The following is a 57671-nucleotide window of genomic DNA, read 5'->3' as shown; positions in this document are numbered from 1 at the left end:
GGTCGTACTCGACGTTGGGCGCGGCACCCCACATGAAGATGCCGCGGTCGATGACCTCGCCCATCACGTGCAGGTGTGAACGTTCCTGCAGGTTGAGCATCTGCCCGCCGGTCAGCAGCGGCGACTTCGCGAACCGCGAGAAGGCCAGGGCGCGCAGGATCGAGTCGGGCTCGATCTCGATGTCGTCGTCCATGTAGGCGATGAATTCGGCATCGGTGGACTTCAGCGCCTCGTACATGACCCGGCTGTAGCCGCCGGACCCACCGAGGTTGGGCTGGTCGTGGATGGCGAGACGATCACCGAGAACGCTTGCGGCTTCGGTAAATCCGGGCTCGTCGACCACCTTGCGGGTGCCCTGGTCGGGGATGATCACCGCGGCGATCTTCTCCAGCACGAGGGGGTCGGAGCCGAGGGCGCCAAGGGTTTTCACCGCATCGGTGGGGCGGTTGAACGTGGGCATGCCGACCGCGATAGTGCCCGTGCCGGGCGCTTCCTGCGGTGCGTACCAACCACCGGACAGCAGCGTGACGGCCGTGTCGGTGGTGATGTCGAACCAGATCCAGCCGCCGTCCTCGAACGGGCCGAGATCGGTTTCGAACTCCACGACCACCGAGTCCGCGCCTTGGGCGACGGCGAACTCCTTGCCCTGCACGTGAATTCGCGAACCGTCGGCCTTGGAGCGGTAGACGTCGGCGCGGCCGTGCCCGGCCAGTTCCAGTCGCAGAACCACCGAACCCAGCACACTCCAGCGACGCCAGTAGCTGGCGGGCAGCGCGTTGAAGTAGGTGCAGAACGACACCTCCGACTCCGCGCCGATCGAGAGCGCGGTGCGGCTGGTGGCGTGTGCCCGGCGGGCGTTGGTGGTGGATTCCTCCAGGTAGAGGGTCCGCACGTCGAGGGGCTCACCCGGCCGCGGCAGGATGACCCGCTGCAGCAGCGAGATGGCGCGAGTTTCGGTGGTCACGTCTTCGAGCATGGCTTTGGTCATGCCTCATCCACCAACGGCGCACCGGATTCCAGGTGCGGACGCAGCACGTTCTCGAACATGCTCAGCGCCGAACCGATCGCCATGTGCATGTCCAGGTACTGATAGGTGCCGAGACGGCCGCCGAACAGCACCTTCTTCTCCGCGGTTTCCTGCTTGGCCCGCTCGCGGTAGGCGAGGAGCTTGGCCCGGTCGTCGGGGGTGTTGATCGGGTAGTACGGCTCGTCGCCGGTCTGCGCGGAGCGGGAGAACTCGCGCATGATGACCGTCTTGTCGGTCGGGTAGTCGCGCTCGGGGTGGAAGTGACGCGGCTCGATGATGCGGGTGTAGGGGACATCGGCGTCGTTGTAGTTCATGACGCTGGTGCCCTGGTAGTCACCCTGGGGAAGCACCTCGGTCTCGAAGTCGATGGTGCGCCAGCCCAATTCACCTTCGGCGTAATCGAAGTAGTGATCCAGCGGGCCGGTGTAGACGATCGGGGCGTCCGGGCTGGCGGCGACGATCTCGTCCCGCACGTCGAACCAGTCGGTGTTCACCCTGGTCTCGATGAGGTCGGAGGTGGCCATGTTCTCCAGCCACTTCGTGTACCCCTCCTTCGGCAGACCCTCGAAGGTGTCGTTGAAGTAGCGGTTGTCGAAGTTGTAGCGCACGGGCAGGCGGGTGATGTTGCCCGCGGGCAGCTCGCGCGGGTCGGTCTGCCACTGCTTGGCGGTGTAGTCGCGCACGAACGCCTCGTAGAGGGGACGGCCGATCAGCGAGATCGCCTTCTCCTCGAGGTTCTGCGCGTCACCGGTCTCGACCTCGGCGGCCTGCTCGGCGATGAGCGCCTTGGCCTCTTCCGGGGTGAAGTAGCGGCCGAAGAACTGCGAGATCAGGCCGAGCCCCATCGGGAACTGGTACGCCTGGCCCTTGTGCATCGCGAACACCCGGTGCTGATACCCGGTGAACTCGGTGAACTGGGTGACGTAATCCCAGACCTTCTTGTTCGACGTGTGGAACAGGTGCGCGCCGTACTTGTGGATCTCGATACCGGTTTCCGGATCGGGCTCCGAGTAGGCGTTGCCACCCAGGTGGTAGCGGCGGTCGATCACCAACACCCGCTTGCCCAGCACGTTCGCTGCACGCTCGGCGACGGTCAGCCCGAAGAAACCGGAGCCGACCACGATCAGGTCGTACTGGTTTGCCGGGGCGTTGGAATCTGCGTTGACGGAGTTACCCGAGGACGATGCGGCGGTCACGGGTGCCCAGCGTATCGGAAGACCACCGTTTGTCCCGGCGGAGTCTCCGACCACGTCCTGACCAGGGCCGATTCATCCCTCCAGGAAAGAGACGTGGCCCGAGGCCGCCGTCGGTACCGCTGCGCCGGCCGTCCGGCTCTGATCCAGCGTCAGGTGGCTGGTGCCGCCACCGGTCAGTACTGCGGGTACTGCTGATAACCGCCCGACTGCCCGGCGCGGATCCAGCGGCCCGTGGATGGGGCGACAGCGAGCAGGAAGATCAGCAGCGGTACCGCGCCGCCCACCACACCGCCGATCAGCACGATCGTCGCCTCGTTCCCCGCAGCGCCGTTGCCGGTCACCAGGGGGAGCACGGTCGAGAGCACGCTGAACACCAGGCCGAGCCCGGACAGGACGATAAGGATCACCCGACCCGCGGTCTTGCGGCGGAACAGCAGAATCGCGCCGAGCAACCACAGCAGGCAGACCGCGGATCCGATCAGCAAGCTGACGGTCGCCGCGTTTCGAACCTCGTCCCCGGCAACGCTGCCGGTGTCCTCGCCGATCAGGATCGCCGCGGCGATGCCGATGCCTGCCAGTGCGAGCAATGACAGCAGCAGCGAGATCACCGCGGCGGTGATAGCCGTACCGCCACCCGCTCGCGGCTGACCGTAACCAGGCGCGTACGGGTAGGGTGCGGCACCGTAAGCTGGTGCGCCATAACCATTTTGAACGGGAGCACCGTAAGGCTGTGAACCGTAGCCGGGCTGGCCGCCGTACGGGTCGGGTCCGTAGCCGGGTTGCGCGTACCCCTGCCCCGCGTACGGGTCTTGGCCCTGCTGTGGGCCGTACGGATACCCCATGGTTGTTCCCCCTCCTGGCGAGCTGTACCTGAAGCCGCTATCTTGTGTCCCGGCCTCGCAGCACCGTCCGCGGTAATGCTGACCTGCTGAAACTATACGTTCGGTCCGACAACGTCTTCCGGGCGAGCGAGCGTGTAGGCCGCCGTCCACGGCAGTGCCGCGGCCAACAGCACGACCCCGCCGAACACGGCGCCCGAGAGTGCCGCCGCCCAGCTGTGGTTCACGATCGCCGTCACCGCACCGGGTACCCCGCCGAGGCCGACCAGAATCGACCGGATCACGGGTTCGTCGGCGAACCAGTGGATCCCGTACCCGGAGTCGTAGTTCACGAGCGAGGCGAGCAGGCCGAGCATTCCGAGGACGAGCTGCGCGCCCGCGGCGACAACGATCAGCCACCGCCCGGCCTCGTCCCGGCGCGCCAGAAGCACGCCACCGTAAACGAACGCGAACACCGACACCAGCGCGCCGAGCGTGGCGAAAAGGGTCAGCGAGTCGTCGAGCTCGCCCGGATCGCTCCGGAACGACCGCACGAGAACCACGGCCCCCACCAGGTTCGCCACCGCGGCGATCCCCGCGAGGCACCCGGCCACCATCGCCGCCACCTCGCCGCTCTTCGACTTCGTCTCCAGCACGACCATCCCCCGACCGTATCCCGTACGGCCCTGATGGGCGCGGCCACGCACCGTTCCTCAGCCGCGCACGGCGCGAGATACGCCTACCGCGTGGTGGTCCAGCGCCGCGTCGGCTCGCTCAGACTGAGCGCGAGGATCACCACATTGACCACCAGCCAGAAATCCAGCGGCCCGAACCGCCATCCGTGACTGGCCCCATTCAGCACGATGACCAGCAAAGTCGCCCCAGCCATCACCGCCGCCATGGTGAGCAGCACGCGCCTGCCGAGCATCCGCCGCCGCAACAACAGCACCGCCCCGAGCAGATACACCACCCCGAGCCCACCGACGATCCCCGCGCCCACATAGTCGAGGTCGATCTCGCGCCCGACCGCCCGCAGCACCGCGGTCGCCGTGCCGACGAAGATTCCCGCCCCGCCGACCAGCACCCCGAGCCAGCCCGCGATCAGCGCGGTCACCGCGCGCGAAGGCCGCTCGGGCCGCACCTGTTCCACCACTGTCCCCGCTACTTGTCGACGTCGCCGTCAGTTATACGGCGGAACCGGCGGACGCGGGGTGTTCGACTGTGCGAGCTGGGCGTCGTCCCGGGAATCAATCCATCGTCGACTCGATGAGAGCAGGCAGCGAGCAGACCTCCGCCCGGAATCCGGGCCCGTTTGTCCGCTCGCTGTTCGACCTCTCGCCCACTGGCCGTTCAGGCGGGATGGGCTGCGACGTAAGCGCGGAAGGCTTCGAGGATGTACTCGGCCACGCCTTCGCCGTGTACGTCGTAGTTGCCCCGGAAGCGGGGGTCGGCGACGTACATCTCGCCGAGTCCGAGCAGGTATTCGTTCGACACCGGTTTGCCCTGGGTGCCGCCGACACCGAGCCAGGCGCGGTGCCTGGCGACGATCGCCTGGACAACGTCACCGTCCACGGGAAGTCCTGCGGTGAAGGCTTTTCCGAAGTCGGCGGCGATGTCGAGCTGGGTCTGCTGGAAGCCCTTCTTCTCGGCGTCGGTCAGCGAACGCCACCAGCGATCACCGCTCTCGTAGGCCTGCTTACCCCAGCGCTCGGTGACTTCGTCCTTGTACTGCGTGTGGTCGAAACCGTCGAAAACCTCTGCGGCCATGAGCGGTTCACCTCTTTCTGTCTTGTGCAAAGTGGTCGACACCGACTCGATCTGCCGCGCCACCCGATCCTGCTGCTGCCGAAGCAGTTCCAGGTGGGTCCGCAGCGCACCGGCGGTGTCCTGTTCACCGGCGAGGACTTCGGCGATCACGGGAAGGCCGAGGCCGAGTTCGCGCAGCAGCAGAATTCGCTGCAGTCGAACAAGAGAGGTCTGGTCGTAATAGCGATAGCCGTTGGCCCCGATCCGGCTCGGCTCCAACAGCCCGAGCTGCCCGTAGTGGCGCAACGTACGACTGGTGGTGCCCGCGGCCTTCGCGAGGTCCTGGATGGACCATTCACCCACCATGACCTGCTCCCTTCTCGTCGGTACCTCCACTCTGCAAGTTGACGCTACGTCAAGGTCAAGACGCGAAGCCCACTTCGACCTCCACCGTGTCGCGCTCTGTGTACATCCGCCACAGCCGAGCGCCCAGCTCGTCGTTGTCCACTCGCGGTAGCACCAGCCCGGCGGGCACGAGGTCGGGATTCGCGTCGACGATCCGCTGGGCCGCGCTGTTCTCGATGAGCGAGCCGATGGCGAGCAGCCCGACATAGACGCCGGTCCCTTCGAGCTCGCCCGCCAGCTGCCGCACGTAAGCGCGCTGCGCACCGAGCGCGACACCGACATTGGCCAGGTAGGGCTGTAGGTGCTGTTCGGAGGCACCCGAGGAGAACAGCAGCGTGCCACTGCCGCGGGCGATCATCGCGGGCAGCAGGGCGCGGGTGAGGTGGATCGGCGAGTACACCTTGAGCGCGAAGGGCAGCTCGAGCGACGGCCGGTCGACGTCGACGGTCGAGGCGCTGCGCACCGATATATCGGCGGCCGCCGAATGCAACGCGACGTCGATCGGCCCCAGCTTCTGCTCGATCCGGCCGATCACGTCGAGCACCTGGGCGGGATCGGTGACGTCGGCGGCGAACGGTTCGGCCTCGATTCCCTCCGCGCGCAGCGCCGCCGCACGCGCGACCGGGTTTCGTCCGATCACCGCGATTCGAAAACCGTTGCGGCCGAAGTGTTGTGCCGTGCCGGCGCCGAGTCCTGGTCCGTAGCCGAAGATCGCGAGCGTACGCATCCGATACCCCATAAGTTGAGTGTTGGTTCAAGTTATCCCGAACGTAGCATTAAGTTGAACCTATGCTCAAGATATTTCGCGCGCCGGATTTGTAGGATCGGCGGATGCCCGAGGACAAGCCGTTGCGCAGTGACGCCGAACGCAATCGCGTCGCGCTGGTGACGGCGGCCCGCGCGGTCTTCGAAGAACGCGGCCTCGACGCCCCGCTCAAGGACATCGCCGCCCGCGCTGGTGTCGCGATCGGCACCCTCTACAACCGCTTCCCCACCCGCGACGCCCTGATCGCCGCCGCCGTCGCCGACCGCATGGAGGCGGGCAGCCGGATCGCCGAACAGGCCATGGAACTCACCGATCCGTGGGAATCGTTCGTGTTCCTGGTCGAGAAGATCTGCGAACTCCAGGCGGCCGACCGCATCCTCGGCGATCTGGCCCTGCGCAATGCCCCCAGCGCCGGCGTCGAACGCGCCCGCGAACACGGGCACGGACTCATGCGGCGCATCGTCGTCCGCGCTCAGGAGGCAGGCGCCCTCCGCCCCGACTGGACCCTCGAGGACATCGCCTTCATCACCTGGTCCCACACCAGCGTTCTCGCCGCCACCAGCACCGTCGCCCCCGACATCTGGCGCCGCAATCTCGCCTTCATCTTCGACGGCCTGCGCGCGAAAGCCGCGCACCCCCTGCCGATTCCGGCCCTCACCGAGGACCAGTTGATGCAGGCGATGCGCGGCTGACCGCTCAGCGGATTCAGACTCGAGTCGTCGCCGAAACCAGAATCGGCACCGCCGGACCCGTAGGCGATACCTCAGCAGGTTCAGCGTCCTTCGACTTGGCAGGAATCTGGCCGAGAACGGTGCCCGCAAGGGCGATACCGAGGCCGAGAATCTGCAACGTGGTGAGCGCCTGCCCCAGCGCGATCCAGCCGATCACCGCGGCCGACACCGGGCTGAGCAGGGCGAGGAATACAACCGAAGTCGCTGGTACACGCGAGATTCCGCGCAACCACAGCCAGTACGCCAGCGCGGTACCGATGATGCCGAGGTAGAGATAGCCGCCGATAGCCTCGCCGTCCAGCGCGGGCGGCGCACCTTCGATCAGCAGGGCGAGCGGCGCGATGAACAGCCCGCCCGCGGTGAGCTGCCAGCCGGTCATCGCCAGCGGGCCGACGCCATCGGGGCGTCCCCATTTCTTGGTGAGCACGGTTCCCGCCGCCATCGAGGCCGCACCGGCGAGACCGGCGACCACGCCGATCAGATCGAGTTCGGCGGTGCCGCGGAGCACGACCAGCGAGACACCGAACACGCCGACGACACCCGCGATCACCTTCCGCCTTGTCGGCGCTTCGGCCAGCAGCACGGCGGCGAATCCGAGCGCGAACATCGGCGCGACCGCACCGAGTACCCCGGCGACACCACCCGGCAGCCGATACGCGGCCAGGAACAGCAGCGGGAAGAACACGCCGATATTGAGCACGCCGAGCACCGCGGCCCGGCCGAGCCACTTGCCGTGTGGCAGCACCCTGGTCAGCGCGAGCAGCACCAGCCCGGCGGGGAGCGCGCGCATGAGCGCGGTGAACAGCGGCCGGTCGGGGGGCAGGAATTCGGTGGTCACGGCGTAGGTGGAGCCCCACACGATCGGGGTGAGAGCGGTGAGCGCGAGGGTGCTCGCGTAGCCGGTGGAGCGGGTTGCGGTCGTCATGTTCACTCCTGATTGATAATCTCAACATTGAAATATCTACTCGCCGACGTATCTCTACGTCAAGTAGATGAACATTAAGAGTTTCAACCGAGAGGGAAATGGGATGCGCGACGCTGTCGACCTGATCACCGAGCACTGGAACATCGAGCGCCCGGATGTCGACGTGTCACCGATGGCGATCGTCGGCCGGATCACCCGGCTCTCGCGTGTCCTCGAGCAGGACCTGAAACGCTTCTTCGCAGGTCACGGCCTGGAATTCTGGGAGTTCGACGTGCTGGCCACGCTGCGTCGCTCCGGCGGCGAGACCGGCCTCACCGCGGGCGCGCTCAACCGTGCCGCGATGGTCACCTCGGGCGCCATCACCAACCGCATCGACCGCCTGGCCGCGAAGAACCTGGTCCGGCGCGTCCCCTCCGCCGACGATCGCCGCTCGGTCTTCGTGCAGCTCACCGCCGAGGGCCGCGAACTCGTGGACCGGCTGCTGCCGTTGCACATGGCCAACGAGCAGCGCCTGCTCTCCGCCCTCGGCGCCACGGACCGCGAGCAGCTCGCCGACCTGCTGCGCACCCTGGCCGTCGCGCTGAACGACACCACTCTGGACTGAGACCTACTCCCCGTCGTGTACGCCGGGAGCAGCGGCCGGGCCGTACTCCACGCCATGCGCGCCGGGTGCAGCGGCGGGGTTCACCGGGCCGTACACGGGTTCGCCCCTGACCTCGGCCTCCGAGGGAAACTGCACGCCCTGCGTACCACCAGGCGAAACAACTTGGGGCAAACCACCTTCCGGCGTCTTCAGCTTGGGCCGACCCGAAGCCGTCGAGGGCAACTGATCACCCGCGTCGGGCACGAGATGGAGCAGCGTGGAGAAGTCGACGACCTGCGCGCCGAGCGTCTGCGTCGCGACGATGACACCGTTCGTGTACATCCGATACGTGCCCGCCCGTTGCGGCAGCAGCATTTCCGGCCCGATCGGCTCACCCACCGCACTGTCGGCACCGCCGATGCGCCGGTACTCGGTGTCGATCACCGACTCACCCGCCAGCGCCTCGATGGTCAGATCCGGCTGCGCCGGTGCGGCGGGAACCGCTGGGGCCGGGGCGGATTCGACGAGTTCACTCGGCGCCGGTCCGACCGCGAAGGTTTCGATATCGGCGGGCCGACCACCATCAGGGGCCGCGGAGTATTCCGAGCGCAGGATCTGCCCGTCACGCAACAACACCGTGCCTGTGGTGGCGGCGACGGCCTCGGTACTGCGCGAATCCTCTTTCACCGTACCGGGATACGCCTGGCAGTCGGTGGTGTCGCAGGTCTGCGCGTAGTCGTAGCGGCTCTCGGCGAGAGCGTAGGAACGGGCCGCGATCGCTTGTGCGCGTAGGGCTTCGAAGGCACCCTGGTCGGCCCAGTTGGCCTGCATTTCCGCGGGCAGTACGCCGGCGAGGTAATCGTCGAGGTCCACCTGGTTGACGGTGCGATAGGCCTCGCCTTCGAGCGCCACACCGAGCGCGCCACGATAGGCGGTGCCCCCGCAGAGGGTCAGGTGTTCCTCGGCCGGCCTGCCCGCACCGGCGCCGACCGGATAGACGAACGGATCGTCGGTCGTGTCCTGCCACAACACTTCTCCGTCGCAGCCCGCGGTCACGACCACGTTCGCCCCGCCGTCGGGCAGCGGCGTGAGATGGGCCGCGTCGCCGGGGCCGATGGTGCGCCCTGCGACCTGCGCACCGGCGGCGGCGAAGGTGTCGAGGGTGGCGTCGTCCTGGGCCTGGAGCCGGACGCCGATCGTTGTCGGCCCGATTTGCCCGAGATCTGCCCCGGGGTAGTAGTGGCCGAGAATCTCCTCGGCCGACCAGCCCGCCCGCGCGTTGTCGAAGGCGCCGACCTGGCTCATGCCGCGGCCGTGTCCCGCGCCGACGGTCGGCGCGATCTGACCCGGCAGGATCTGCCACAGCCCGATCGCCCCGGTCAACGCGAGCACAGTGCCACTGACCAGCACCGGCAGCGGCACGGTCCAGATCATCGGCACGGCGCGGCGACGGGTGCCACGGCTGGTCCTGCGGTTGATCGAGGCGTTCGCTCTCATACTGCGCTCCCACGGTTTCGCGGTTCGACCGGCGGAGCTCGCGTCGGCATGTCGTCGTCGCCGAGCGGGATCCGAGGGCTACATTCGAGCAATCACATAATCCTCAAGTTGAGGTTGAGATGTGTGACGTATGTTAACTAGTGTGATGCGTGAGGTTAGAGGAAGCAAGCATCACATGCGCGGAAAAACACGAGCTCGACCCTGATAGGAGTCGCACGTGCGATACCGAAAGCCGAAACGTTCCTACGTGCTCCCGGTGGTCACCACCCTTGTTGTCGCCGCCCCGGTCGGCGCGTTCGCGCTCAGCGACTCGACCGACTACCGCAGCGCGAACGATTCCCAGGTCGCGGCCGTGCCGACGCAGCTGGCCGAGGTCGCGCTGACCTCGGTTCCCGACATCACGGTCCCGCTGCGTGACCTGACCGGTCTCGACCTCCCCGACCTACACCTGTCGGACCTGCGCATGTTGCAGCTGCCGGCCTCGATCCCGATCCCCCCGGGATTGCCGGTACCCCCGGGCGTGGCGCTGCCCACCGAGATCCAGCTGCCGCAGCTGCCGACGAAACCGCAGCCGACCCCGACGCAGCAGGCCGCACCGGGCGCCGCGGCACCCGGGGCCGCCGGCACGCCTGCCCGCCCACCGGTCCCGAGCACGTCGGTCCCCACCGCACCCCCCGCTCCCCCCGCCGCGGCACCCCAAGCCCAGCCTGCTCCGGTCGCACCTGCTCCGGTCGCACCAGCTCCGGCCCCGGACGCACCGGCGCCCGCTGCCCAGCCACCCGCTGCGGCCGCACCTCCCACCGGCGCACCGGTTTCCCAAAGCCGTGCCGGCGGTGCGAAATTCATCGCTGACCCGGAGAACCTCGAACCCGGCACCACCCCCGACACCCCCGCCCTCTCCCCCGGCGCGGTCAGCTCCGACGTCATCGACCAGGTGGGCGCGCAGGTCAAGGAACTCACCCAGGACACCCCGTTCAGCATGGTCGCCATCACCGCTCGCGACCTGGCGAACACCACCACCAAACTCCGTGCCCGCCAGCTCGACGGCAACTGGGGCCCCTGGTACGACGCCGACCCGCTCGACACCAGGGCCACCGATCACACCCCCGCCGACGCGCCGACCGGTACCGAACCGATCTACGTCGGCGAGACCACCGCGGTGCAGATGCTGGTCACCCGCAAGCCCGCCGCGGGCCCAGACCACGACCACGACCCAGCCCACCTCACCGAGGCCGCACTCAAGGCCATCCTGATCAATCCGGGCCGGGCCGCGATCGATGCCGCGCTCAATGACGTCGCCGCGGCACTGCCCGGTGGCGGACCGAAGGTCATCACCCGCGCGCAGTGGGGTGCCGACGAATCGATCCGCTGCCAGGAACCCACCTACGACGACGGCCTCGGCGGCATCACCGTGCACCACACGGCCGGTCGCAACGACTACAGCCGCTCCGAATCGGCGGGCATCGTCCGCGCGATCTACGCCTATCACGCCGAAACGCTCGGCTGGTGCGACGTCGGCTACAACGCGATGGTCGACCAGTACGGCCAGATTTTCGAGGGCCGCTACGGCGGCCTGGACCGCGCGGTGCAGGGCGCGCACGCGGGCGGTTTCAACGAGAACACCGCCGGTGTGGCGCTGATGGGCAACTACGAGACCGAGGAGCCGAGCAAAGAGGCGATCAACGCGATCGGCAAGTTCATCGGCTGGCGGTCCAAGCTCGCGGGGATCAATCCCAAGGGCACGACCACGATGTACTCCGAGGGCACCGAGTTCACCCCGTACGCCTACGACGAAGCGGTCGACCTGCCGGTGGTGTTCGCGCACCGCGATGTCGGCAACACCGACTGCCCCGGCGACGCCGCCTACGCGCTGATGGACCGCATCCGCGGGATCGCGGCGGGCAATTCCGGCACCTACACCTCACCTCCGACGGTGAATCGTCCGCCGAGCCAGCAGGCGCGCGCACCGCAGGGCAACATGGCCGAGCTGGGCGCGATGGTCGACAAGTTCCTCGGCCTGTCCGGCGACAACGCGATCGCCAAGCACTGGGTGGCCAAGGGCGGGGTCGACGGCCCGCTCGGCGCGCCGCAGTCGGACCTGATCGCGGGCGCGCAGGGCCGTCAGTACGCGAAGTTCGCCAACGGTTTCGTCTATTCGGGCGAGGGTGCTGAGGTATTCGAGGTGGTCGGCGCGATTCTCGACCGCTATCTGAGCCTCGGCGCCGACTCCGGCGTGCTCGGCCTGCCGACCACCGGCTCCTACCTGGTCCCGAACGGTCTTCGCACCGATTTCCAGCACGGTTCACTGGTGCTCAACGAGCTCACGGGCATCGTCACGACGTTCTGGAAGACCTACGACGAGACCTACAAGCAGGAAATGAACGGACAGCCGAAGCCGGGCCAGACGCAGACCGCGCCGACACTCGGGCTCGCGATTCCGGCAGGCCCGCAGGTACCCGCCGAACCACCCGCCCCGGCTGCCGCACCCGTCCCCGTCGAACAGGTCCCGGCCGACCCGCCGGTCCCCGAACCCGCCCCGACCGGCTAACCCCCGGTCACGGCGAAGAACGGCCGGTGCACCCTCCGAGCGAGGGGCACCGGCCGTTTTATTTCGTCGCTGGGTTTATTTCGTCGCTGGGCCTAGCGCCACCAACGCTCGAGCACCATCGCCACACCGTCGTCGATATTGCTGCCCGTCACCTCGTCTGCCGCCGCCCGAGCCTCCGGATGCGCGTTCCCCATCGCGACTCCGTGCCCGGCCATCGCCAGCATCGGCACATCATTGGGCATATCGCCGAACGCCACGATCGAGGCGTTCTCGACGCCGATGAGCCGGGCGACCTCGGCCAGCCCGGATGCCTTCGTCACCTGCGGCACCGCCAGCTCGATCAGCCCGCTCTCGGTGGAGTAGGTGATCTCGGCGCGGTCGCCGATGAGCGGGGCGAGGGCGGCGCGCATCTCGGAACTGCGGGCCGTGCTGAGCCGGATGAGCATCTTGATCGCGGGCGAGTCGATGACCTCGGCGTGCGAGACGACAGTGTCGTCGGGATTGAGCCAGGCGTGTTCGTAGGTCGGCGAGCTCACGAACTGCTGGGTCACGGCGTCGTGCGCGCTTGCCCCGACCCGCTCGGTCGCCAGCCCACAACCGGGTAAAGCGTGTTCGGCGACCTCGGCCAACCAGCTCAGGGTCTCGACATCGAGGGTGTGGCTGGACAGCACCCGATCGGTGGCGCTGTCGTAGATGACCGCGCCGTTTCCGCAGATCGCGAGCGGTGCGTACCCGAGTTCGCTGACGACCGGTTCGATCCAGCGCGGCGGGCGGCCGGTGGCGAGCACGAAGGTGGCGCCATCGGCGACGAGCGCCCCGACGGCGGCCTTGGTGCGCGCCGAGACCTTGTCGGAGTCGTCGATCAACGTGCCGTCGACGTCGCTGGCCACCAGCTGCGGTTTCGGGTGCAGGTGCGTCATCCCATCTATCCTGCCGCACGTCGCCACGCGGGGACGCCGGACTGTCCCTATGATCAGGGCCTGATTACCCGATCCAGAGGGGACTGATGACCGGCTTCTTGTTGCGGCGCACACTCAACTACGTTGTGCTCCTTCTGCTGGCATCGTTTCTGACGTTCAGCCTGGCATCCCTCACGTTCAACCCGCTCGAGAGCCTCGAGCAGCGCAACCCGCGTCCGCCGCAGTCGGTGATCGACGCGAAGGCCGAGCAGTTGCATCTCGACGAGCCGATCCCACAGCGCTATCTCACCTGGCTCGGCGGCGTCGTGCAAGGGGATTTCGGGACCACCCTGGCCGGGCAGCCGGTGAGTGAGGAACTGGGCAGGCGGGTGGCGGTGAGTCTGCGGCTGCTGATCCTCGGTTCGGTCATCGGCACCGTGCTCGGCGTGCTGATCGGTGCCGCGGGCGCGATCCGGCAGTACAAATTCAGCGACTATTTCTCGACGGTGCTGTCGCTGCTGATCCTGTCGACGCCGATCTTCTTGCTGGCGACGCTGTTGAAATACGGCGCGCTGCAGATCAACACGATGACCGGCACGCAGATCTTCCTCTACACCGGCGAGACCTCGGCCACCCAGATCACCGGGTTCTGGAACCAGATGGTCGATCGCGCACAGCATTTGGTGCTGCCGACCCTGGCACTCGCGCTGGGCGGCATGGCAGGCTACAGCCGCTACCAGCGCAACGCCATGCTCGACGTGTTGCAGAGCGATTTCATCCGAACGGCGAGAGCCAAGGGCCTGACCCGCAATCGGGCCCTGTACAAACACGGCCTGCGCACCGCGCTGATCCCGATGGCCACCCTGTTCGCCTACAGCCTCGGCGGATTGATCACCGGCGCCACCTTCGTGGAGAAGATCTTCGGCTGGCACGGCGTAGGTGAATGGCTGATCGATGCGATCAATGCCCAGGACCTCTATGTCGTGGTGACGGTGACGGCGTTCGCCGGTTTGGTCGTGCTGGTCTCCGGCCTGCTCTCCGATGTCGTCCTTGCCCTGCTCGACCCGAGGGTGCGTGTCTCATGACCGAAACCGAACTCATCGTCGTCGGCGCACCGGAGGCCATCGCCGCCGGACGCCGCAAACTGGTGTGGCGCCGTTTCCTGCGCAACAAACCCGCCGTGGTCGGCGCGGTGATCCTGCTGGTGCTGCTCGTGGCCAGTTTCGCGCTGCCGCCGCTGCTGCCGTGGGACTACCAGCAGATGGACTACAAGGCGCTGATGCAGCCGCCGAGCCTCGAGCACCCGTTCGGCACCACCCAGATCGGCCAGGACGTCCTCGCCCAGACCCTGCGCGGACTACAGAAGTCGCTGATCATCGGCTTCTGTGTGGCGCTGTTCGCCAGTGTCATCGCCGCGACCGCGGGTGCGGTGGCCGGGCTGCTCGGCGGGTGGACCGACCGCGCCATCATGTGGTTCGTCGACCTGCTGCTCGTGGTTCCCAGCTTCATCATCATCGCGCTGTTCGCGCCGCGCACCAAGGGTTCCGGGTCGATCGCGATCCTGATCGTGCTGCTCAGCGTGTTCGGCTGGATGATCGCCGCCCGCATCATCCGCGGCCTCACCCTGAGCCTGCGTGACCGCGAATTCGTCCGCGCCGCACGGTACATGGGCGCGCCGACCCGCACCGTGATCCTCAGCCATATCGTCCCGAACATCGCCTCGATCCTGATCATCGACACCACCCTGGCCGTCGGCTCGGCGATCATGGCCGAAACCGGTTTGAGCTTCCTCGGTTTCGGTGTGCAGCCGCCGGATGTGTCACTGGGTTCGCTGATCGCGGCGGGCACCAAGTCGGCGCTCACCTACCCGTGGTTGTTCCTGTTCGCCGGTGGCCTGCTGATCACGATCGTGTTGTGCGCCAACCTCGTCGGCGACGGTCTGCGCGACGCGTTCGACCCCGGCGCCCGCGGCGCGCGCAAGGCCCGCAAGGAGGTCGCCGAGCACAAGGACGAGGCGCAGGTGGAGTTGAAGAAAGCCGAGAAGCGATGACCGCGTCGACCGCACCCCTGCTCGAGGTCACCGACCTGCGGGTCTCGTTCCCCGGCGAGGAAGGCCGCGTCGAGGCCGTGCGCGGGGTGAACTACACCGTCGCCGACGGCGAGGTGCTCGCCATCGTCGGCGAGTCCGGTTCGGGCAAGTCGGTGTCCTCGCTCGCGGTGATCGGCCTGCTGCCCGAACAGGCACGGGTGCAGGGATCGGTGCGCCTGCGCGGCCGCGAACTGCTCGGCCTCGGCGACAAGCAGATGTCGAAGCTGCGCGGTTCCTCGATCAGCATGGTCTTCCAGGATCCGCTCTCCGCGCTGACCCCGGTGTACCGGGTGGGTGACCAAATCGCGGAAGCCCTTCTCGCACACGGCAAGATGGGCCGCAAGGAAGCCGGTGAGCGGGCCGTCGAGCTGCTCGAACTGGTCGGCATCGCCGATGCCAGGGCCCGTGCCAGGGCCTTCCCGCACGAATTCTCCGGCGGTATGCGCCAGCGCGTGGTGATCGCCATGGCCATCGCCAACGACCCCGCCCTGATCATCTGCGACGAACCGACCACCGCGCTCGACGTGACGGTGCAGGCGCAGATCCTCGCGTTGCTGCGCAAGGCACGCGACATCACCGGCGCGGGCGTCATCATGATCACCCACGACATGGGTATCGCCGCCACCGTCGCCGACCGGGTCGCGGTGATGTACGCGGGCAAGATTGTCGAAACCGCGCCTGTCGCCGAGCTTTTCGCCGCTCCCCGGATGCCGTACACCGTCGGCCTGCTCGGTTCCATTCCGCGCATGGACGGCCCGCCACGCACGCCGCTGATCCCGATCCTCGGCGCCCCGCCCGCCATGCACGCCCTGCCGCCCGGCTGCTCGTTCGCGCCGCGCTGCCCGGTCGCGATCGGCGACTGCACCGCCGCCGAACCCCCGCTGGAGAAGGTGAGCCCCGGCCACTCGGTGGCCTGCATCCGCACCGCCGAAGTCGGATCCAAGCAACTCTTCGAGGCCTACCGCAAGGACATCCCGGCCCCGGCGCACCCCGACCGCACCGACGAAAACGTGGTCCTGCGCGTCACCGACCTGGTGAAAACCTTCCCGCTCACCTCCGGGGTGCTGCTGCGCCGCCGCACCGGCGAGGTCCGCGCGGTCGACGGCATCAGCTTCTCGGTGCGCGCGGGCCGCACCCTCGCGCTGGTCGGCGAATCCGGTTCGGGCAAGTCGACGACGCTGTCGCAGATCATGGACCTGGCCCGCCCGCAGTCGGGCAGCATCGAGGTACTCGGCAACGACGTCGCCACCCTCACCAAGGCGCGCACCCGCGAGATCCGCCGCAAGATGCAGATCGTCTTCCAGGACCCCAGTGCCTCCCTGGACCCGCGCCTGCCGATCTTCGACGTGCTCGCCGAACCGCTGCGCATCGACGGCCGGTCGCGCGAAGAGGTCAACCGGCGGGTACCGGAGTTGTTGCGGCAGGTGGGATTGCGTCCCGAACACGCCGATCGCTACCCCTCGGACTTCTCCGGCGGCCAGAAGCAGCGCATCAGCATCGCCCGCGCGCTGGCCCTCGACACCCAGCTGCTGGTACTCGACGAACCCGTCTCGTCGTTGGACGTGTCGATCCAGGCCGGTGTGCTCAACCTGCTGCGCGACCTGCAGGCCGAGCACGGACTGTCCTACCTGTTCGTCTCCCACGACCTGTCGGTGGTGCGCAATCTCGCCCACGACATCGCGGTGATGCTGCAGGGCAAGATCGTCGAATCCGGCCCGGCCGAGCAGATTTTCGCCGATCCTCAGCACGAATACACACGCTCGCTCATCGCGGCCGTACCGGAACCCGTCGTCAGCGGCTGAGAACGTCGGTCCAGCCGAAAGAGGAGACGCCATGAGAACCCGTCGAATGCAAGCAGGCCGAAGTGCCCGATTGCGCTGTGCCGCCGTGGTGGCGGCGGCCGGGATGATCGTGGCGGGCTGTGGGGGTGGCGGCGATGAGTCGGCGGCCGGGCTGAGCGATGCGATCGGCGCCACCAGCGACGTCAACCCCAAGGGTGTCGACGAGCTGCGAGAGGGCGGCAACCTGCGCTTGGCGACCACCGATTACCCCGCCAACTGGAACATCCTGTCCAATGACGGCAACAACGGTGAGATCGGCGAAATCGTTCGCGCGATGCTGCCGCGTTCGTACGAGATCGACGCCGCGGGTCAACTCAGCGTCGACACCGACTTCTTCACCGATATCGCTCTGAACAGCACCGATCCGATGCGGGTGACGTATTCGATCAATCCGAAGGCTGTCTGGTCGGATGGTTCGCCGATCACCTGGGAAGACCTCGCATCCCAGGCCCACGCGCTGAGCGGGCGCGACAAGAGCTACCAGATCGCGATCACCAACGGCTTCGAGTTCGTCGAGAGGGTGGAGCGCGGCACCGACGACCAGCATGCCGTCCTCACCTTCAGCAAGCCCTACGCAGACTGGCGCGGTCAGTTCTCCGGCAACTCCGCCCTGTACCCGAAGTCGGTGACCAGCACGCCCGAGGCCTTCAACACCAGCCTCGCCGATGCCATCACGCTCACCGCGGGCCCGTTCATCGTCAGCGCCACCGACCGCGGTCAGGGGCGAATCACTTTGGGCCGCAACCCGAAATGGTGGGGTGATAAGCCGGTTCTCGACACCATCACCTACAGCGTGCTCGACCACACGTCATGGGTGCAGGCTCTCCAGAACAACGAGCTGGACCTGGTCCGCCTCACCACCATCGACGACGTGAAAACCGTCCGCGGAACCGAGGGCCTCGTTGTCCGACGCGCACCGGGTAATCGCTGGCGCCACATCACTTTCAACGGCGCGCCCGGCTCGATCCTCGCCGATCCCGCTGTCCGCGTGGCGATCTCGAAAGCCATCGACCGCCAGGGCATCGCTACCGCGATCCAGAACGGCCTTGTCGAGAACCCGCAGCCTCTGAACAACCACGTCTTCCTCCAAGGCCAAAAGGGCTACCAGGACAACAGTCTCGGCTACGACCCCGAAGCGGCCGCCCGCGAACTCGACGCCCTCGGCTGGACCCGCACCGGCGACACTCGCGCCAAAGACGGCCGCACCCTGGTCATCCGCGACGTCATGTACAACGACCCCACCTGGGTCCAGATCGCCCAGATCATCCAGCAGAACCTGGCTGCCATCGGCGTTCAGCTGACCATCGACACCAAACCCGCCGCAGGCCTTTTCACCGACGTGATCCAGCCGGGTGACTTCGATGCCGCCCAGTACATCTACCAGGGCGACCCCTTCCCCCTGAGCAGCATCCGCCAGATCTACTACTACGACCCCACCGACCTCCAGTCCAACTTCGGCCGGATCGGTTCCCCCGAACTCAACGCCCTCATCGAACGCACCCTGACCGAACTCGACCCCGCGAAGTCCATCGACCTCGCGAACCAGGTCGACCGCAAGGTTTTCGAAGAAGGCCACTCCCTCCCCCTGATGCAGTCCGACGGCAGCGTCGGCGCCCGCACCACCCTCGCCAACATCGGCTCCCCCGGTTTGGCAACGTACGACTACACGAAGATCGGATACACGAAATGACCACAGCTACTTACGCCAGGCGCCTGCGCCAGGCCGGTTTCCGCATCGCGGCACCAGTTTTCGCTTTGACTCTGGTGCTGGGTGGTTGTGGGTCCGATGTAGACGTGCAATCGGGCTCGAGCACGATCGGCGCGGTCAATGACATCAATCCGCAGGATCGCGACGCCTTGCGTGACGGTGGCAATCTCCGATTGGCGCTGACCAGTTTCCCCGCGACTTTCAACAACCTCCACGTCGACTCCGACGGCGAGATCAGCGACCTCACCGCCTGGGCACTGCCAGGCACGATCAATTCCGATGCGGCGGCCAATCTGACGATTGACCACAACTACTACTCCGATGTCGAACTCACCAACACCAACCCGCAGCAGATCAAATACACGATCAACCCGAAAGCGGTCTGGTCGGACGGGTCCCCGATCACCTGGGAGGATCTGCGGTCTCAAGCCAACGTATTGAGCGGGCGCGACACCGCCTTCAAGATCGCGGCGAGCCAGGGCTACAGCAGCGTCGAGAAGGTCGAACGCGGCGTCGACGACCGGCAGGCGATCGTCACCTTCGCCGAGCACTACGCGGAATGGAAGGGCCTGTTCAATCCGCTGTACCCACGCCAACTCACGGCATCGCCACAGGCGTTCGACGACTTGTACCGCAACGATATGCCGCTGTCGTCCGGGCCGTTCATCATCACTACGATCGACCGCGCACAGCAGCGGATCGTGCTGAGCCGCAACCCGAAATGGTGGGGTGACACCCCCAAGCTCGACACCGTCACCTACAGCGTCCTCGACAATTCAGCGCGCCTGAATGCGTTGCAGAACAACGAACTCGACGTTTCTACCTTGTCCGGCGTCGAAGAGGTCAAGACCGCGACGAATACGCCCGGCATCAAGGTTCGCCGCGCGCCCGCGAACAGGTTCTCGCACTTCACCTTCAACGGTGCGCCCGGCGCGTTGCTGTCCGATCCGAAGCTGCGCATCGCGATTTCGAAGGGCATCAACCGGCAGGCGATCGCCACAGCCACCCAGAACGGTGTGGTCACCGACCCGAAGCCGCTGAACAACCACCTTTTCCTGGTCGGCCAGAAGGGCTACCAGGACAACGCCGAATCGGTCTCCTACGATCCTGCTGCCGCTGCTCGCATGCTCGACGAGCTGGGCTGGAAGCTCAACGGCGACGTGCGTGAGAAGGATGGTCGCAAGCTGGAGATCCGCGATGTCATGTACCAGGCCGATAGCTGGATCCAAATCGCGCAGATCGCCCAGCAGAACCTTGCGGAGATCGGCGTGAAGCTGATCATCGAGACCTACCCCGGCAATGGCTTGTTCACGACCGTCATCGACCCCGGCAATTTCGATATCGCCCAATTCAGCTGGGCGAAGAGCATTTTCCCACTCGGTGCTTTGCCCCAGATCTACGCCTACGATCCCGCGAACCCGCTGAGCAACAAGGGCCGTATCGGTTCGCCCGAACTCAACGCGCTGATCGAGGAGGTCATCGGCGAACTCGATCCCGAGAAGGCGATCGAACTGGCGAACAAGGCCGACCGAATGATCTTCGAGGAAGGCTTCTCCCTTCCCATCGTGCAATCCGCGGGCACGGTCGCGACGCGAGACGGCCTCGCCAATTACGGTGCGGAAGGGTTGGCGTCCTACGACTACACCAAGGTCGGCTTCGTCAAGTAGACAAACCGTCGTCCCACACTCGTGCAGCGAACCTGAGGAAAGGAGCGGTCAATGCGAATTCGTTCGATGACCACCCGCCTGGCAATCCCCCTCGTCATCGTCAGTTTGATCGCTGCCGGGTGTGGCTCCGGCGACGACATCGCGGCAGACGGTGAAGCCGCGCTCGGCACCACCAATGACATCAACCCGCACGACGTCAGCGAACTTCGTGACGGTGGCAATCTTCGACTGGCGATTTCCTCGCTGCCGGAGAACTGGAACGGCCTACACACCGATGGCAACACCGGAAACACCGGCTCGATGCTGCGTCCGGTGATGCCGCGTGCGTTCAAAACTGATGCGGCAGCGAATCTCTCGGTGAATACAGACTTCTTCACCGACGTCGCGTTGACCAACACCGAGCCGCAGCAGGTCACCTACACGATCAACCCCAAGGCGGTCTGGTCCGACGGTACGCCGATTTCATGGGAGGACATTCGGTCCCAGGCTGCGGCCCTCAGCGGTGCGGACAAGGCGTACTTGGTCGCCCTCAACTTCGGGTTCGATCGGGTCGAGAAGGTCGAACGCGGCGTTGATGACAAGCAGGCCGTCATCACCTTCAAGAAGCACTACGCCGAGTGGCAGGGACAATTCGCGGGCAACTCGTTTCTCTTCCCGAAGTCTGTCACATCGAGCGCCGAAGCGTTCAACAACAGCCAGGTCGAGGCTCTGACTCTGTCTTCAGGCCCGTTCATCATCGAGTCCGTCGACCGCGGACAAGGCCGGGTCACCCTCGCCCGCAATCCGCGATGGTGGGGTGACACACCGAAACTCGACAACATCACTTTCAGTGTGCTCGACAGTTCGGCGTTCACTCCCGCCCTCCTGAACAACGAGATCGATGCGGTGGGAATCGCCAGTCGCGACGATTTGAAGGCGGTGAGCAGTACCCCTGGCATCGCGATCCGCCGTGCGCCTGGCAACGGCTGGGGTCACTTCACCTTCAATGGCGCGCCCGGTTCCATACTCGCCGACCAGGGTGTCCGGGTCGCGATCTCGAAGGCTGTCGACCGGCAAGGGATCGCCAATGCGATCCAGAACGGGCTCGTCCGGGACCCCAAACCGCTGAACAATCACGTCTACCTGCAGGGCCAGGATGGCTACCAGGACAACAGCCTCGGGTTCGACCCGGCGGCCGCGGCACAAGAGCTCGACGCCCTCGGATGGAAGCTCAACGGGGATGTGCGCGAGAAGGACGGCCGGAAGCTCGAGATCCGCGACGTGATGTACAACGACCCGACCAATATTCAGACCGCGCAGATCATCCAGCAGAACCTCGCGCAAATCGGTGTCAAGTTGACGGTCGAGACAAAGGCAGGCGCCGGCCTGTTCCCCGATGTCCTCAAGCCGGGCAATTTCGACGTAGGACAGTGGTTCTATGCCGGCGATGCCTTCCCGCTCAGCAGCCTGACGCAGATCTACGGCTTGTACCCGGATGACATCCAGGGCAATTACGGTCGCATCGGCTCTCCCGAAATCAACGCCCTCATCGAGCAGACCATCTCTGAACTCGATCCGGTCAAGGCCAAGGAGCTGGCCAACCAGATCGATCGAATGGTCTTCGAGGAGGGACATTCCCTGCCGCTCATGCAGTCCGCCGGCAATCTCGGAGTACGGGACAACCTCGCCAACTTCGGTGCGGCAGGCCTCGCCTCCTACGACTACACCAAGATCGGTTTCCTGAAGTGAACCCGAAGGTCGGCTTCGAACAGTGAATACCGGCCCGGCGCGCGCACTCACCTATCCGCTGCTCGTCACGAGCGGCACCCTCGCGATCATCGCCGCGTGGGTGCCGTTCGCCGATATCGATCAGCTGAGTGCGCTCGCCGTGGTCGCTCTGGCCGTACTCGCTTACACCGCTTACCAATTGGGCTTTGCGTTCGGTGTTCTTCCGAGCGGGCTGGTGGCGACCGGCACGGTACGCGGTAGGCGGGTTCGGCAGCAGTATCGGCTGGTCAGCCGGTCGTGGCTGGAGATCAGCAGTGGGGACCGCGTGGTGTGGCAGCCGGTGTTCTATGACCCGGCGCTGTCGACGCTCACCGCGACCGATCTGGCACTGACCGGCCGATCCATCGATGCCGGGAACACGCGTTTCTATCCCTCGGGCCGGGTCCGTACGGCCGAGCCGCCGGGCAAGCTCATCGACAACCCGTCCCGCCCCACCGATCCACCCGCCTACGGCATCCCGCGCCGCCTGATCCTCGACATCCAACCCGCGATCGGCGCTCCCCTCGTCGGCCTGCTCTGGGTCTATGTCATGAACGGCGGCCTCGGCGCTTTCGTCGCCACCACCACGGTCGCCGCAGCCACCTTCACCTGGCTCTCCGCCATCCGAGGCTCCGACCCCAGCTGACCCGGAAGTCGATCACCAGGCACTGTGCCGTTTTCTCATCAATTGCCCTGTCCGAAATTGACTGGTCTGACCACTTGACCTCTTACCGCTTAGGGCGCATCATCGGAGGTATGGCATGGACTCCCGTGGTGAAGCGCTCGGTTTCCGGTGATGTGTTCGAGCAGATCGCCGCCGAGGTGCTGGGTGGGGAGTTGGTGGCGGGGAGCACGTTGCCGAGTGAGCGGCAGTTGGCCGAGGCGTTGGGGGTTTCGCGGCCCGCGGTGCGGGAGGCTTTGCAGCGGTTGGCCGCGGCGGGGCTGGTTGCGGTTCGGCAAGGTGAGGCGACGACCGTTCTCGACTATCGGCGGAGTGCGGGGCTGGAGGTGCTTCCGCGGCTGTTGCTTCGGGGCGATTCCATCGACCCCGCGGTCGCTCGCAGCATTCTCGAGGCGCGGCTGCACAACGGGCCGAAGATCGCCGAGCTCGCCGCGGGGCGGGTGCGCTCGCGCGGTGCGGCCGATCCGCGGGTGGACGGCGAATTGGCCCTGTTGGGCGAATCCGTTGATGCCCTTGTCGCCGAATCGGACCCACTCACCCAGCAACGGATCGCGCTCGAATTCTGGGACCACATCCTCGATCTCGCCGATTCGATCGCCTTCCGGCTGATGTATTCCATGCTGCGCGCCGCCTACGAACCCGCCTTGGCCGCGCTGGCGCCGATCATGTCCGCCGAGGTGGGCAATGCCGACGCCTATCGAGACCTGGCCGCCGCGATCGCCGCGGGCGAGCCGGAACGGGCCGCCGACACCGCTCGAGCACTGCTCGAGCCGGCGACCACCGCCCTGATCCATGCCCTCGACGGGGCGTGATTCACCCGAGGAATGACATGACCGATCACCGTCCGACAACGACGTCGCACGACACCGCCGACGAAACCCGTGCGACCGAAACCCGCCGTACTCCCGACCGTGGCTCGCCTCGTGCGATCCGGCGCAGCCTGCCTCTGAGCGAGGCGGCCCGCGAATTCCTCCGGCATCCGTCACCCTGGATGATCGCGGCGGTCTTCGTGGTCGCGGCGACCACCCGCCTCGCCGTCGGCGACTGGCAGCTCACCGACGCCCTTGTCCCCGTGGTGATTCTGGCCGCGTTCCCGGTCGTCGAGTGGATCATCCACGTCACTGTGCTGCATTGGCGCCCACGGCATCTCGGCCCGCTGACCCTCGACAGTGAGCTGGCCCGCAAACACCGCGAGCATCACGTCGACCCGCGCGACATCCCGCTGATCTTCATCCCACCGAAGTCGCTGTTGCTCACGATCCTCGCCCTGGTCGCGATCGCCCTGCTCGCCTTCCCCCGCACGGGCCTTGGCCTCACCTTCCTGCTGACCATCGGCACGCTGGGCATGCTCTACGAGTGGACGCATTACCTCATCCACACCGACTACAAACCGAAACATGCTCCGTACCGGGCAATTTGGCGCAATCACCGCCACCACCACTACAAGAACGAGCACTACTGGTTCACCGTGACCACCTCCGGCACCGCCGACCGACTACTCGGCACCGCCCCGGACCCGGCCACCACACCGACATCCCCCACCGCGCGAAACCTCCACGCCGACTAGATCCGAACACCCCCACCAGCCCGGCTCGCATCGTCACGCGAGCCGGGCTTTCGCTTGTCCACCGACGAAAACCCTTTCCCGCCGAAGGCTTGACAGATTTATACCCTAGGGGGGTATGGTACCGAGCACGAGATGCACTCCGCTCGAAAGGACGAAAGTCGTGACTACGCAATCGCAATCCACCCGGAAGTGGTGGGCACTGGCGGTGATCGCCGCCGCGCAGTTCATGGTCATCATGGACACCTCGATCATCGGGATCGCACTGCCCAAGATGCAGGCCGAACTCGGGTTCACGCCGGGCAATCTGACGTGGGTGTTCAACGCCTACGTGGTCGCCTTCGGCGGTCTGCTGCTGCTCGGCGGCAGACTCTCCGACCTGCTCGGCGCTCGCCGGGTATTCGCCGCGGGCTGGGTGGTGCTCGGCATCGGCTCCGTAATCGCCGGGGCCGCAGGCAATGTCGGTGTCGAGCTGGCAGGTCGGGCGATCCAAGGTGGTGGTGCGGCCCTGATCGCACCGTCCGCGCTCACGTTGCTGATGATGCTGTTCGGCGGCTCGCCACAGGAGCTCACCAAGGCGCTCGCCGTCTATGGCGCGGCCGCACCGGCCGGTGGTACAGCAGGCGTGTTTCTCGGTGGTGTGATCACCGAATACATCAGCTGGCCTTGGGTTTTCTACATCAATATTCCGATCGCCGTGCTCGCGCTGATCGCCGTTCCGCTGCTGATGCCCGCCGCCCCGGCGCGTAAGGGATCCATCGATATCGCCGGATCTGTCACTGTGACAGCCGGTTTGGCAGCCGCAGTGTACGCGATCGTGCAGGCACCGGAGGTCGGTTGGGCTTCGGGTGAGACCTGGGGTGTGCTGGCACTGGCAGCCGCGCTCTTGGCCGGCTTCGTCACCATCCAGTCCCGGCGCGGTGAACCGCTGATGCGGCTGAGCATCTTCCGCGCACCGAACCTGGCCGCCGCCAACTTCGCCCAGTTCGCGCTGGCCGCCGCGTGGGTGCCGATGTGGTTCTTCCTCAACCTGTACCTGCAGCAGGTGCTCGGCTACAGCGCCTTCCCGTCGGGTGCCGCGCTGCTGCCGATGACCACGCTGATCATGCTCGGCATGGTGGTGCTGGCACCGAAGGCGATGCAGCGTTTCGGCGCGAAGCCGATGATCGTCACCGGCCTGATCGTGCTCGGCCTCGGCCTCGCGGTCATGTCGCTGGTGCGGCCGACCGGCAATTTCTGGGTCGACGTGCTGCCCGCCTCGCTGATAGCGGCGGGGGGTATGTCGCTGGCCTTCATCCCCTCGCTCGGCACCGCCATCTCGGCGGCGCGTCCCGAGGAGGGTGGGCTGGCCTCGGGCATCGTCAACGTCAGCTACCAGGTGGGTTCCGCGCTCGGCCTGGCCGCCATGACGGCGGTGGCCGCCGCCTTCGGCACGAGCGAGCTCGGCGACGCCTCGGCGCTGACCGACGGCTACTCCGCGGCCTTCCTCGGTGCGGGCGTACTGGCACTGGCGGGCGCTGGCATCACCGCGGTGACCATGCGCACCCCCGCCTCGGACAAGGCAGGCGCGACTGTTTGACAAAATACCCTAGGGGGGTATGGTAATGCTCAAGAGCGAAACGAGGAGAGTTCTATGAGCACCACCACTGTCACCGTCAACGGCATGACCTGCGGCTGCTGCGTCAACAAGGTCCGCGACAAGGTCGGCGCCCTGCCCGGCGTCACCGGCGTCGATGTCGACCTGGCCGCGGGCACGGTGGCCATCGCGGGAACCACACCAGAACGCACCGCCCTCGCCGACGCCGTCACCGCGGCCGGCTTCCAACTCGCAGACTGAACCGGATCGGAGCATTCCCGATGAACGCAACAGGCAAGTTCGCCGGATTCACCCTCGGCCTCGCGGCGGTCTTCGGGATCGCTCTGGCCGCGGGCGCCCTGGTCGGTCCGGAACCTTCCGAACCGGCCGGGCACGGCGAGCACTCGACCGCGGCGGCACCGTCCGCCGATCTGCCCGGCGGCCTCCTGGTCACCGATCAGGGCTACACACTGGCGCTGGACAAGACGAACACCACCACGGCGGCGCAATCGCAGATCGCCTTCCGCATCCTCGACGCCACCGGCGCCCCGGTCACGAAATACCAGGCCAGCCACGACAAGGACCTGCACCTGATCGTGGTCCGGCGCGATATGGCGGGGTTCCAGCACGTGCATCCGGTGCTCGATCCGGCCGGTACCTGGACCGTCCCGCTGAATCTGAGCCGGGCCGGTGACTACCGGGTCTTCGCCGACTTCACCCCGGCGGGCGGGTCGAACCTGACCCTCGGCGCTGATCTGCGCGTGGCGGGCAACTACGACGTGCAGGCCCTGCCCGCCCCGGCCGCCACCGCGCAGGTCGGCGAGTACACGGTCGCGCTGAACGGCACGGTCACCCCGGGTACGGCGTCGAAGGTGACGCTCTCGGTCAGCCGCAACGGCACCCCGGTCACCGACCTCCAGCCCTACCTCGGCGCCTACGGTCACCTGGTCGCACTCCGGGCCGCCGACCTGGCCTACCTGCACGTTCACCCCGAGGGCACGCCCGGCGACGGGGTAACCCCCGCCGGGCCCGGCATCGATTTCGTGGTGAACGCACCGAGCGCGGGTGACTATCGCCTGTTCCTCGACTTCCAGCACCAGGGCGTGGTGCGCACGGCCGAGTTCACGGTGCGGGTCGCCACGCCGAACGCCACCGGTGCGAGCAACCCCGCCCCGACCAGCGCACCCGCCGACCACGGCACACCCGGCCACGGCCACTGACCAGCGCCGGGACACTGTCCCCGGACCGGCCTGTCCCACCCGCGATCTCTCAGCAAGAATTGCTATCAGGAACGAAGGAGCACCCCATGACCACCGTGACACACCCACCGGGCACCGGCCAGGTAGAACTGGTGATCGGTGGCATGACCTGCGCATCCTGCGCGAACCGGATCGAGAAGAAGCTCAACAAGCTCGACGGGGTCACCGCCACGGTCAACTACGCCACCGAGAAGGCGCGCGTCGACTTCACCGGTGACGTCTCCCCCGAGGAACTGATCGCCACCGTCGAGCAGGCCGGCTACACCGCGGCACTGCCCGCGCCGAAGCAGGCCGAGCCCGCCGAGGATGCCCCCGCCGAGGCCGACCCCACGGCCTCGCTGCGCACCCGTCTGCTGGTCTCGCTGGTGCTCACCGTTCCGGTGATCGCGATGGCGATGATCCCGGCTCTGCAGTTCACCAACTGGCAGTGGCTCTCGCTGACGCTGGCGGCACCGGTTGTGATCTGGGGGGCGCTGCCGTTCCACAAGGCGGCGTGGACGAACCTGAAGCACGGCACGGCCACCATGGACACGCTGGTGTCGATGGGCACCCTCGCCGCGTTCGGGTGGTCGCTGTTCGCGCTGTTCTGGGGCACGGCGGGCACGCCGGGGATGAAGCACCCGTTCGAATTCACCATCGCGCGGATGGACGGCACGGGCAGCATCTACCTCGAAGCCGCGGCGGGCGTGACCACGTTCATCCTGGCCGGGCGGTATTTCGAGGCACGGTCGAAGCGGCGGGCAGGCGCGGCCTTGCGGGCGCTGCTCGAGCTGGGCGCCAAGGAAGTCGCGGTGGTCCGCGACGGAGTCGAGACCCGGATTCCGGTGGAGCAGTTGGTCGTCGGTGACGAGTTCATCGTGCGGCCGGGCGAGAAGATCGCCACCGACGGTGTGATCACCGAGGGCACGTCGGCGGTCGACGCGTCCATGCTGACCGGTGAGTCGGTGCCGGTGGAGGTCGGCGTCGACGACGCGGTCACCGGTGCCACCGTGAACGTCGGCGGCCGGCTCGTGGTGCGCGCCACCAGGATCGGCGCCGACACCCAGCTCGCCCAGATGGCACAGCTGGTCGAAGACGCGCAGACCGGCAAGGCGCAGGCGCAGCGGCTGGCCGACAAGATTTCCGGCATCTTCGTCCCGATCGTCATCGCGCTCGCCGTCGCCACGCTCGGATTCTGGCTCGGCACAGGCGGTTCCATCGCCGCGGCCTTCACCGCGGGCGTGGCGGTGCTGATCATCGCCTGCCCCTGCGCCCTCGGCCTCGCCACGCCGACCGCGCTGATGGTAGGTACCGGACGCGGCGCGCAGCTCGGCATCCTGATCAAGGGCCCCGAGGTGCTGGAGTCGACCCGCAAGGTCGACACCATCGTGCTGGACAAGACCGGCACCGTCACCACCGGCAAGATGACCCTGCTCGAGGTGATCCCCGCCGAGGGTGAACTGGACACTCAGGTGCTGGAACTGGCTGGTGCGCTGGAGGATTCGTCGGAGCACCCGATCGCGCAGGCGATCGCCAAGGGTGCGCGGGACAAGTCCGGCACGCTGCTGCCGGTGGAGGGTTTCGCGAATGTCGAGGGCCTCGGCGTGCAGGGTGTGGTCGACGGGCACGCGGTGATCGTCGGCCGGGCGCGACTGCTGGCCGACTGGTCACAGCCGCTCGACGAGAAGCTGGAAACCGCGATGGCGGAAGCGGAATCGGCGGGTAAGACCGCGGTGGCCATCGGCTGGGACGGCAAGGCGCGCGGCGTGCTCGTGGTCGCCGACGCGGTGAAACCCACCTCGGCGCAGGCCATCGCCCAGTTCCGCGAGCTCGGGCTGACCCCGATCCTGCTCACCGGTGACAATGCCCGCGCGGCCCGCACCATCGGCGACGAAGTCGGCATCGACAACGTTATCGCCGAGGTGCTGCCGCAGGACAAGGTCGACACCGTCAAGCGGCTGCAGGCCGAGGGCAGGGTGGTCGCCATGGTCGGTGACGGCGTGAACGACGCGGCGGCCCTGGCCCAGGCCGACCTCGGCCTGTCCATGGGTACCGGCACCGACGTCGCCATCGAGGCCAGCGACCTCACCCTCGTCCGCGGCGACCTCCGCGCCGCCGCCGACGCGATCCGCCTGTCGCGGCGCACCCTGGCCACGATCAAGGGCAACCTGTTCTGGGCCTTCGCCTACAACGTGGCCGCCATCCCGCTGGCCATGGCAGGCCTGCTCAACCCGATGCTCGCCGGCGCCGCCATGGCGTTCAGCTCGGTCTTCGTGGTGAGCAACAGCCTGCGGCTGCGCCGGTTCAAGTCGACGGCGCAGTAGTTCCCACGAGAGAGGCGGGGTGGCCGGATATCTGGCCGCCCCGCCTTTCTCGTCGTTCTCAGAAGATGGTCTGACTGTCGGCGGAGATCAGGAAGCCGTGTCCGCCCGCATCACAGCGCATGCCCTGGGGAGTGGAGGTGCAGGCGGCGCCGAGGGCGATGATGGTGTCGCCGTAGTTCAGGATCTTGCCCCCACCCTTGCGCGTGCCGTCGACCGGTTCGCCGACGAAGATGCCCTGGCTGGTGCACAGGAACTCAGCTTTTCCGCCGTAGACGTGCACGGCGACCTTGCGATCGGGGGCGTCGGTGCAGTCGGGCAGCTGGGGCGGGATGACATTCGCGTGGCCCAGCTGGCAACCGACGCCGAGTGTGGTCGCGCTGACGATTCCGCACATGATGTTGCCGGTGGGTGACTGGAAGTAGAAGCTGTCGCGCTGCTGATAGTCGCGGGCGTCGACGGTGGCGTCGTCGCGAGACGGCAGACCGGTCGGGCTGGGGCCGGGGCCGGGAGCGGGCGTCGGGTCCGTAGTGTCGAGGCCGGGCACGACCGTCGGTTCGTCGCCCGGTGCGCCGCTCTGACGTACTGATGTCCCGCCCGCTTGGGTCGAGCCCTTCGGTCCGCTCGAGGCCGGGCTTTCGGAGCTGTCACACGCCGCGAGTCCTCCCGCGAGCGCCACCAGCGCGGCCACCATGATCGCTGATCTCATGAGTTCGTCCCCTCCGTATCCACCCGACCGTCGAATCACAATCGCGAGCACGAGCGATATCGTTTCCCGCGCTCATGAACCGTGACCCACCCGAGGTGAGCCCGTGACCACAGCTCAGTACGTCTGGTACGCCGCGTACGGCTCCAACATGCACGCGCGACGGTTCGCCTACTACCGCGAGGGCGGCACCCCGCCCGGAACCGACCACACCTATCCGGGGTTCCGTGACCCGGCCGCACCGGCCGCCGTCGCCGCGCTCACCCTGCCGGGGAGCCTGTATTTCGCCTGGCAGAGCCCTGTCTGGACGGGTGGGGTCGGGTTCTATGCCGCGCGTCCGGCGGCGGGCTGGCCGATCGGTGCGGCAGCGCGGGGGTATCTGCTGACCGTCGGTCAGTTCGGTGATCTGATGGCTCAGGAGATGTATCGAGTACCGGCGACCGACTTCGATCCGGCGCCGGTCCTCGCCGACGGTTCGGTGCGGCTCGGGCCCGGGCGGTACGAGACGGTGGTGCACGCGGGTAAACACGACGGGATTCCCGTCTTCACCTTCACCTCACCATGGGATCCGGAAACCGTTGCCCTGCAACGCCCCTCAGCGCGATACCTGACGATGATCGGCGCCGGGCTGCGCGAATCACACGGCTGGGATCCAGATCGCGTCGTCGAGTACCTGCGTGTGCGGCCCGGGATCGCCGGGCACTGGAACGAGGCCGACCTGCGTGGCGCGCTGCTCGGTGGCACCGGACTCGAGCCACCCTAGATTTCGCCGGACGATCGCGGGTACCCCTTCCTTGCGGGGCGTCGACCACCGGGAGCACAGGCATGGAGTGGTTCACGGCACCGGAGTACTGGCAGGGCAGGCTGATCTTCCAGCGTGGCCTGGCGGTGGTCTACGCGCTCGCGTTCCTCACCGCCGCGCTGCAATTCCGCGCGCTGCTCGGCGAGCGGGGGATGCTGCCCGTGCCGCGCTACCTGGCCCGGACCCCGTTCCGCCGGTCACCGAGCCTGTTCCACCTGCACTACTCCGATCGGTTCTACGCCGTCCTGGCCTGGTCGGGGGCGGTGCTGGCGGTGGCCATCGCGCTGGGGGCCGCGGATCTGGTGCCGCTGTGGGCGTCGATGCTGCTGTGGTTGGTGCTGTGGGTGTTGTATCTGTCGATCGTCAATGTCGGACAGACGTGGTACTCCTTCGGCTGGGAATCGCTGCTGCTCGAGGCGGGATTCCTGGCGATCTTCCTCGGCAACGACACCGTCGCGCCGCCGCTGCTGGTGCTGTTCGCCGCGCGCTGGCTGCTGTTCCGGGTGGAGTTCGGGGCCGGGCTGATCAAGATGCGCGGCGATCGGTGCTGGCGTGACCTGACCTGCCTGTACTACCACCACGAGACCCAGCCGATGCCCGGCCCGCTGAGCTGGTTCTTCCACCATCTGCCCCGGCCACTGCATCGGGTGGAGGTCGCCGCCAACCATTTCGCTCAGCTCGTCGTTCCGTTCGGCCTGTTCGCGCCGCAGCCGGTCGCGAGCGTGGCCGCGGCCATCATCATCGCCACCCAGCTGTGGCTGGTGATCTCCGGGAATTTCGCCTGGTTGAACTGGGTGACGCTATTGCTCGCCACCACCGCGATCGACACCAGGACCTACGCGGTGCTGCCCGCCGCACCGCCGGTGTCCGCGCCACCGGTGTGGTTCATCGGGGCGGTGCTCGCCTACATCGCGCTGGTCACCGTGCTGAGCTTCGGGCCGCTCACCAACCTGCTCTCGTCACGTCAGGCGATGAATGCCTCGTTCGACCCGCTGCACCTGGTCAACACCTACGGCGCTTTCGGCAGTATCACCCGGGTCCGGCAGGAGATCGTGATCGAGGGCACCGACGACACCCACGTCACCGGCGACACGAGGTGGCGCGAATACGAGTTCAAGGGCAAACCGGGCGACCCCCGGTACCGCCCACGCCAGTGGGCGCCCTACCACCTGCGGCTGGACTGGCTGATGTGGTTCGCGGCGCTGTCGCCTTCCTACGCGCGGGGGTGGGCGTTGCCGCTGTTCGCGCGCCTGCTCCGCAACGACCCCGACACGCTGCGCCTGCTGCGGCACTGCCCGTTTCCCGACACACCGCCGCACTACCTGCGCGCCCGCCTGTACGAATACCGATTCAGTACGCCCCACGAGCTGTTCCACGAGCGAATATGGTGGCGCCGCACCCTTGTCGGCGAATTCCTGCCGCCGCTGACGCGCGAACAGGTCAAACGTCGCTGACAACGAGAAAAGCCCGGCGCGACATAGTGTCGGCCGAGCTTTTCGTTGAGCGGATGACGAGATTCGAACTCGCGACCCTCACCTTGGCAAGGTGATGCGCTACCACTGCGCCACATCCGCGTGCCTTCCGAGGCCGATCCGGCGAGGCGCCGGTGACTTCGTCGTGCGAGTAGGAACTCTAGCGCGAAACTCCCGAACTACGAAATCCGGGCTCACCGATGGACCGCGACCGCGGTGAGACACGGAATCGGCGAGCGCCGTTAAGCGCACGACAAGGTTGTGTAAGTGGTTGCGGGAGAGAGTTTTTCACAGGCGGTAGCAGCCGCGGGGATTACGGGAGGAACTACGTGAAGACTCTGGGGATGATCGCGGCGGGCATTGCGGTGACGGCGGTGACCGTTCTGGGGGCCGGGCCCGCGCATGCCGACTTCACCGATCCGGTGGAGTTCACCGACAGCGGGGAGAACGTGGAGGACGACGGGTTCGGGGAGTACGCGGTCAACCGGGCCGAACCGAGGTCGTGCCTGGTGGTGCAGAACCACACGGGCAAGCGGGTGACGGTGCGGTTGAACTACCCGACCAGCGGTGGAAAGTGGCAGTTCAGGCACGATCAGGTCGGTGTGCTGACGCGCAACGGCAAGGTGGTGACCTCGCCGTCCGGGAATTGGAACGTGCGGACGAACCCGCCGATCAGGTTCAACTGGGTCTACGACGGCAACATGAATACCCGCATGGGTTGCAACGGGTCGTGGGTTCTGACCATGAACTGAGCCCGGACGGGTCCGGTGCGCCGGACCCGTCGGGGCTGGACAGACGCCGACTTCAGGCGAAGGCGGCGCGGTGGTCGGCGGCCCAGGTGGCGTAGCTGCGGGGTGGGCGGCCGAGGACGCGTTCGATGTCGTGGGTGATCAGTTCGTTGTGGCCGCCGCGGATGAAGGCTTGGCCGGTCAGTGAGCCGTCGACGAAGGCTGGCGGCAGGCCCGCGGCGACCATGAAGGTGCGGGCGTCGGCTTCGGCGATGTCGGTGACGGCGATCGGGCGGTCGATGATCTCGGCGAGGACGGCGGCCTGGTCGCGGCCGGTCTGCAAGTCGGGGCCGGTGAGGGTGTAGGTGCGGCCGTGGTGGTCGTTCGAGCGCAGTGCCGCCACGGCGACCGCCGAGACATCGCGTGGGTCGACCACGGCCTGTCTGCCGTCGCCGGTGAGGTTCGGAACGGGATGGCCGATGCTGAGCGGTTCGATCCAGCTGAATGTATTCGAGGCGAAAGTGTTGGGGCGCAAGATCGTCCACTCCAGGCCGGAGTCGCGCACGGCCTGTTCCCCCGGCACATGCCAGGAACCCGGCACGCCGAGACGTGGGTCGCCGGTACCGACGGCGGACAGCTTCACCACGCGTCGCACCCCGGCTTCCCGCGCGGCAGCGACCAACGCGGCGTCGGTGCCGGTGTCGTCCGGGCCGGGGATGCCGACGAGGAACGCGGCCTCGATCCCCGCCATCGCGGGCCCGAAGGTGGCCGGGTCACGGTAGTCCACCCGGACCACCTCCACCCCGGCCGCAAACCCGGCCTGCCGCGGGTCGCGGGTGGCCGCGCGGACAGCGACGCCCTCGGCTACCAGCTGTCGAACGATGTCGCTTCCGATGGTGCCTGTCGCACCGGTGATCAGGATCATGCCAAGAGCATGGTCTGCGCGCTGCCTGCGAATATAGGAGAAATCGGCACGGACATCGCGGCCCGCGGCGCCTACTGTTGATCCGGTGCGGTACCTCACCTCGGCGCAGCTCGAGACCCCCATGACGACGCCGGAATCGTTGCGCCCATGGCTCACCGAGCTCACCAGCACGCCGGTGTTCGACGATCTCGCTCAGCCGTTCGCGCACCCACCCATGGCGACGACCACGGTGGTGCTGCGCACCGAACAATCGGGCAGGAGTATGGCATTCGTCGTCGGCGCGCAGACCAAGGCGTCCTATTCGCGGCCCGACGAGCCCGCCGGATGCGTGCGCCTGCGGCTGGAGCCCGGTGTGACACGCCAACTCCTCGGTGTCACCGCGGGCGAACTCACCGACCGCGTGGTCCGCCTCGACGAATTGCCCGGCCCACTGGGAACTTTCGCACCCGAGCTCACCCGTCTCCCCGCCGAACAGGCGATCGGCTACCTGGACGACGAACTGCCGCAGCGCCTTTCCGAGACCGACACCGATCGCGCGCACCGGATCGTGCTGCGCGAAGCGATCTCGGCGCTCACCGCCGACAACGCCCCCGCACTGCCCGAGCTCACCGCTCGCCTCGCCGTCAGCGAACGCCAGCTACGCAACCTGTTCACTGCGGGAATCGGCCTGTCCCCCAAGCATTTCGCCCGCATCCAACGCCTGCGCCGCGTCCTCGCTTACGCGGGCAACAGCCCATGGTCACACCTGGCCGCGAACACCGGCTACTACGACCAATCCCACCTCACCGCCGACTTCCGCACCCTCATGGGTGTCCCACCCGCCGCCTACCTGCGCGGCAAGCTCCCGGCGCCGACCAGCTGCCGGCTGCCACGCTGAGTCGGAGTCAGCCCTCGGTGTCCTGCGTCTTCTCGGCCTTGCGGGCGATCCGTTCGGCGGCTTCGGCGTCGTCGAGGGCGGTCGCCTCTTCGAGGGACGGGGCACCGCCACCGAGTCGTTTCGGGACCCAGTAGGCGCCGGGCTCGTGTTCGTAGGATTCCTGGAGGTCGGCCAGCATTTCCTGCATGGTGGAGCGGAGCTGTGCGGTGAGGTCGGCGGCGGGCTCGTAGGGCTGGATGGGGGTGCCGACGGCGATGGAGATGGGGGTGTTGGTGCGGCCGAGGCGCTTGGGGAAGCCCTTGGTCCAGACCCGCTGAGCGCCCCAGATGGTGATCGGGATGATCGGGACGCCGGCTTCCAGCGCCATGCGGGCCGCGCCGGACTTGAATTCCTTGATCTCGAAACTGCGGCTGATCGTGGCCTCGGGGTAGACGCCGACGAGCTCGCCGTCGCGCAGGTACTGCACCGCCGACTGGTAGGAGTCGGCGCCCGCGGTGCGGTCGACCGGGATGTGCTTGAGGGTGCGCATGATCGGGCCGGAGATGCTGTTGTCGAACACCTCCTGCTTGGCCATGAACCTGATGTAGCGACGGGGGGTGCGAACGGGCAGACCCGCGTAGGTGAAGTCCATGTAGCCGGTGTGGTTTACCGCCAGCACAGCACCGCCGGTGGCGGGGATGTTCTCCGCGCCCTTGACGGTGAACTTCAGACCTTCGAGGAAGAACAGGGTTCGGGCCACGCCGATGATCGAGAAGTAGAGGGGTTCCACAAGTACGCAAGCGTAGTCGTAGATCTCCCCATCGGCAGGGGTGCGTTCGGTGGGCGCGGTCACCGTAGAATCGCGGCGTTCACCCGCGCAGCCAATCCGCTTCGCGCACACCGGTCTACACCCGGCGAGTCCGCTCGCCCCGACAGTCACCGCCCGCATCGCACGCGGGTGCCACGACCTAGGAATTGAGGAACGTCGAAGTGGAACGCGCTCAGTTGCCCCCGATCGCCGCGGCTCGTCCGCACCGCGCCTACGCGCTGGTCGCCGGACTCACCGTCACCGCGGCCCTGGTCACCGGGTGCGACTCGGTGTCGGGCATCCCGGGAGATCCGGTCGAGGCAACCACCGCCGCGCCGACCACGACGGCCGCGCCGACGACTACGGCGACCCAGGCCATCGCACCGGGCGAACCGGCGCCGAACAGCCCGCTGCCCGCCGACGCGCCACAGGTCGGCGCGGTCGCGGGTCACGCCGACGCCGTCACCGCCGTGCGCCGCTGGGCCGCCGACCTGCGAACCGGCACGATCGAAGAACTCCAGGACAACTGCTGGACCATCCCGCCGGGCACCGTCGCCGAGATGTACGCCGACCCGCAGTCGGTGCTGGCCGCCCTCACCGGACCGGGCACCGCGACCGCCGACACCGTGACCTGGCGTAGCCGAACCGTCACCGTCACCGTCGACCGTGAATCCGTCGCGTCCGGATATGCCTGCGGCCGGGTATCCGCGGTGGGCGTCGAGCCCGGTTACGACGACGCGGACGCGCGCCACACCGTCCGCCGCTACCTCGCCCGCGCCACCGGCAAACCTCTCAACGCGGCCGACATCGAAGCAGACCATCCACTGACCTGCAAGGCCTCACCGGCCACCTGGGACCCGGAGGGCACCGGCAACCCGGTAGCAGCCCCCTTGACAGGCGACTCGGGCAAAGTAGGCAATGTCACCTCCTACACCGGCGAGGAGCTACGATCCGACCAGGTTCGTGGCGACTACCTGGCAGTTCACGTCCCTGTGACCACCTCACCGGGGGGCACGCGGACGCGCACTTTCACGGTTGTCGCGACCGCTGAGGGCTATTGCATCGGTGACGTAACGATTTAGCCACTACCCTGGTTGGCTGGTACGCCGAAGCAGTCAGGGGGCCTGAGGCGGTAGCTCGCCATTGATCCGGCGAATCAGATCCTGGTAGGAGGAAACAGCTCGTGCAGATCACCAGCGTCGGACATGCCGGCTTCCATATCCGAACCGAGGCCGGGACGATCCTGTGCGATCCGTGGGTCAACCCCGCGTACTTCGCGTCGTGGTTCCCGTTCCCGGACAACTCCCAGCTCGACTGGGAGGCGCTCGGCGATGTCGACTACCTGTACGTCTCGCACCTGCACCGCGATCACTTCGACGCCGCGCACCTGGCGAAGTACGTCAACAAGGACGCGACGATCCTGCTGCCCGACTATCCGGTGCTCGACCTGCGCCGTGAGCTCGAGGCGCTGGGGTTCACCAAGTTCTTCGAGACCGAGGACTCGGTCAAGCACACGATCACCGGGCCCAAGGGTTCGTTCGACTTCATGATCGTGGCGTTGCGCGCGCCCGCCGACGGTCCGATCGGTGACTCCGGCATTCTCATCTCCGACGGTGAGACCACCTGTTTCAACATGAACGACGCCCGGCCGGTGGATATGGACGTCATCCACGACGCGTTCGGCGATATCGACATCCACCTGCTGCAGTACTCGGGCGCGATCTGGTACCCGGCGGTGTACGACATCCCGGCGCGGACCAAGGCCAACTTCGGCAAGCAGAAGCGTCAGCGCGGGATGGATCGCGCGCGCTCCTACATCGAGCAGGTCGGCGCTACCTGGGTGGTGCCCTCGGCCGGTCCGCCGGTGTTCCTCGACTCCGAGCTGCGCTATCTCAACGACGATCGCGGCGACGAAGGCAACATCTTCCCTGATCAGGTGGTGTTCCTCGACCAGATGAACATTCACGGCAACGAGGGCGGGATCCTGATGATCCCCGGTTCGGTCGCCGATGTGCGTGGCACGGAGCTCGACCTCGCGCACCCGTTCGACCCGGATCGGATCTACGGCGACAAGGCCGCGTACATCGAGGAGATGGCGCAGCGTTTCGCGCCGGTGCTCGCCGCGGAGAAGGCGTCGTGGGAGACCGGCGAGGGTTCGCTGCTCGAGCCGCTGCGCGAGCTGTTCGAACCGATCATGAAGCAGAGCGCGCTGATCAGCGACGGCATCGGCTACCCGGTGGGCCTGGTGATCGGCGAGGAGACCATCGTTCTCGACTTCCCGCACCGCACCGTGCGCGCGCCGCTGGAAGGCGAAGGCCGCTACCGCTACGGCTTCCGGATCGCCCCGGAACTGGTGCGCACCGTGCTGCGTGACGACGAGCCGGACTGGGTGAACACGATCTTCCTGTCCACCCGCTTCCAGGCGTGGCGCATCGGCGGCTACAACGAGTTCCTCTACACCTTCTTCAAGTGCCTCACCGACGAGCGGATCGCCTACGCCGACGGCTGGTTCTCCGAGGCACACGACGACTCCGCCGTCACCGAACTCGACGGCTGGGAAGTCCAGCGCCGCTGCCCCCACCTCAAGGCCGACCTCTCCAAATTCGGTGTGGTGGAAGGCAACAACCTCACCTGCAACCTGCACGGCTGGCAGTGGGACCTGGAATCGGGCCGCTGCAAGACGTCCAAGGGACACGAGCTGCGCTCGCGCAAACTCTGAGCCGAACTCTGAACGGGCGGGGCGCTATTCGCTCCGCCCGTTCTGCTGTCGCGGCCCGGTATCAGGAAGTGAGATCGGCGGGTTCTGCTACGTGGCGGGCATATTCGAGGATGCGCAGGGTTTCGACGGCGTCGCGGGGGTCGACGGGGACCGGGGCACCGTCGAGGAGGGCTGCGGCCATGCCGGCGTAGAAGGCTGGGTAGTCGCCGGGGAGGGTGGGGGTGGTGCGTAGGTCCTCGCCTGCGCCGAGGGTTCCCCATCTGTCGGGTGTGACTGTGCCCCAGGGCTTTCCGTCGTCGGGGCGACGACCTGCGCGGAGGTCGTCTTCCTGGGGGTCGAGGCCGGAGACGGTGTAGCCGTTGGTGGATCCGAGCACGCGCATACGCGGACCCAGTTGCGGCGCAACGGCACTCATCCACAATTGGGACCGGGTGCCGTTGGCGTGGGTGAGGGCGATGAAGGCGTCGTCGTCGGCTTTGACCTCCGGGCGGCGGCGGTCGAGTTCGGCGTAGACCTCGGTGACCGGGCCGAACAATGTCAGCGCCTGGTCCACCAGGTGACTGCCGAGATCGAACAGGATGCCCGCACCGTCCTCGGCTTCGCCGACCTCGCGCCAGCCGCCCTTGGGAACCGGCCGCCACCGTTCGAACCTGGACTCGAACCGGCGGACCTCGCCCAGCTCACCGGCGTCGATCAGCGCACGCACGGTCAGAAAGTCGTTGTCCCAGCGGCGATTCTGAAACACGCTCAGCGGCAGCTCGGCCCGCTCGGCCGCGTCGACCACTTCCTCGGCATCGGCCGCCGTCACCGCGAACGGCTTGTCCACCACCACCGGCAACCCGGCGGCCAGCGCCTGCAACGCCAGCGGCGCGTGCGAGCGATTCGGGGTGGCGATCACCGCGAGATCGACATCCTCGTCCTCGACGAACAGCTCCTGCGCCGACCCCCACACCCGCACCCCGGGATGCTCGGCCCGAGCCTGCGCGGCCCGCTCCGCTGACGAAGTCACCACGGCGGCTACCCGCATTCGCGGATCGGCGGCGATGAGCGGCGCATGGAACACCGACCCGGCCAGGCCGTATCCGACTACCGCTACTCCGAGCTGGTCCATGGCTGCCCTTTCGTGGTGGTCTGCGGGTATCCACCGTAGCCGCGCGGCCGCTCAGCCGTTGGGCAGGTTCCCGACTGCTTGTCGCAGCATGGCCGAAGCGATGGCGCAGTTCTCGTCGCGGGCACCCTCGGAGCCGTGAACCGAGACCTCGATGGTCTCCTCCCCGGCGTCGGGCATGAGGTAGGCGCGGGTGCAGATGGACTTCGAACCACCCTTACCGAGATAGATCTGCAGCCCGTCGACAGTGATGATCTCCAGGTCCTTGCCCTTGGTGTACAAGCTGCTGCGTCCGAGCTTCAAGCTGAGTTCCACGCGGGCATCCCACTGGCAGGTGTGCGCGTCGGCGATTGTGGGTTCGGTCGGCAGTACGCCGATCTTCTCGGCGACAGCGTCGCGGTCGAGGAGGGCGCACGGCTCGAGCAGCGCCAGCGACGATTCCCGGCCCTCGGCGCGTGGCGCGGTGGACAGCGAACGCGCGATATTGGCCGCGATGTAGTCGATGCCCGCGCATTCCTTCACCGCGGACGGGTTGGTGAGGACGATGACGATTCCTGCCTCACGCTCGGCGCCGGGACTGGCGATGGCTCGCGTGCAGACTGCGGAGCTGCCGTCGATCACCGGGACACCGTCGACCATCGTGTGATTCGGCGTCAGGAATTCGTCCTCCTGCCCCAGGTTGAGGTGGATGTTGTATCTGTTGGAGTCGGCATTACAACCCCAGGCCAGGGTCGGATCCAATTTCCACGTATCGGCGGCCAGCGGTGTCGGTGCGACGGGCACCGCGTCGCCGATGGCCGTGGTGAGCCAGGCACAGGCGTCGATCTGCCGCAGCTGGGCCAATGTCAGCCCGGTCACCGGCCCCGGCTCACTCTGCTCGCGCGTCACGAAATAGGTGATACCCGTGAGCGCCAGGAGCAACGCCGCCAGTCCACCCGCCAGCCCGCGCCGCGCTCGCGGACTCGCCGCGCCCCAGCGCTGTCGGCCGGATTCTACTGTGCCCCTGCCGTATTCGACGGCCGTCCGCGCGGATTGGGCGACGACCTCCGAAAACGGTCGTCCGGACGCGGGTTCGGACGCAGCGACCGCAGGCAGCGCGGCGAGCAGCGCCGAGATCTCGTGCTGCTGGCGCCCGATATCGTCGAGCACGGGGGCAGGCCATGGCGGCGGCCCGCTCGGCTGGGCACCGAGATATTCAAGAATCTGGCCCGGTGTCGGGCGGGCGGCGGGATCTTTGCGCAGGCACGCGGCCAGCATCTCGAACAGCGGCTCGGGTACCAGGCTCAGGTCGGGTTCGCGCTGGGCGATATTGAACAGCGTGTACGGCACCGAAGCCGCAGCGAAAGGAGCGACGCCGGACGCGGCGAAGGCCAGCACCGAGCCGAGAGAGAACACGTCCGAAGCCGCCGTCAACGGATGTCCGAGCGACTGTTCCGGCGACAGGAAGTCCGGCGTGCCGAGGGTCGTCACAGAGCCGGTAGTCGCGGGTCCGGCAGCCGGAGTGATCCCGATTTCGCCGAGACGTCCACTGTCCCTTGTCAACAGAACCGTATCGGCACGAATTCGCTGATGCACCAAACCTGCCGCGTGCACGGTACGAAGGGCCGTGGCGAGGGCGGACGCGAGGGCACGGACCGCAGGCACCGGCAGCGGGCCATGTTCGGCGACGGCTGCGCCGAGCCGCACCCCTGGCACGAATACCGAAGCCAGCCATGGTTTTTCGGCATCGGCATCGACGTCGATCACGGTGGTATTGGTGGCACCGGAGACACGCATGGCAGCAATCGCACTGTGCCGCATCCTGATCCGGAACTCCGGCTCATCCAGAAGTTCCGGCTGTGCCTGCGCAACGACGACCAGTGAATCATCCGGGCCGGTGGCGAGCACCGCATCGAAGCCCATCGCGGCCTCTAGCCTGCCGATCACCCGGTAGCGGCCGATGGTGAGTGGATCGCTGGGGCCTGGCGGACGGATCGTCATGATGCGGGCAACTTCTCGAGTACGGGTTCGAGCAGGGCAGCGGCGGTATCGCAGTGATGACGCACCTGCGGCCTGCTCGAGAAGAACGTGGCACGCACTTGCTCGGCCTGATCGTCTCGGCTCGGCCGGACCATGACGATGAAGGTGCAGGAATTCGGGCTATCGCCGTCGAGGTAGACCGGGCGATTCGCGATCGTCCTCAGCGGGCGGGCCTTTCCACCCGCCACGCTGTCGGGCCGGCCTCGATCGTCGAAATCGATCGAGAAATAGCCCTCGCGTCCGGTCAGCGCACAGCCGTGTGGAGTCGAGGAGCGTACGGGGTCACCGACCGATGAGCGAGCGATCGCGACGTCGATCGTGGCGCAGGGATCGAGCCTCATGATCGAGTTCGCCGCGTAGTTCTTCAGCGGTGGGTTGACCGACAGCCGCCGGACCACCGCATCGAGTGCGCGCTCGGCCGACAGGCAGCCGTCACCTTCCGGCACGGTGGCGCTCACTGTGAACGCGATCGGCAGGCCGCTCTGGGTCACCACCGAGCGGTCGCATATGCGGGCCTCTTTGTGCCTGCCGAGCACCGGCATCCAGTTGATGGTGTTGCCCATCGGCAGTTGATCGACCTGTACCTCGGTGACCGGGACACCGGTTTCGAGCCCGAACCACACTTTGCGACCGGTCTGATCGCGATAGTAGATGGTGCAGCCGGTCACCCCGCCGGGCACGAGTTCACTCACCGCCGTACCGAGTTCGCCGAGAACGGCCGGCTTCATCAGCTCGCAGATGTCGAGTCGACGGGCTTCGTCATCGGTCAGCATCAGTGGTGGATCGTCCATTGCTGTCGCCGTGCCATCGACACCGACTCCCCAGAAGGCGATGGCAGCCAGCACCAGCGCCGACACCACCGCGGCGGCGGGAACCAGGCGCGACCACACCCGCCTCGGCTGCTCGGCCACGACCTCCAGTGCCGCGGACGCCGTTCCGTCGGCCCAGCGGCCTGCCTCGGCATGGCAGTCGGCGATGCGCCTGCGGATCCGGACCGGCCAGACCGGTTCGGCTTCGATCCGGCTCGCCGCGTCGAGTAACTGCTCGGGCGTCGGTCTCGCTGCGGGGTCCTTCGCCAGACAGGCATCGACCAATGCGCGGATCGGCTCCGGAATGCCGGTGGTGTTCGGGGAGCTGTAGAGGACGTTGTAGAGGACCTGCGGCGTGGACGCCGCGTCGAACGGGCTCACGCCGGTAGCCGCCATCGCGAGGACCGCACCGACGGCGAACACATCGGAAGCCGGTGTGAGCGTGCGGCATTCGGCCTGCTCGGGTGACATGTACGCGGGCGAGCCGATCACCGCGCCGGTCGCGGTAAGGGTGACGTCGTCCTCGAGCGCCCTGGCGATACCGAAGTCGATCACCCGTGGACCGTCGTTGGTGAGCAGGATGTTGCTCGGCTTGAGATCGCGATGAACCAGGCCGGTACGGTGGATCTCGAGCAGCGCCATCGCCAAGCCGGTGGCCAGTAGTTTCAGCCCGTTCAGGTTCAGGCGCCCGAACTCGCCGATCATTTCCTGCAGGCCGGGACCGGCGATGTATTCCGATGCCAGCCACGGTGTTTCGGAATCAGCGTCATGATCGACCACGCCCGCGGTGTAGGCACCGGTGACCTGCTGTGACGCCAGCACCTCCCGCCGGAACCTGGCGCGGAACTCCGGGCTGCCGGTGAACTGACGGTGGATCTGTTTCACGGCGACCAATCGGCCGTCCGGCCCCTGACCGAGCAGCACCTGGCCCATTCCGCCGCGACCGATCACAGCCAGCAGGCGATAGCGGCCCAGCTGGTCGGGATCCTGCGAACCCAGCGGTTTCATCGCCGCGCCTCCCGTGTTCACCGTGACCCGCTCAGCAAGGCGTGCTGCGCGACCGCCTGCTGCCGGATATCGGTTTCCTGGTTGCTGTAGAGGCGAACCACGAACTCGTTGTGGCGCACCAGGCAGGAGAAGCGACGTGCGGGAACCGACGTGTTGTTCGGCCGGGCCGCGCGATAACAGGAGACGCCGGACAGTCCCGGTACTGCCGTCATCAGCGTGTACTCGGCCGCCAGCGAGTGCTTTTCCTCGAGATCGGCGAAAGACTGCGCAGCGCTGCTATCACCTGCGCGATACAGGAACTTGTTGTACGACACGGCGATAGCGGCGATCGAACTGCCCTCGAATTCACGCAGGGTTGCCGAGGGCTTGTCGCGCAACAGCGCATAGGACCGGGGTCCGTAGACCATGAAGTCCCATCTGTCGGGCCAGTAGTCGCCGGTCTTCACCACACGGGTGAGCAGCTTGTCGCCGTCGAGTTTCAACTCGGCAAGGTCGGCGGCAGGCGTCGGAACAAAGTTCTCGAGTTCGGCCAGCTGCGCGCGGTAGGTGCGCGTGAGCAGATCGGTCAACAGCTCGGGGCTCGGCTCGAGGATCTTCGCGTACAGCCTGATCACCAAGCTCTTCCACACCAGCCAGCTACCGACCGTCGGCACGCCGGGACGCCAATGCGTGAGTGACGCGGGATATTCGGGAATCGGGAGGGGCGCGTTCTCGGTGTTGGCGGTGAAATCCGCGGCAGCCATCGCCTGCGCGGCCGCCGTTGCCTGGGCCTCGTCGGGCAACGACAGGATCGCGATCGACAGGAGCTTGTACTTCGGTTCGTTGTCCGACTGGCCATTGCCCGCGATCGCGCCGAAGCCTGCCAGCACGTCGAACGGCTCGAGCGCGGTTCGCTGGACGCCCGAGAGCAGGTTGTCCACGCCACGCACCCCGACGATCAGGCCGCCGCCGTTACCCCCGGTCAGGTCTGGGTCGACGCGGTCGGCGAGCAGCAGCCGCTCGCCGATGCGCACAGATTCCACCAGCGTTCCGCGCACCAGGCTCGGCGCGTCGTCGTAATCACCTGCCACCGGTTCGAGGGCATAGCGACCGTGGTCGGGTGCGGCGTTGTCACCACACGCCGCGGTGAGCAGGGCGAGCGACAACAACGCCGCCGACCATCGCGACCGATTACGCACGACCATTCCCCTCCGACCACAGCTCAAACGCCGTGTCCCTCCCGAACTCTGCCGTGAAACTATCACCCGCGTGTTCGGCACCGCTACCGCGCAGGTAGCCGGCCGACCGCCTGTTTCACGAGCGGATCGGCGATCGTGCACAGTCCGCCTGTAGTGCGTTTCGAGTTGCTGACCAGTACTTCGACAACTTCGCGATAGGTCTCGCCGATCTTGCGGAACCGGTACACCCGGCGGCATTCGTTCGCCGACCCCACCGTGCTGAGAGCCTGTCCATCGACCAGCACGCCGTCGCCGATATCGATCACTTTCTCCTCCGCCGACGTTGCCCGCTGCCGCGGCTGCGACAGCGTGATCCGCACGCTGGTTTCGCCCGGCCACTCGCAGGTATGAGCGGATTTCGCGACGGCGGATCCAAGGGTCGCGAACGACGAATTGTCTACCAGGGCACAGGGATCCACCGACGACAGTGACTGCTGCGCAGCGGGGTCGGCAACCAGGGCGCCGAGTGACGCGGTGAGCCGTTCTACGACGTGGTCGGCGAGCGGGCATTCGGTCCGCGAGAAGGTATCCACGGTGATCCCCCAGCGTTTGCCTTGATCGCCGCCCTCGATCGCGAATGCGCAGTCGTCGCCACGGCGGGCAATCGAGTATCCGTCGACCACCTGCTTGCCCGGTTCGAATCCATCCAGCGCGGCGCCGATTTCGACGGCGATGCGCGCGCCACCCGAGCTGCCGTCACAACCCCAGCTCGAGGTCGGCTGCCAGCGCCAGGACGAGACGTCCGGCGACGCCTTCGCGGCGACTCCGGTTGGTAGCGTTTCACCGAGAGCTTGCGGCACCCAAGTGCACGCGTCGGTGCCGCGCATCCGGTCGAGGGCGGGCAGGGTCGCGGTCGCTATCGCCGATGGTTTGTCCTCCGCTGAGGGCTCAGACTCATTGCTGCGCAGTACAACTGCTGTGAGGGTTCCTGCGATCACCAATGCCGACAACGCGGCAAGCCCTACGCGGAAGGCCGTGCGCGGCTTCTCGACCGGAACTCCGGCAGACGGTGGCGTGATCGGGGTGTGCGCTGGAATGATCTGCGTTGCTTCGGGATCCGATGTCAGCGCGACCAGTTTCCGCGTCTGGTCGGCGATTTCGGCGTGGACCGGCGCGGGCCACGGCTGCGACTGAACGGGCAGGACCCCCAGGTAGTCCAGGATCTGGGCGGGTGTCGGTCTGGCCCTCGGGTCCTTGCGCAGACAGCCCGCGATCAGATCGCGCAGCGGTGCGGGGACCTCGTCGAGTTGCGGTTCGCTGTGGACGATGTTGAACAGGGTGTAAGGGGCAGAGGACGCCGCGAACGGCGCCTTACCCGTGGCGGCCATGCACAGCAGCGAGCCGAGGGAGAAGACATCACTTGCCGAGGTCACCGGTGCGCTGTTCGCCTGTTCCGGCGACATGTACGCGGGCGAGCCGACCACGGCACCCACTTCGGTGAGCTGCGCACCGATGCCCACCGCCTGCGCGATTCCGAAGTCGATGACGCGCGGCCCATCGGCGGCCAGAATCACGTTGGCGGGCTTGAGATCTCGGTGCACCAAGCCGGTGCTGTGGATCGAGTGCAGGGCCGAAGCCATTCCGGAGGCCAGGGTTCGCAGTGCCGGAACCGGCAGCGGACCGAGCTCGCGCACCGCTTTGTCCAGCGGCACGCCCGCAATGAATACTGAAGCGAGCCAAGGTGTTTCGCTGGCAGTGTCGAAGTCGACCACCGCCGCGGTGAACGCCCCCGATACCCGTGCGGAGATGGCGACCTCGCGCTCGAACCTGGCCCGGAACTCACGATCGTCGAGCAGATGCGAATGAATCTGCTTGATGGCGACGAACCGCCCGTCGGGCCCCGTCGCCAGCACAACCCGGCCCATCCCGCCCGCGCCGAGCACACCGTGCACCCGATAGCGCCCGATCATCGGCGCGTCACTCGTCGACAGCGGCTCGATCAATGCGGTACTCCCCCGGTCCATACCCGCCACGGCGGGCGCCCGAGACGCCCATCCGACGAACGCCCGGTTCGCCAGCAACCTAGCATCCCGGTTCCGGTCGACGTCTCCGCACACGGACAGCGACGGGTGGGCGCGATCTCCCGGTTGGTGGCGAGGCGCTAGCGGCTCGCCCTGCTCGCCACGACCACAGCGCACAGCACGATCACACAGCTGAGTGTCGCAGTGGGCGAGAGCTTCGCGTCGACCGCGTCGAGCAGCACGGCCGTGACCAGCTGGCCCGCCACCGAGGTGAGGCCGAGTAGCAGAACACCGATCATGCCGACCGTGACGGCAGCCAGGGCGATGAAGGCCACGCCGATCAGACCGCCGGTGTAAAGCCAAGGGTCGGTGGGGAATTCGGTGGGCAGGCCCGTGGTGGAGAGGGTGTAGAGGTCGAGGAGGAGTAGCGCGGTCAGGCCGACTGCGAAGTTGATCAGAGTGGCGGTGAAGGGGCCGCCGGTGGCGCCGACGCGGCCGTTGATCGCTTGTTGCCAGGCCAGGCCGATGCCCGCGAGCGCGGGCAGGACGATGAGCAGGGCGGGGATGTCCGGGACGCCGGTGGCGACCGTGGCCGGGACGGAACTGCCGCCGGCCGAGAGCACTACCCCGGTGATGCCGAGGGCAGCAGCGAAGATCCGCCACGGGGTGATCGGGGTTCGGCCGTTCGGGGCGAGGCCGAGGCGGTCGACGACGAGGCTGCTCAGGAGCTGGCCTGCCACCACCGCGACGGTGAAGGCGGTGACACCGATCGCGGCGATCGTGAGCCCCTGCGCCGCCACGAAGAACGCGCCGCACAATCCGCCGAGCAACTGCCACGCGGGCAAGCTGCCCTGCGACACCGCGACCCGCACCTTGGTGACACCGGCTCGCAACGCCGGGCTGACAGCGAAGGCGACCAGCAGGGCAACGAACCCGGTACCGAAGCTGATGGTCGCCGCCGCGATCCCATCGGCCAACCGCGCCCCCAACGCCCCGTTGATCCGCCCCTGCACCGCGACCCCCGCCCCGATACAGAACCCGAAGCCGAGCCCGATGCTCATCCGCCTCCCGGAGACTTTCGCGGATCGTCCGGGACCTGGGCGGTTGGCAGTCGGTCTCACGTTATGTCTCTATCACGCGCATCGACATGACGCGGCGGCAGCCAAGTCGGTGTCAACGCGGCTGCGACCAACAGCACCAGTCCCAGCAGCGCGATGGTCACCGACATCGACAACCATTGGGTCGCCGCCGCGACGAACGCGAACACACCGAGTGCGACGATCTCGGAGAGCAGCCCGGACACCGAGGTGACGGTGGCCCTGGCCGGGCCTTCGATCGCATCCTGAAGCCGAGCACCAGCGATGACCTCGGCATTGAAGTCGATGCCGTAGGCGATGCCGATACCGGCGAAACCCACCCAGACCAGCGCCGGGCCCGTCGCAACGCCCACCGCCAGCGCACCCGCGATGAACAGGATTCCGGCGACGAACAGCGCGATGGCCAACGTGCGAGCGGACACGACCTCGGTGCGGCCTGCCAGCAGCGAACCGATCAGCGAGCCGACAACGGTGACACCCACCAGCAGTGCCGAGGTACTGGTCGACGCTCCACCGGAAACCGCGAGCAGCCCGAAGTACTCGTCGAAGGCGGTGACGCCGTAGAGAAGCGCGCCGAGCAGCACACCCCGACGGACCCTTCGGACGCGCAGCGCTTCGGAGAGACCGGTCCTGAGCATGGAGACGTATCGCGACGAGGTGGATCCGCGCGAATCCGTCTGCGCCGCACCGGCCGATGCCGATCCCGGTTTGACGTGCGGGCCCAACGGTCCGGCTACGGGCTCATCATCCAGATCGTCGACAGCGGTGGCGGAGATGGCGACCGGCGCGCTGGGCAGAGCCAGCGCGGTCAGCGCGTGCAGGAGGCCGATGCCGACGCTGACCCAGCCGACCAGGGCATAACCGCCGAGCACGAACAGCGGTGCGGCGGCGAGAATCGCCACCAGGACGGTGCTCTCCTGCGCACCGCGCGCCCAGCCCATGATTCGCGCGTAGGCGGACGGTTCACCCCGCGCGACCAGATCGTCGTAGATCAGCGCCTCGAAGGTCCCCGATTCCAGTGCGCCCGAGACACCCCAGACGAGGAAGCCGAGCGCGAAACCGACGAACGACGGTGCCAGCATCCACAGGACGAAACAACCGGTCTGCAACAGCGAGCTCACGAACAGCAGGAGACGACGGGACACCGTGTCGGCCCACGCACCCGATGGCACCTCGAGCAGGAACGCGGTCACCGACCAGATCGCCAGCAGCAGCGAGATCTGTGCGGTGCTCAGCCCGTGATCGGCGAAAAGGACGCCGTAGAGCGCATAGATCGGTAGCAGGTCGCGCGTGCCCCTGAACAGGACCGCGCGCACCGTGAGGTCGCGGACACCGGTCGGTTCACGCCTCAACCAGGCCACCGCGTGCCGGAGCGGGGAAGATCAACAGCCGTAGAAGAGCATCCGCATGGGCTCTATCGTTCGCGTCGCGACCGGCCGGGTCAAGCGATTATCCGAGCGGGATCCAGCCGTTGGCGGCGAGGGAATCGTCGTCGTCGGTGCTGCTCACCATGCGACGGCCGTCGTTGAGGTCGTTGATGAGTTCGGACACCGGGTGGGAGTCGCTGTAGTGGTAGCCCTGGGCCAGGGCGAAGCCGAGTTCGGTGAGGACGGCGGCCTGGTATTCGGTTTCCACCCCCTCGGCGATGACCTGCAGGTCGAGGGATTTGCTGAGTGCGGCGATGACGCTCAGCAGCGGCGGGGCGGGGGAATCGGAGCGGATGGCGGCGACGAAGGACTGGTCGACCTTGAGGATGTCGCTGGGGATGGTGGCCAGGCGGCTCAGCGAGGAGTAACCGGTGCCGAAATCGTCGATGGCGATGCGCACGCCACGGTCGCGCAGGGTGTGCAGGTTGGTGATCGCGGTCTGGGATTCCGCGGCCAGTTCGCTCTCGGTGACCTCGAGGACGAGCTGGTCGGCGGGCCAGCCGGTATCGGACAGGATGGTCGCGACCCGCTCGGCGTATTCGGTTTCGGCCAGTTCGAGGCCGGAGACATTCACGTTGAGGGTGAGGTTCAGCGAGGCGAAGCTCTCCTGGAGGCGAGCGGCGTCGGCGCAGGCGCGGCGCAGGACCAGCTCGTCGAGGTCGGAGATGAGGTCGTACTCCTCGGCGACGCGGATCAGGCCCTCGGTGGTGACCTCGGGCTGCGCGCTCGACGACCAGCGCAGCAGCGCCTCGACGCCGACCGCTTGGCCCCCGTCCTCGGTCAGGCTGACGATCGGCTGGTAGTGCACATCGAGAGCGCCACGGTCGATGGCCTCGCGCAGTTCCACCGCCAGCGGGAGCTGACGCGAGGATTCGAGCACCGTGCGGTTGCGGCCCGCCTGCTTGGCCCTGTACAGGCCGACATCGGCGCGGCTGACCAGCAGCGAACCGGATTCGCCCGGCTGCCAGGAGGTGACACCGGCCGAACAGCCCATGGTCACCGCGGCCCGCAGTTGTTCGGTGAGCAGGATCGCGGCCTGCTCGGTGGTCCCCGGCAACAGCAGCGCGAACACATCGCCGCCGAACCGGGCCAGCACCTGGCCGGGAGCGAGCAGATCCAGCCAGGTATCGGCGACCCGCTGGAGCACGGCGTCGCCCGCGCGGTGGCCGAGGTGGTCGTTGATCTTCTGGAATCGGTCGAGGTCGACGAGCACAAGGGCCATGCCCTGACCGCCACGACCGGCCGCATCGATCGCCGGGTTGAGCTGTTTTTCGAACCCGCGCCGGTTCAGCAGGCCGGTGAGCACGTCGATATCGGCTTCCGAAGCCATCCTGGTGAGGATGCCGACCACCACGCCCGCGCCGAAGGTGACACCGGCGGGGATCAGCCCGGACCACCATGGCAACCCGCGGGCGGGCAACACCAGCAGACACAGCACCATCGCGAAACCGATGTGCGCGGCGGCCTGGGTCCAGGCGAAGAACAGGGCCGCGTCGCAGGCGACGAAGACGAAGAACGAGGCCAGGGTGATGGCGCCGACGATGTTGGGGAAGTCGTAGACCGCGATCGCGACGAGCACCGCCGCGGTGGCGAGGTAGGCGTGGTGCAGGCGGTGTGGCATCCGCGGGCCCCACGCGAGCAGGGTGAGCCCGAGCAGAACCGAGATGGCCGCCGCGGTGCCGACCACAACGCGATTACCGTCGTCGCCCGGCGCTACGGCAGTGATCATCAGGCCGAGGACACCGCCGAGAACGTAGAACGCCCCCGTTGTCCTGGCCATGACCTTTGCCGTCGCCAACGCCGATGCCGCCCGCACCCGGGTTCGGGTATCGCCGCGCGCCCCGATTCCTCGCACGAGCACCAGCCTAGATGTTGATGGGTCAGGGTGTTTGCCACATCCGACAAATGGATCTCAGCAAACAATGAGCATCTTACGGCGTCAGTACGTCCGTGCCGACGAACGGGACCAGGGCCTCCGGCACGCGCACCGAACCGTCGGCCTGCTGGTGGTTCTCCAGGATCGCCACGATCCAGCGCGTGGTGGCCAGCGTGCCGTTCAATGTGGCCGCGATCTGCGCTTTTCCGTTCTCGTCCCGGTAGCGGACCGAGAGCCTGCGCGCCTGGAAGGTGGTGCAGTTCGAGGTGGAGGTGAGCTCGCGGTAGGTCTGCTGGGTGGGCACCCAGGCCTCGCAGTCGAACTTGCGCGCCGCCGAGCTACCCAGATCGCCACCGGCCACGTCGATCACCCGGTACGGCACATCGATCGCGTCGAGCATCTCGCGTTCCCACGCCAGCAGCCGCTGATGCTCGGCTTCGGCCTGGTCAGGGGTGGTGTAGACGAACATCTCCACCTTGTCGAACTGGTGCACGCGGATGATGCCGCGGGTGTCCTTGCCGTAGCTGCCTGCCTCGCGGCGGAAGCACGACGACCAGCCCGCGTAGCGCTTCGGGCCCGCGCTCAGATCGAGGATCTCCTCCGAGTGGTAGCCGGCCAGCGGCACCTCCGAGGTACCGACGAGGTAGAGGTCGTCTTCTTCGAGGTGATAGACCTCGGCCGAATGCTGACCGAGGAAACCTGTACCCGCCATGATCTCCGGGCGAACCAGCACCGGCGGAATCATCATGGTGAAGCCGTTGGCGACGGCTTTCTGCGCGGCCAGCTGCAACAGGCCCATCTGCAGCAGCGCGCCGTAGCCGGTCATGAAGTAGAACCGCGAGCCCGACACCTTCGCGCCGCGCTCCATGTCGATCAGGTGCAGCGACTCACCGAGCTCGAGGTGATCCTTGGGCTCGAAATCGAAAACCGGCGGGGTGCCGACGGTTTCGAGCACGATGTAGTCGTCCTCGCCACCCGCGGGTGCACCTTCCTGGACGACGTTGGAGATCGCGCGCTGAGCGGCGTCGAGGTCGGCGTCGGCGGCGTGCTGGGCGAGTTCGGCCTCTTTGACCTTGGCGGACATGTCGGTGGCGGCGGCCAGCAGCGCGGGGCGCTCCTCTTTGCTCGCCTTGCCGATCACCTTGCCCATGGCCTTGTGCTCGGCGCGCAGGTTGTCGGCGGTGGCCACGGCGGCCCGGCGCGCGGCGTCGGCTTCGAGCAGGGCGTCGACGAGCGCGGGGTCCTCACCGCGGGTCCGCTGCGAGGCACGGACGGCTTCCGGGTTCTCGCGCAGGAATCGGAGGTCGATCATGAGAAAACAGCCTAGTTGTTTACGCAACCCTTAATCGCTCGGCCTATGCCAACCGGGCATCGCAGGGGCATAGTTGCGGTGTGAGTACCTCTTTCGACACCGCCGTCATCGATACCGCGCTCGCCGATCTCACCCAAGGGGAAAAGACCTGGGCCGCGACAGACCTGCGTCGCCGCCGCGAACTGCTCGACGAACTGCACGCGCTCACCGCCCGCGACGCCGAGGCCTGGGTCGCCGCCGCCCGCACCATCAAGAAGCTCGATGCCGACAGCCCGCTGCTCGGCGAGGAGTGGATGTCGGGCCCGATGACGATGCTGGCCGGCGCGCAGGCGCTGAGCGAGTCGATGGCCGCGCTCGAGAAGGGCGCGAGCCCGCTCGAGGGTGTCGAACTCACCACCGCGCCCGGCGGCCGGGTGGCCGTGCCGGCGCTGCCGCACGGCATCTACGACAAACTGCTGCTGAGCGGGTTCAGCGCCGACGTGTGGCTCAAGCCCGGTGTCGACGCCGCGACCGCGCGTCGCAAGGCGGGCCTTGCCCAGCGCGACCCCGCGAAGACCAACGGTGTCGGCGCGGTACTCGGCGCGGGCAACATCATGTCGATCGCGCCGCTGGACACCCTCTACGAGCTCTACGCCAACAACCGGGTCGTCGCGCTCAAGCTGAACCCGATCACCGATCCGCTGCTGCCGGTGTTCCAGGCGATCTTCGCGCCGTTCATCGAGCTCGGCGTGGTGCGCATCCTCACCGGCGGGGCCCCCGAGGGCGGCTATCTGGTGAACCACCCGCTGGTCGCGCACGTGCACATGACCGGCGGCGCGCCGACCCACGACGCGATCGTGTGGGGCCCCGGTGCGGACAAGACCGGCGAGCCCATCCTGGACAAGCCGATCACCAGCGAACTCGGCGGTGTCGCGCCGTGCATCGTGGTTCCCGGTGACTGGGCGGCCGCCGATCTGAAGTTCCAGGCCGAGCACGTGGCCACCCAGCGCCTGCACAACGGTGGCTACAACTGTGTCGCCGCGCAGACCGTGGTGCTCGCCGCGGACTGGCCGCTCAAGGAGCAGTTCCTCACCGAACTGCGCGCCGCGATCGACAACGCTCCCCCGCGCACCGCCTACTACCCGGGCAGCGACAACCGCGTCGCGGGCGCACTCGAGACCTACCCGAACGCCGCCCGCGCCAACGGCCGCCTCCTGGTCGAGAACCTGCCCGCCGGCGACACTCCCCTGCTGCGCACCGAGTACTTCTCGCCCGTTCTCGGCGTGGTCGAGCTGCCCGGCACCGGGGCCGAATTCCTGAGCAACGCGGTCGATTTCGCCAATGACGAGCTGATGGGCACCCTGGGCGCCAACATCATCGCCGCCCCGGCCACCATCGCCGAGCTCGGCGCGAAACTCGACACCGCGATCGAGAACCTGCGCTACGGCACCGTCGCCCTCAACGCGTGGACCGGTCTCGCGTTCCTGACGCCGCGCGCCAGCTGGGGCGCCTACCCCGGCCACACCATCGACGACATCCAGAGCGGCATCGGCGTCGTACACAACGCCTTCCTCCTCGACGACGTCGAACGCACCGTGGTCCGCGGCCCCTTCCGCCCCGCTCCGCGCTCGATTCTGCGCGGCGAATTCGCCCTCACCCCGAAGCCGCCGTGGTTCGTCTCGAACAAGACCGGCACCGGCACCGGCCGCAAGCTGACCGACTTCTACGGCGACGGCAAACTGCGCCGCATTCCGGGCATCTTCGTGTCAGCTCTGCGGGGCTGACCCGGCAGTCCGCCACGACAAATACACTCGTCGACGATGTCGAAGAAGCAGAGCAACCCAGCCGAGGGACCCGCCGCGCCCAGTCGCGGCGGCGCCCTGCACCTGTCCGCGACGAAACTGCGTTGGGGGCTGCTGATAGGCGCCCTCGGGGCGATCGTCGCGGCCATGGTCACCATGGCCGTGACAGGCTTCGACACCGACAAGGTGGAGGCGCACCAACCCGGTGCCGTGCCGGTGGTGCGCGACAAGGAGTTCAGCAGCGCGGCGCAGGGCGACTGTCTGACCTGGTCCAAACCCGACCGTAGCGACCTGGTGAAGGTGGGCTGCGGCGACAAGCACCTGTTCGAGGTGGCGGGTGTCATCGACCTCAGTGCCTATCCAGGGCGTGAGTTCGCCGAGGGCACCCGTCACCCCGATTCGCTGCGCATGACCGAGCTGCGGGACGAACACTGCGTGACCGCCGTCCAGAAGTACCTGGGCGGGCGCTTCGATCCGCGTGGCAAGTTCATGGTGAATGTGATGTCGCCGAGCCCCGCTGGCTGGCAGCACGGCGACCGGACGCTGCGCTGCGGTGTCCAGGTCGCCGCCACCGCGACGAGCCCGGCTTCCATCGGCAGCCTGGCCGACAGCGACCAGTCCAAGATCCATGCCACCGGCACCTGCCTCGGCATCAATCAGAATCTGCCCACCGACCCGGTCGACTGCGCCCAGCCGCACTCGGTGGAGATCGTCGGCACCGTCGACCTGGCCACCGCCTTCACCGGCGGACCGCCGTCGGAGGCCGAGCAGGACAAGTTCGTCGAAGCCGAATGCAACCGGCTCTCGGGCGACTACCTCGGCAGCCCCGACGCCATCCGTAACAAGACGCTGACCCTGTTCTTCGACTATCTCGAGCCCGCCAGCTGGCTCGCGGGCAGCCACAAACTGGACTGCTGGCTCGGAAAAGGTGCCGACCGTGAGGGTTTCGCGCCGATCGTCGGCTCGGCCCGCGGCGAGATCCTGATCGACGGACAGGCACCGGTACCCCCGCCGAACTCCGGACGCTCCACGCCGGCTCCGCTGCCGGGCGCCGCGCCACTGCCGCCCCAGCCCCAGCCGAGGTGACGTTGTCCGAGCGGATGCCGCAGTGGCGTTTCGAGGAGTTGGTCGGCGATGCCCTCGACCAGATCCCGGCGGAGCTGTCCAGTGCCATAGACAATGTTGTTGTGCTGGTGGAGCCCCGAAACGACGAGGAACCTTCACTGCTCGGGCTGTACCACGGGATCGCTCTCACCGAGCGCGACAGCTATTACGCCGGATCGTTGCCGGATACCATCACGATCTACCGGGAAGCTATTCTCGACATCTGCAACACCGACGACGAAGTGGTCGAGGAAGTCGCGATCACCGTGATCCATGAAATAGCACACCATTTCGGGATTGACGACGACCGGTTGCATGAGCTGGGATGGGGTTAGCGAAACTGGGTGGGGAATCGATGGAACCGAATGACCCGCTCTCGCGTCCTAGTACTCGTAGGGGGAATTCTCGTGGTTCCCGATAGCCGCCACCAGAAGGAGTCGGGTCATGGTTGGACACGTTCTCGTTGCACCTGAAATCGTCCTCGCCGCGTCCGCGGAGCTGGATCTGCTCGCCGAGCGCCTCGCCATCGCGGCCGGGCTCGCCGGGCCGACCACGCATGTGCTGCCGTCCGGCGCCGAAGAGGTGTCGCTGCTCGCGGCGTCGCACTTCAACACCGCAGCGGGCAAGCACGACGGTTCGGTCGCCCAGGCGATCCTCGAGCTGCATCACGCGGCCGCGACGCTGCGCTCGCAGCTGACCACTCATATCGGGGAAGACGTGGTCCGCGCGGCGACGATCAACGCCGTCCAGGTGTAGTCGCACCGAACCTGTCGACGATCATTTACTCAGGGGAGAAACAAGCATGACCGCAGGGATCACCGGGGTGTTCTGGCTGCCTCGTATGGCCGAAATGAACTCCACCACCCTCAACGCGGGCGCACACGCGATCCCGATCAGCGCCGCCGCCACCTCGTGGGGCACGCTGGCCGCCGCGTGGGGCGACGCCGCTTTCACTATCACCCGCGTGATCGCGGAGGTCGGTGTCGGCCTCCAAGGCGTGAACGGTATCGCCGTGCTCGCCCGTCTGGCGCCGTTCGCGGGCTGGGCCAGCCAGCAGGGCATCGCGTCCGCGGCGATCAGCGCCAAGTGCGCGGCCAACGCCACCGCCTACACCGTCGCCTCGATCGCGATGCCGAGCCTGCCCGAGATCGTCGGCACCAATGCCGCGGTGGCCGCTTCGGCCAACCCGCCCGGTGTCGTCTCCGGTGCCTTCGAGGTCGCCGAGGTCGCGCGCCACGCGATGGACATCCGCGCCGCGCTGGTGATGGAGACCTACGAGGCCGCCACGTCGGCCACCGTCGCCGTGCCCAGCGAGTTCACCATGCCGCCAGCTATCGCCAGCGGTGCGGGTTCCGCCTCGCAGGGCGATTTCGGTGGCGGCGATCCGCTGCAGACCGCGGTCGCCGCGGCGCAGGCCTTCGTGACCAACCCCGGTGTGGTCAGCGCGGCCACCCAGGCGGCCAACACCGCCGGTGGCGTGCTCACCGGCGGTGTCAGCACGGTCGGCAATATCGGCGCTTCCGCGATCTCGGGGGCCACGGCCACCGTGCCCGCGGGCACCGCAGTCGCGCCCGCCATGGCGGGTATGGGTGCCGCCGGTGCCGCCGTCGGTGGCATGGCCACCACGTCGGCCGGTCTCGGTGGCGTCAGCGCGGGCTCGCTGAAGCTGCCCGATGGCTGGGGTGCGCCCGCGGCCGCGACCGCGAGCGCGCCGGTCTCGGAATCGGTCGTCAACCGGGTCGAGAGCGCACCCGTGCGCAACACCGGCACCGCCGGCAACCCGCTGATGGGCAACCGGCAGAAGGGCGAGGAAGACGACGAGCACGATGGCGTCGACTACGTGCGCTCCGACGAGTTCACCGACGGTCGCTACGCGGCCGAAGGTGTGATCGGCGCCGACCTCGCCGGATCGGCCAAGTGACGGTTCTCGGCACCGGCAGCGGAGGTTCGCTGCTCGGCGCCGTCGTGCTCTCGCTCGACGACATGCAGTTCCTCCTGGAGAAACTGGAATTCGACGAGATGCCCGTGGTGCTCGACGCCATGGGCCGCTATGACAACGTCACCGCGCACGACGCCGCCATGAACGTGGCACAGACCGCCCTGGCCGAACGCGAACTGCTGTTCGGCCAGGTGGTGGCACCCGAGCTCGCCGAACGGCTGCGGGTGCTCTACCGGCCGCAGTGGATCATCGCGCTGCGGTGGGTGGTGGCAGGCCAGGTCAACCGATTCTGTCTGGCGCCGGGGGGGGGGCCCGACTGTGGGGGCGGCGCGGGGCCGGGGGGGGGGCGGGCGCGGCCCCCGCGGCCCCCCCCCCGCGGGCCCCCCCCGACGCGCTGGCCGCCATGGCCGATCGGGAACAGAAC

At 67.4% G+C, this 57671-nt stretch carries 50 protein-coding genes and 1 tRNA gene (1 of these 51 only partly in view); 28 read left to right on the top strand and 23 right to left on the bottom strand.

What is annotated here, in order from left to right; translation table 11 throughout:
* The 7 genes from ACFWPX_RS10650 to ACFWPX_RS10620 all read right to left on the bottom strand — a co-directional run.
* On the bottom strand, positions 1-988 hold the 5' portion of the coding sequence (locus ACFWPX_RS10650; RefSeq protein WP_378927182.1) for a glycosyltransferase. 938 nt of this gene lie to the left of the window's left edge; 988 of the gene's 1926 nt are visible here — the first part of the coding sequence; the start codon lies at positions 986-988; the stop codon falls past the left edge of the window.
* Complete coding sequence (gene glf / locus ACFWPX_RS10645; protein ID WP_378927181.1) at positions 985-2223, bottom strand: UDP-galactopyranose mutase; 1239 nt, start codon at positions 2221-2223, stop codon at positions 985-987. Before glf ends, ACFWPX_RS10650 begins: the two co-directional genes overlap by 4 nt.
* A gap of 173 nt (positions 2224-2396) precedes the next feature.
* Positions 2397-3065, bottom strand: a complete 669-nt coding sequence (locus ACFWPX_RS10640; protein WP_378927180.1) for a hypothetical protein — start codon at positions 3063-3065, stop codon at positions 2397-2399.
* A gap of 92 nt (positions 3066-3157) precedes the next feature.
* Positions 3158-3703, bottom strand: coding sequence for a hypothetical protein (locus ACFWPX_RS10635; RefSeq protein ID WP_378920043.1), 546 nt, complete (start codon positions 3701-3703; stop codon positions 3158-3160).
* A 77-nt stretch (positions 3704-3780) separates the two neighbouring features.
* The gene (locus tag ACFWPX_RS10630) at positions 3781-4191 is read right to left on the bottom strand and encodes a hypothetical protein (RefSeq protein ID WP_378920041.1); all 411 of its coding nucleotides are present in this window, start codon (positions 4189-4191) and stop codon (positions 3781-3783) included.
* A gap of 200 nt (positions 4192-4391) precedes the next feature.
* Positions 4392-5153: a MerR family transcriptional regulator gene (locus tag ACFWPX_RS10625; protein WP_378920039.1), complete on the bottom strand. Its 762-nt coding sequence runs from the start codon at positions 5151-5153 to the stop codon at positions 4392-4394.
* A 55-nt stretch (positions 5154-5208) separates the two neighbouring features.
* Positions 5209-5919, bottom strand: a complete 711-nt coding sequence (locus ACFWPX_RS10620) for an SDR family NAD(P)-dependent oxidoreductase (protein WP_378927179.1) — start codon at positions 5917-5919, stop codon at positions 5209-5211.
* A 104-nt stretch (positions 5920-6023) separates the two neighbouring features.
* Between ACFWPX_RS10620 and ACFWPX_RS10615 the strand changes: the two genes are divergently transcribed.
* Positions 6024-6650, top strand: a complete 627-nt coding sequence (locus ACFWPX_RS10615; protein ID WP_378927178.1) for a TetR/AcrR family transcriptional regulator — start codon at positions 6024-6026, stop codon at positions 6648-6650.
* A gap of 13 nt (positions 6651-6663) precedes the next feature.
* Here the strand turns inward: ACFWPX_RS10615 and ACFWPX_RS10610 are convergent, their stop codons facing one another.
* Positions 6664-7614 carry an EamA family transporter gene (locus ACFWPX_RS10610; protein WP_378927177.1) on the bottom strand — a complete coding sequence of 317 codons (951 nt, stop codon included), beginning with the start codon at positions 7612-7614 and terminating at the stop codon, positions 6664-6666.
* Between the two features lie 103 nt (positions 7615-7717).
* Between ACFWPX_RS10610 and ACFWPX_RS10605 the strand changes: the two genes are divergently transcribed.
* Positions 7718-8218, top strand: coding sequence for a MarR family winged helix-turn-helix transcriptional regulator (locus tag ACFWPX_RS10605; protein WP_378927175.1), 501 nt, complete (start codon positions 7718-7720; stop codon positions 8216-8218).
* A gap of 3 nt (positions 8219-8221) precedes the next feature.
* Here the strand turns inward: ACFWPX_RS10605 and ACFWPX_RS10600 are convergent, their stop codons facing one another.
* Positions 8222-9694 carry a SpoIID/LytB domain-containing protein gene (locus ACFWPX_RS10600; RefSeq protein WP_378927174.1) on the bottom strand — a complete coding sequence of 491 codons (1473 nt, stop codon included), beginning with the start codon at positions 9692-9694 and terminating at the stop codon, positions 8222-8224.
* A gap of 217 nt (positions 9695-9911) precedes the next feature.
* On the opposite strand from ACFWPX_RS10600, the gene ACFWPX_RS10595 reads away from it, so the two are divergent.
* Positions 9912-12242: an N-acetylmuramoyl-L-alanine amidase gene (locus ACFWPX_RS10595; RefSeq protein WP_378927173.1), complete on the top strand. Its 2331-nt coding sequence runs from the start codon at positions 9912-9914 to the stop codon at positions 12240-12242.
* A 92-nt stretch (positions 12243-12334) separates the two neighbouring features.
* Here ACFWPX_RS10595 and ACFWPX_RS10590 read toward each other — a convergent pair whose 3' ends face one another.
* Positions 12335-13162, bottom strand: coding sequence for an HAD family hydrolase (locus ACFWPX_RS10590; RefSeq protein ID WP_378927172.1), 828 nt, complete (start codon positions 13160-13162; stop codon positions 12335-12337).
* Positions 13163-13248: 86 nt separating this feature from the next.
* On the opposite strand from ACFWPX_RS10590, the gene ACFWPX_RS10585 reads away from it, so the two are divergent.
* The 13 genes from ACFWPX_RS10585 (at position 13249) to ACFWPX_RS10525 (ending at position 29576) form a co-directional block, all read left to right on the top strand.
* Positions 13249-14226 carry an ABC transporter permease gene (locus ACFWPX_RS10585; protein WP_378920022.1) on the top strand — a complete coding sequence of 326 codons (978 nt, stop codon included), beginning with the start codon at positions 13249-13251 and terminating at the stop codon, positions 14224-14226.
* Entirely contained in the window at positions 14223-15191 is a 969-nt protein-coding gene (locus ACFWPX_RS10580; protein ID WP_378920020.1) for an ABC transporter permease subunit, read from the top strand. Before ACFWPX_RS10585 ends, ACFWPX_RS10580 begins: the two co-directional genes overlap by 4 nt.
* The gene (locus ACFWPX_RS10575) at positions 15188-17032 is read left to right on the top strand and encodes an ABC transporter ATP-binding protein (protein WP_378920018.1); all 1845 of its coding nucleotides are present in this window, start codon (positions 15188-15190) and stop codon (positions 17030-17032) included. The genes ACFWPX_RS10580 and ACFWPX_RS10575 overlap by 4 nt, the downstream gene beginning before the upstream one ends.
* Positions 17033-17063: 31 nt before the next feature.
* Positions 17064-18761 carry an ABC transporter family substrate-binding protein gene (locus tag ACFWPX_RS10570; RefSeq protein WP_378927171.1) on the top strand — a complete coding sequence of 566 codons (1698 nt, stop codon included), beginning with the start codon at positions 17064-17066 and terminating at the stop codon, positions 18759-18761.
* Complete coding sequence (locus ACFWPX_RS10565; protein ID WP_378927170.1) at positions 18758-20446, top strand: ABC transporter family substrate-binding protein; 1689 nt, start codon at positions 18758-18760, stop codon at positions 20444-20446. Before ACFWPX_RS10570 ends, ACFWPX_RS10565 begins: the two co-directional genes overlap by 4 nt.
* Before the next feature lie 51 nt (positions 20447-20497).
* Positions 20498-22174, top strand: coding sequence for an ABC transporter family substrate-binding protein (locus ACFWPX_RS10560; protein ID WP_378927169.1), 1677 nt, complete (start codon positions 20498-20500; stop codon positions 22172-22174).
* A gap of 22 nt (positions 22175-22196) precedes the next feature.
* Positions 22197-22838 carry a hypothetical protein gene (locus ACFWPX_RS10555; protein ID WP_378927168.1) on the top strand — a complete coding sequence of 214 codons (642 nt, stop codon included), beginning with the start codon at positions 22197-22199 and terminating at the stop codon, positions 22836-22838.
* Between the two features lie 110 nt (positions 22839-22948).
* Positions 22949-23686, top strand: a complete 738-nt coding sequence (locus ACFWPX_RS10550) for a FadR/GntR family transcriptional regulator (RefSeq protein ID WP_378927167.1) — start codon at positions 22949-22951, stop codon at positions 23684-23686.
* Between the two features lie 17 nt (positions 23687-23703).
* Positions 23704-24441, top strand: coding sequence for a sterol desaturase family protein (locus ACFWPX_RS10545; RefSeq protein WP_378927166.1), 738 nt, complete (start codon positions 23704-23706; stop codon positions 24439-24441).
* A 160-nt stretch (positions 24442-24601) separates the two neighbouring features.
* Entirely contained in the window at positions 24602-26017 is a 1416-nt protein-coding gene (locus ACFWPX_RS10540) for an MFS transporter (RefSeq protein WP_378927165.1), read from the top strand.
* A gap of 54 nt (positions 26018-26071) precedes the next feature.
* Complete coding sequence (locus ACFWPX_RS10535) at positions 26072-26275, top strand: heavy-metal-associated domain-containing protein (RefSeq protein WP_378920002.1); 204 nt, start codon at positions 26072-26074, stop codon at positions 26273-26275.
* A 20-nt stretch (positions 26276-26295) separates the two neighbouring features.
* Positions 26296-27234: a hypothetical protein gene (locus ACFWPX_RS10530; protein ID WP_378927164.1), complete on the top strand. Its 939-nt coding sequence runs from the start codon at positions 26296-26298 to the stop codon at positions 27232-27234.
* 86 nt (positions 27235-27320) lie between these two features.
* Complete coding sequence (locus ACFWPX_RS10525; RefSeq protein WP_378927163.1) at positions 27321-29576, top strand: heavy metal translocating P-type ATPase; 2256 nt, start codon at positions 27321-27323, stop codon at positions 29574-29576.
* Between the two features lie 58 nt (positions 29577-29634).
* Here ACFWPX_RS10525 and ACFWPX_RS10520 read toward each other — a convergent pair whose 3' ends face one another.
* Positions 29635-30282 carry a DUF6636 domain-containing protein gene (locus ACFWPX_RS10520; protein ID WP_378927162.1) on the bottom strand — a complete coding sequence of 216 codons (648 nt, stop codon included), beginning with the start codon at positions 30280-30282 and terminating at the stop codon, positions 29635-29637.
* A gap of 103 nt (positions 30283-30385) precedes the next feature.
* Here ACFWPX_RS10520 and ACFWPX_RS10515 point away from each other — a divergent pair, with 103 nt between their 5' ends.
* Both ACFWPX_RS10515 and ACFWPX_RS10510 read left to right on the top strand, forming a co-directional pair.
* Positions 30386-31042, top strand: coding sequence for a histone deacetylase (locus ACFWPX_RS10515; RefSeq protein ID WP_378927161.1), 657 nt, complete (start codon positions 30386-30388; stop codon positions 31040-31042).
* 62 nt (positions 31043-31104) lie between these two features.
* Positions 31105-32535: a lipase maturation factor family protein gene (locus ACFWPX_RS10510; RefSeq protein ID WP_378927160.1), complete on the top strand. Its 1431-nt coding sequence runs from the start codon at positions 31105-31107 to the stop codon at positions 32533-32535.
* Between the two features lie 48 nt (positions 32536-32583).
* Here the strand turns inward: ACFWPX_RS10510 and ACFWPX_RS10505 are convergent.
* Positions 32584-32655, bottom strand: a tRNA-Gly gene (locus ACFWPX_RS10505).
* 227 nt (positions 32656-32882) lie between these two features.
* On the opposite strand from ACFWPX_RS10505, the gene ACFWPX_RS10500 reads away from it, so the two are divergent.
* On the top strand, positions 32883-33305 hold the full coding sequence (locus tag ACFWPX_RS10500; RefSeq protein WP_378927159.1) for a hypothetical protein: 423 nt from the start codon (positions 32883-32885) through the stop codon (positions 33303-33305).
* A gap of 52 nt (positions 33306-33357) precedes the next feature.
* Here the strand turns inward: ACFWPX_RS10500 and ACFWPX_RS10495 are convergent, their stop codons facing one another.
* Positions 33358-34206, bottom strand: a complete 849-nt coding sequence (locus tag ACFWPX_RS10495; protein WP_378927158.1) for an NAD(P)H-binding protein — start codon at positions 34204-34206, stop codon at positions 33358-33360.
* A gap of 85 nt (positions 34207-34291) precedes the next feature.
* Between ACFWPX_RS10495 and ACFWPX_RS10490 the strand changes: the two genes are divergently transcribed.
* Positions 34292-35083: a helix-turn-helix domain-containing protein gene (locus ACFWPX_RS10490; RefSeq protein ID WP_378927157.1), complete on the top strand. Its 792-nt coding sequence runs from the start codon at positions 34292-34294 to the stop codon at positions 35081-35083.
* Between the two features lie 7 nt (positions 35084-35090).
* Here the strand turns inward: ACFWPX_RS10490 and ACFWPX_RS10485 are convergent, their stop codons facing one another.
* A complete protein-coding gene (locus ACFWPX_RS10485; RefSeq protein WP_378920125.1) occupies positions 35091-35852 on the bottom strand; it encodes a lysophospholipid acyltransferase family protein in 762 nt (253 codons plus the stop codon).
* 200 nt (positions 35853-36052) lie between these two features.
* Here ACFWPX_RS10485 and ACFWPX_RS10480 point away from each other — a divergent pair, with 200 nt between their 5' ends.
* Together ACFWPX_RS10480 and ACFWPX_RS10475 are read left to right on the top strand one after the other, a co-directional pair.
* Positions 36053-36952, top strand: coding sequence for a hypothetical protein (locus ACFWPX_RS10480; protein WP_378927156.1), 900 nt, complete (start codon positions 36053-36055; stop codon positions 36950-36952).
* Between the two features lie 101 nt (positions 36953-37053).
* Positions 37054-38589, top strand: a complete 1536-nt coding sequence (locus ACFWPX_RS10475) for a Rieske 2Fe-2S domain-containing protein (RefSeq protein ID WP_378927155.1) — start codon at positions 37054-37056, stop codon at positions 38587-38589.
* A gap of 61 nt (positions 38590-38650) precedes the next feature.
* On the opposite strand, the gene ACFWPX_RS10470 is transcribed toward ACFWPX_RS10475, so the two are convergent.
* The 9 genes from ACFWPX_RS10470 to serS all read right to left on the bottom strand — a co-directional run bounded on the left by ACFWPX_RS10470 (position 38651) and on the right by serS (position 52423).
* Positions 38651-39700, bottom strand: a complete 1050-nt coding sequence (locus ACFWPX_RS10470; RefSeq protein WP_378927154.1) for a Gfo/Idh/MocA family oxidoreductase — start codon at positions 39698-39700, stop codon at positions 38651-38653.
* Positions 39701-39751: 51 nt separating this feature from the next.
* Complete coding sequence (locus ACFWPX_RS10465; RefSeq protein WP_378927153.1) at positions 39752-41677, bottom strand: protein kinase; 1926 nt, start codon at positions 41675-41677, stop codon at positions 39752-39754.
* Positions 41674-43533, bottom strand: coding sequence for a serine/threonine-protein kinase (locus ACFWPX_RS10460; RefSeq protein ID WP_378927151.1), 1860 nt, complete (start codon positions 43531-43533; stop codon positions 41674-41676). Before ACFWPX_RS10460 ends, ACFWPX_RS10465 begins: the two co-directional genes overlap by 4 nt.
* 17 nt (positions 43534-43550) lie before the next feature.
* Complete coding sequence (locus ACFWPX_RS10455; protein ID WP_378927150.1) at positions 43551-44711, bottom strand: hypothetical protein; 1161 nt, start codon at positions 44709-44711, stop codon at positions 43551-43553.
* An 83-nt stretch (positions 44712-44794) separates the two neighbouring features.
* Positions 44795-46693, bottom strand: coding sequence for a protein kinase (locus ACFWPX_RS10450; protein WP_378927149.1), 1899 nt, complete (start codon positions 46691-46693; stop codon positions 44795-44797).
* 158 nt (positions 46694-46851) lie between these two features.
* Complete coding sequence (locus ACFWPX_RS10445; RefSeq protein ID WP_378927148.1) at positions 46852-47772, bottom strand: DMT family transporter; 921 nt, start codon at positions 47770-47772, stop codon at positions 46852-46854.
* A gap of 56 nt (positions 47773-47828) precedes the next feature.
* On the bottom strand, positions 47829-49169 hold the full coding sequence (locus ACFWPX_RS10440) for an MFS transporter (protein WP_378927147.1): 1341 nt from the start codon (positions 49167-49169) through the stop codon (positions 47829-47831).
* 88 nt (positions 49170-49257) lie between these two features.
* Positions 49258-51090 carry a putative bifunctional diguanylate cyclase/phosphodiesterase gene (locus tag ACFWPX_RS10435; protein ID WP_378914920.1) on the bottom strand — a complete coding sequence of 611 codons (1833 nt, stop codon included), beginning with the start codon at positions 51088-51090 and terminating at the stop codon, positions 49258-49260.
* 76 nt (positions 51091-51166) lie between these two features.
* Positions 51167-52423: a serine--tRNA ligase gene (gene serS, locus ACFWPX_RS10430; RefSeq protein ID WP_378927145.1), complete on the bottom strand. Its 1257-nt coding sequence runs from the start codon at positions 52421-52423 to the stop codon at positions 51167-51169.
* A gap of 80 nt (positions 52424-52503) precedes the next feature.
* Here serS and ACFWPX_RS10425 point away from each other — a divergent pair, with 80 nt between their 5' ends.
* From ACFWPX_RS10425 to ACFWPX_RS10400, 6 genes are all read left to right on the top strand, one after another.
* On the top strand, positions 52504-54186 hold the full coding sequence (locus ACFWPX_RS10425) for an aldehyde dehydrogenase family protein (protein ID WP_378927143.1): 1683 nt from the start codon (positions 52504-52506) through the stop codon (positions 54184-54186).
* Positions 54187-54222: 36 nt separating this feature from the next.
* A complete protein-coding gene (locus ACFWPX_RS10420) occupies positions 54223-55290 on the top strand; it encodes a septum formation family protein (protein ID WP_378914926.1) in 1068 nt (355 codons plus the stop codon).
* A gap of 14 nt (positions 55291-55304) precedes the next feature.
* Entirely contained in the window at positions 55305-55643 is a 339-nt protein-coding gene (locus tag ACFWPX_RS10415; protein ID WP_378915270.1) for a metallopeptidase family protein, read from the top strand.
* A 109-nt stretch (positions 55644-55752) separates the two neighbouring features.
* A complete protein-coding gene (locus ACFWPX_RS10410) occupies positions 55753-56064 on the top strand; it encodes a PE family protein (RefSeq protein ID WP_378914928.1) in 312 nt (103 codons plus the stop codon).
* 46 nt (positions 56065-56110) lie between these two features.
* Positions 56111-57229 (top strand): PPE family protein, encoded by a 1119-nt coding sequence (locus ACFWPX_RS10405; protein WP_378927141.1) that lies wholly within the window; start codon positions 56111-56113, stop codon positions 57227-57229.
* Positions 57226-57671: ESX secretion-associated protein EspG (locus tag ACFWPX_RS10400; protein WP_378927139.1), on the top strand; the 446-nt coding region annotated here is incomplete at its 3' end. The genes ACFWPX_RS10405 and ACFWPX_RS10400, both read left to right, overlap by 4 nt.

The organism is Nocardia sp. NPDC058518 (assembly GCF_042719655.1).
Classification (GTDB): domain Bacteria; phylum Actinomycetota; class Actinomycetes; order Mycobacteriales; family Mycobacteriaceae; genus Nocardia.
Note: the sequence above shows the minus strand (reverse complement) of the source record. Positions and strands in the feature narration are given on the sequence as shown.

Coding starts and splice junctions, on each gene's coding strand:
- ACFWPX_RS10465 (WP_378927153.1), bottom strand. CDS start 41,677: ATGACGATCCGTCCGCCAGGCCCCAGCGATCCACTCACCATCGGCCGC.
- ACFWPX_RS10460 (WP_378927151.1), bottom strand. CDS start 43,533: ATGAAACCGCTGGGTTCGCAGGATCCCGACCAGCTGGGCCGCTATCGC.
- ACFWPX_RS10605 (WP_378927175.1), top strand. CDS start 7,718: ATGCGCGACGCTGTCGACCTGATCACCGAGCACTGGAACATCGAGCGC.
- ACFWPX_RS10570 (WP_378927171.1), top strand. CDS start 17,064: ATGAGAACCCGTCGAATGCAAGCAGGCCGAAGTGCCCGATTGCGCTGT.
- ACFWPX_RS10545 (WP_378927166.1), top strand. CDS start 23,704: ATGACCGATCACCGTCCGACAACGACGTCGCACGACACCGCCGACGAA.
- ACFWPX_RS10560 (WP_378927169.1), top strand. CDS start 20,498: ATGCGAATTCGTTCGATGACCACCCGCCTGGCAATCCCCCTCGTCATC.
- ACFWPX_RS10405 (WP_378927141.1), top strand. CDS start 56,111: ATGACCGCAGGGATCACCGGGGTGTTCTGGCTGCCTCGTATGGCCGAA.
- ACFWPX_RS10445 (WP_378927148.1), bottom strand. CDS start 47,772: ATGAGCATCGGGCTCGGCTTCGGGTTCTGTATCGGGGCGGGGGTCGCG.
- ACFWPX_RS10525 (WP_378927163.1), top strand. CDS start 27,321: ATGACCACCGTGACACACCCACCGGGCACCGGCCAGGTAGAACTGGTG.
- ACFWPX_RS10415 (WP_378915270.1), top strand. CDS start 55,305: ATGCCGCAGTGGCGTTTCGAGGAGTTGGTCGGCGATGCCCTCGACCAG.
- ACFWPX_RS10610 (WP_378927177.1), bottom strand. CDS start 7,614: ATGACGACCGCAACCCGCTCCACCGGCTACGCGAGCACCCTCGCGCTC.
- ACFWPX_RS10590 (WP_378927172.1), bottom strand. CDS start 13,162: ATGACGCACCTGCACCCGAAACCGCAGCTGGTGGCCAGCGACGTCGAC.
- serS (WP_378927145.1), bottom strand. CDS start 52,423: ATGATCGACCTCCGATTCCTGCGCGAGAACCCGGAAGCCGTCCGTGCC.
- ACFWPX_RS10530 (WP_378927164.1), top strand. CDS start 26,296: ATGAACGCAACAGGCAAGTTCGCCGGATTCACCCTCGGCCTCGCGGCG.
- ACFWPX_RS10470 (WP_378927154.1), bottom strand. CDS start 39,700: ATGGACCAGCTCGGAGTAGCGGTAGTCGGATACGGCCTGGCCGGGTCG.
- ACFWPX_RS10585 (WP_378920022.1), top strand. CDS start 13,249: ATGACCGGCTTCTTGTTGCGGCGCACACTCAACTACGTTGTGCTCCTT.
- ACFWPX_RS10495 (WP_378927158.1), bottom strand. CDS start 34,206: ATGATCCTGATCACCGGTGCGACAGGCACCATCGGAAGCGACATCGTT.
- ACFWPX_RS10410 (WP_378914928.1), top strand. CDS start 55,753: ATGGTTGGACACGTTCTCGTTGCACCTGAAATCGTCCTCGCCGCGTCC.
- ACFWPX_RS10620 (WP_378927179.1), bottom strand. CDS start 5,919: ATGCGTACGCTCGCGATCTTCGGCTACGGACCAGGACTCGGCGCCGGC.
- ACFWPX_RS10420 (WP_378914926.1), top strand. CDS start 54,223: ATGTCGAAGAAGCAGAGCAACCCAGCCGAGGGACCCGCCGCGCCCAGT.
- ACFWPX_RS10580 (WP_378920020.1), top strand. CDS start 14,223: ATGACCGAAACCGAACTCATCGTCGTCGGCGCACCGGAGGCCATCGCC.
- ACFWPX_RS10625 (WP_378920039.1), bottom strand. CDS start 5,153: ATGGTGGGTGAATGGTCCATCCAGGACCTCGCGAAGGCCGCGGGCACC.
- ACFWPX_RS10575 (WP_378920018.1), top strand. CDS start 15,188: ATGACCGCGTCGACCGCACCCCTGCTCGAGGTCACCGACCTGCGGGTC.
- ACFWPX_RS10510 (WP_378927160.1), top strand. CDS start 31,105: ATGGAGTGGTTCACGGCACCGGAGTACTGGCAGGGCAGGCTGATCTTC.
- ACFWPX_RS10520 (WP_378927162.1), bottom strand. CDS start 30,282: ATGAGATCAGCGATCATGGTGGCCGCGCTGGTGGCGCTCGCGGGAGGA.
- ACFWPX_RS10635 (WP_378920043.1), bottom strand. CDS start 3,703: ATGGTCGTGCTGGAGACGAAGTCGAAGAGCGGCGAGGTGGCGGCGATG.
- ACFWPX_RS10550 (WP_378927167.1), top strand. CDS start 22,949: ATGGCATGGACTCCCGTGGTGAAGCGCTCGGTTTCCGGTGATGTGTTC.
- ACFWPX_RS10600 (WP_378927174.1), bottom strand. CDS start 9,694: ATGAGAGCGAACGCCTCGATCAACCGCAGGACCAGCCGTGGCACCCGT.
- ACFWPX_RS10535 (WP_378920002.1), top strand. CDS start 26,072: ATGAGCACCACCACTGTCACCGTCAACGGCATGACCTGCGGCTGCTGC.
- ACFWPX_RS10565 (WP_378927170.1), top strand. CDS start 18,758: ATGACCACAGCTACTTACGCCAGGCGCCTGCGCCAGGCCGGTTTCCGC.
- ACFWPX_RS10615 (WP_378927178.1), top strand. CDS start 6,024: ATGCCCGAGGACAAGCCGTTGCGCAGTGACGCCGAACGCAATCGCGTC.
- ACFWPX_RS10640 (WP_378927180.1), bottom strand. CDS start 3,065: ATGGGGTATCCGTACGGCCCACAGCAGGGCCAAGACCCGTACGCGGGG.